The 57,671-nt window shown below is 39.0% G+C and carries 56 protein-coding genes and 1 rRNA gene (1 of these 57 running past the window's edge); 29 read left to right on the forward strand and 28 right to left on the reverse strand.

Annotated elements, in window-relative coordinates:
* Positions 1 to 14: 14 nt before the first annotated feature.
* Positions 15 to 124, forward strand: a 5S ribosomal RNA gene (rrf, locus tag EQG61_RS04370).
* Between the two features lie 140 nt (positions 125 to 264).
* Here the strand turns inward: rrf and EQG61_RS04375 are convergent.
* Positions 265 to 708, reverse strand: coding sequence for a DUF4268 domain-containing protein (locus EQG61_RS04375; protein WP_129460693.1), 444 nt, complete (start codon positions 706 to 708; stop codon positions 265 to 267).
* 40 nt (positions 709 to 748) lie between these two features.
* Here EQG61_RS04375 and EQG61_RS04380 point away from each other — a divergent pair, with 40 nt between their 5' ends.
* Positions 749 to 1,384, forward strand: coding sequence for an NUDIX hydrolase (locus EQG61_RS04380; protein ID WP_129460694.1), 636 nt, complete (start codon positions 749 to 751; stop codon positions 1,382 to 1,384).
* Positions 1,385 to 1,425: 41 nt separating this feature from the next.
* Positions 1,426 to 2,229 (forward strand): lysophospholipid acyltransferase family protein, encoded by an 804-nt coding sequence (locus tag EQG61_RS04385; RefSeq protein ID WP_129460695.1) that lies wholly within the window; start codon positions 1,426 to 1,428, stop codon positions 2,227 to 2,229.
* A gap of 1 nt (position 2,230) precedes the next feature.
* Here EQG61_RS04385 and EQG61_RS04390 read toward each other — a convergent pair whose 3' ends face one another.
* From EQG61_RS04390 to EQG61_RS04400, 3 genes are read right to left on the reverse strand one after another with little or no spacing between them, the layout of a single operon-like run.
* Positions 2,231 to 3,082, reverse strand: a complete 852-nt coding sequence (locus EQG61_RS04390) for a TraB/GumN family protein (protein WP_129460696.1) — start codon at positions 3,080 to 3,082, stop codon at positions 2,231 to 2,233.
* Positions 3,082 to 3,699 carry a hypothetical protein gene (locus EQG61_RS04395; protein WP_129460697.1) on the reverse strand — a complete coding sequence of 206 codons (618 nt, stop codon included), beginning with the start codon at positions 3,697 to 3,699 and terminating at the stop codon, positions 3,082 to 3,084. Before EQG61_RS04395 ends, EQG61_RS04390 begins: the two co-directional genes overlap by 1 nt.
* Before the next feature lie 6 nt (positions 3,700 to 3,705).
* Complete coding sequence (locus tag EQG61_RS04400; protein ID WP_129460698.1) at positions 3,706 to 4,200, reverse strand: RNA polymerase sigma factor; 495 nt, start codon at positions 4,198 to 4,200, stop codon at positions 3,706 to 3,708.
* A gap of 236 nt (positions 4,201 to 4,436) precedes the next feature.
* Here EQG61_RS04400 and EQG61_RS04405 point away from each other — a divergent pair, with 236 nt between their 5' ends.
* The gene (locus tag EQG61_RS04405) at positions 4,437 to 5,741 is read left to right on the forward strand and encodes an NAD(P)/FAD-dependent oxidoreductase (protein ID WP_129460699.1); all 1,305 of its coding nucleotides are present in this window, start codon (positions 4,437 to 4,439) and stop codon (positions 5,739 to 5,741) included.
* On the opposite strand, the gene EQG61_RS04410 is transcribed toward EQG61_RS04405, so the two are convergent.
* Positions 5,725 to 6,798: a DUF3810 domain-containing protein gene (locus tag EQG61_RS04410; protein ID WP_235829025.1), complete on the reverse strand. Its 1,074-nt coding sequence runs from the start codon at positions 6,796 to 6,798 to the stop codon at positions 5,725 to 5,727. The two genes, EQG61_RS04405 and EQG61_RS04410, sit on opposite strands and share 17 nt — an antisense overlap.
* A gap of 112 nt (positions 6,799 to 6,910) precedes the next feature.
* On the opposite strand from EQG61_RS04410, the gene EQG61_RS04415 reads away from it, so the two are divergent.
* A complete protein-coding gene (locus EQG61_RS04415; protein ID WP_129460700.1) occupies positions 6,911 to 8,371 on the forward strand; it encodes an aminoacyl-histidine dipeptidase in 1,461 nt (486 codons plus the stop codon).
* Positions 8,372 to 8,410: 39 nt separating this feature from the next.
* Here EQG61_RS04415 and EQG61_RS04420 read toward each other — a convergent pair whose 3' ends face one another.
* From EQG61_RS04420 to EQG61_RS04445, 6 genes are all read right to left on the reverse strand, one after another.
* Positions 8,411 to 8,962, reverse strand: coding sequence for a PepSY-associated TM helix domain-containing protein (locus EQG61_RS04420; protein WP_129460701.1), 552 nt, complete (start codon positions 8,960 to 8,962; stop codon positions 8,411 to 8,413).
* A gap of 10 nt (positions 8,963 to 8,972) precedes the next feature.
* Positions 8,973 to 11,174, reverse strand: a complete 2,202-nt coding sequence (locus tag EQG61_RS04425) for a TonB-dependent siderophore receptor (protein WP_129460702.1) — start codon at positions 11,172 to 11,174, stop codon at positions 8,973 to 8,975.
* A 102-nt stretch (positions 11,175 to 11,276) separates the two neighbouring features.
* The gene (locus EQG61_RS04430) at positions 11,277 to 12,407 is read right to left on the reverse strand and encodes a PepSY-associated TM helix domain-containing protein (RefSeq protein WP_206733873.1); all 1,131 of its coding nucleotides are present in this window, start codon (positions 12,405 to 12,407) and stop codon (positions 11,277 to 11,279) included.
* 71 nt (positions 12,408 to 12,478) lie between these two features.
* The gene (locus tag EQG61_RS04435; protein ID WP_129460704.1) at positions 12,479 to 14,623 is read right to left on the reverse strand and encodes a TonB-dependent siderophore receptor; all 2,145 of its coding nucleotides are present in this window, start codon (positions 14,621 to 14,623) and stop codon (positions 12,479 to 12,481) included.
* A gap of 155 nt (positions 14,624 to 14,778) precedes the next feature.
* Positions 14,779 to 15,294 (reverse strand): DUF6265 family protein, encoded by a 516-nt coding sequence (locus tag EQG61_RS04440; RefSeq protein WP_129460705.1) that lies wholly within the window; start codon positions 15,292 to 15,294, stop codon positions 14,779 to 14,781.
* Entirely contained in the window at positions 15,291 to 15,683 is a 393-nt protein-coding gene (locus tag EQG61_RS04445) for a DUF6265 family protein (protein ID WP_129460706.1), read from the reverse strand. The genes EQG61_RS04440 and EQG61_RS04445 overlap by 4 nt, the downstream gene beginning before the upstream one ends.
* 197 nt (positions 15,684 to 15,880) lie before the next feature.
* Here EQG61_RS04445 and prfA point away from each other — a divergent pair, with 197 nt between their 5' ends.
* Positions 15,881 to 16,954: a peptide chain release factor 1 gene (prfA, locus tag EQG61_RS04450; RefSeq protein ID WP_129460707.1), complete on the forward strand. Its 1,074-nt coding sequence runs from the start codon at positions 15,881 to 15,883 to the stop codon at positions 16,952 to 16,954.
* 101 nt (positions 16,955 to 17,055) lie between these two features.
* On the opposite strand, the gene EQG61_RS04455 is transcribed toward prfA, so the two are convergent.
* The 8 genes from EQG61_RS04455 to EQG61_RS04485 all read right to left on the reverse strand — a co-directional run bounded on the left by EQG61_RS04455 (position 17,056) and on the right by EQG61_RS04485 (position 22,312).
* Complete coding sequence (locus EQG61_RS04455; RefSeq protein ID WP_129460708.1) at positions 17,056 to 17,298, reverse strand: YtxH domain-containing protein; 243 nt, start codon at positions 17,296 to 17,298, stop codon at positions 17,056 to 17,058.
* Between the two features lie 18 nt (positions 17,299 to 17,316).
* Positions 17,317 to 17,478, reverse strand: coding sequence for a DUF5670 family protein (locus tag EQG61_RS13745; protein ID WP_164974886.1), 162 nt, complete (start codon positions 17,476 to 17,478; stop codon positions 17,317 to 17,319).
* 4 nt (positions 17,479 to 17,482) lie between these two features.
* Positions 17,483 to 18,127 carry a porin family protein gene (locus EQG61_RS04460; RefSeq protein WP_129460709.1) on the reverse strand — a complete coding sequence of 215 codons (645 nt, stop codon included), beginning with the start codon at positions 18,125 to 18,127 and terminating at the stop codon, positions 17,483 to 17,485.
* A 92-nt stretch (positions 18,128 to 18,219) separates the two neighbouring features.
* Entirely contained in the window at positions 18,220 to 18,633 is a 414-nt protein-coding gene (locus tag EQG61_RS04465; protein ID WP_129460710.1) for a hypothetical protein, read from the reverse strand.
* A 102-nt stretch (positions 18,634 to 18,735) separates the two neighbouring features.
* Positions 18,736 to 20,514 carry a CHASE3 domain-containing protein gene (locus tag EQG61_RS04470; RefSeq protein ID WP_129460711.1) on the reverse strand — a complete coding sequence of 593 codons (1,779 nt, stop codon included), beginning with the start codon at positions 20,512 to 20,514 and terminating at the stop codon, positions 18,736 to 18,738.
* A gap of 7 nt (positions 20,515 to 20,521) precedes the next feature.
* A complete protein-coding gene (locus tag EQG61_RS04475; RefSeq protein ID WP_129460712.1) occupies positions 20,522 to 20,971 on the reverse strand; it encodes a response regulator in 450 nt (149 codons plus the stop codon).
* A 5-nt stretch (positions 20,972 to 20,976) separates the two neighbouring features.
* Positions 20,977 to 21,534: a helix-turn-helix domain-containing protein gene (locus tag EQG61_RS04480; RefSeq protein WP_129460713.1), complete on the reverse strand. Its 558-nt coding sequence runs from the start codon at positions 21,532 to 21,534 to the stop codon at positions 20,977 to 20,979.
* 208 nt (positions 21,535 to 21,742) lie between these two features.
* On the reverse strand, positions 21,743 to 22,312 hold the full coding sequence (locus EQG61_RS04485; protein WP_129460714.1) for a hypothetical protein: 570 nt from the start codon (positions 22,310 to 22,312) through the stop codon (positions 21,743 to 21,745).
* 378 nt (positions 22,313 to 22,690) lie between these two features.
* Here EQG61_RS04485 and pyrF point away from each other — a divergent pair, with 378 nt between their 5' ends.
* The gene (gene pyrF / locus EQG61_RS04490; protein WP_129460715.1) at positions 22,691 to 23,503 is read left to right on the forward strand and encodes an orotidine-5'-phosphate decarboxylase; all 813 of its coding nucleotides are present in this window, start codon (positions 22,691 to 22,693) and stop codon (positions 23,501 to 23,503) included.
* Between the two features lie 173 nt (positions 23,504 to 23,676).
* On the opposite strand, the gene EQG61_RS04495 is transcribed toward pyrF, so the two are convergent.
* Positions 23,677 to 24,387 carry a DUF4197 domain-containing protein gene (locus tag EQG61_RS04495; RefSeq protein ID WP_129460716.1) on the reverse strand — a complete coding sequence of 237 codons (711 nt, stop codon included), beginning with the start codon at positions 24,385 to 24,387 and terminating at the stop codon, positions 23,677 to 23,679.
* Positions 24,388 to 24,513: 126 nt separating this feature from the next.
* Between EQG61_RS04495 and EQG61_RS04500 the strand changes: the two genes are divergently transcribed.
* The 3 genes from EQG61_RS04500 (at position 24,514) to EQG61_RS04510 (ending at position 29,059) form a co-directional block, all read left to right on the forward strand.
* On the forward strand, positions 24,514 to 27,981 hold the full coding sequence (locus EQG61_RS04500) for a methylmalonyl-CoA mutase family protein (protein ID WP_129460717.1): 3,468 nt from the start codon (positions 24,514 to 24,516) through the stop codon (positions 27,979 to 27,981).
* Positions 27,982 to 28,043: 62 nt separating this feature from the next.
* Positions 28,044 to 28,562, forward strand: coding sequence for a hypothetical protein (locus EQG61_RS04505; protein WP_129460718.1), 519 nt, complete (start codon positions 28,044 to 28,046; stop codon positions 28,560 to 28,562).
* Positions 28,562 to 29,059, forward strand: a complete 498-nt coding sequence (locus tag EQG61_RS04510) for a GyrI-like domain-containing protein (protein ID WP_129460719.1) — start codon at positions 28,562 to 28,564, stop codon at positions 29,057 to 29,059. The genes EQG61_RS04505 and EQG61_RS04510 overlap by 1 nt, the downstream gene beginning before the upstream one ends.
* On the opposite strand, the gene EQG61_RS04515 is transcribed toward EQG61_RS04510, so the two are convergent.
* Positions 29,035 to 29,478, reverse strand: a complete 444-nt coding sequence (locus tag EQG61_RS04515) for a hypothetical protein (protein WP_129460720.1) — start codon at positions 29,476 to 29,478, stop codon at positions 29,035 to 29,037. The genes EQG61_RS04510 and EQG61_RS04515 overlap by 25 nt on opposite strands.
* Before the next feature lie 163 nt (positions 29,479 to 29,641).
* Between EQG61_RS04515 and EQG61_RS04520 the strand changes: the two genes are divergently transcribed.
* The gene (locus EQG61_RS04520) at positions 29,642 to 31,219 is read left to right on the forward strand and encodes a PKD domain-containing protein (RefSeq protein WP_129460721.1); all 1,578 of its coding nucleotides are present in this window, start codon (positions 29,642 to 29,644) and stop codon (positions 31,217 to 31,219) included.
* 152 nt (positions 31,220 to 31,371) lie between these two features.
* The gene (locus EQG61_RS04525) at positions 31,372 to 31,884 is read left to right on the forward strand and encodes a hypothetical protein (protein ID WP_129460722.1); all 513 of its coding nucleotides are present in this window, start codon (positions 31,372 to 31,374) and stop codon (positions 31,882 to 31,884) included.
* 70 nt (positions 31,885 to 31,954) lie between these two features.
* Here EQG61_RS04525 and EQG61_RS04530 read toward each other — a convergent pair whose 3' ends face one another.
* On the reverse strand, positions 31,955 to 32,929 hold the full coding sequence (locus EQG61_RS04530; protein WP_129460723.1) for a TerC family protein: 975 nt from the start codon (positions 32,927 to 32,929) through the stop codon (positions 31,955 to 31,957).
* Positions 32,930 to 33,112: 183 nt separating this feature from the next.
* Between EQG61_RS04530 and EQG61_RS04535 the strand changes: the two genes are divergently transcribed.
* The 7 genes from EQG61_RS04535 (at position 33,113) to EQG61_RS04565 (ending at position 40,278) form a co-directional block, all read left to right on the forward strand.
* Positions 33,113 to 35,302: a glutamine synthetase III family protein gene (locus EQG61_RS04535; protein WP_129460724.1), complete on the forward strand. Its 2,190-nt coding sequence runs from the start codon at positions 33,113 to 33,115 to the stop codon at positions 35,300 to 35,302.
* A gap of 91 nt (positions 35,303 to 35,393) precedes the next feature.
* The gene (locus EQG61_RS04540; RefSeq protein WP_164974887.1) at positions 35,394 to 36,248 is read left to right on the forward strand and encodes an OmpA family protein; all 855 of its coding nucleotides are present in this window, start codon (positions 35,394 to 35,396) and stop codon (positions 36,246 to 36,248) included.
* Entirely contained in the window at positions 36,249 to 37,103 is an 855-nt protein-coding gene (locus EQG61_RS04545) for an OmpA family protein (RefSeq protein WP_129460726.1), read from the forward strand.
* Positions 37,103 to 37,900 carry an OmpA family protein gene (locus tag EQG61_RS04550; RefSeq protein ID WP_129460727.1) on the forward strand — a complete coding sequence of 266 codons (798 nt, stop codon included), beginning with the start codon at positions 37,103 to 37,105 and terminating at the stop codon, positions 37,898 to 37,900. The genes EQG61_RS04545 and EQG61_RS04550 overlap by 1 nt, the downstream gene beginning before the upstream one ends.
* Before the next feature lie 26 nt (positions 37,901 to 37,926).
* A complete protein-coding gene (locus EQG61_RS04555) occupies positions 37,927 to 38,568 on the forward strand; it encodes a hypothetical protein (protein ID WP_129460728.1) in 642 nt (213 codons plus the stop codon).
* A gap of 96 nt (positions 38,569 to 38,664) precedes the next feature.
* Positions 38,665 to 39,843: an AIR synthase related protein gene (locus EQG61_RS04560; RefSeq protein ID WP_129460729.1), complete on the forward strand. Its 1,179-nt coding sequence runs from the start codon at positions 38,665 to 38,667 to the stop codon at positions 39,841 to 39,843.
* Between the two features lie 3 nt (positions 39,844 to 39,846).
* Positions 39,847 to 40,278 (forward strand): hypothetical protein, encoded by a 432-nt coding sequence (locus tag EQG61_RS04565; protein ID WP_129460730.1) that lies wholly within the window; start codon positions 39,847 to 39,849, stop codon positions 40,276 to 40,278.
* A gap of 44 nt (positions 40,279 to 40,322) precedes the next feature.
* On the opposite strand, the gene EQG61_RS04570 is transcribed toward EQG61_RS04565, so the two are convergent.
* From EQG61_RS04570 to crcB, 5 genes are all read right to left on the reverse strand, one after another.
* Entirely contained in the window at positions 40,323 to 41,393 is a 1,071-nt protein-coding gene (locus tag EQG61_RS04570) for a peptidylprolyl isomerase (protein ID WP_164974888.1), read from the reverse strand.
* A 31-nt stretch (positions 41,394 to 41,424) separates the two neighbouring features.
* Positions 41,425 to 42,540: a peptidylprolyl isomerase gene (locus EQG61_RS04575; RefSeq protein ID WP_129460732.1), complete on the reverse strand. Its 1,116-nt coding sequence runs from the start codon at positions 42,538 to 42,540 to the stop codon at positions 41,425 to 41,427.
* 2 nt (positions 42,541 to 42,542) lie between these two features.
* Positions 42,543 to 43,106 (reverse strand): gliding motility-associated peptidyl-prolyl isomerase GldI, encoded by a 564-nt coding sequence (gldI, locus tag EQG61_RS04580; RefSeq protein ID WP_129460733.1) that lies wholly within the window; start codon positions 43,104 to 43,106, stop codon positions 42,543 to 42,545.
* Positions 43,107 to 43,117: 11 nt separating this feature from the next.
* Positions 43,118 to 44,122: a DHH family phosphoesterase gene (locus tag EQG61_RS04585; protein WP_129460734.1), complete on the reverse strand. Its 1,005-nt coding sequence runs from the start codon at positions 44,120 to 44,122 to the stop codon at positions 43,118 to 43,120.
* Positions 44,123 to 44,184: 62 nt separating this feature from the next.
* Complete coding sequence (crcB, locus tag EQG61_RS04590; protein WP_129460735.1) at positions 44,185 to 44,553, reverse strand: fluoride efflux transporter CrcB; 369 nt, start codon at positions 44,551 to 44,553, stop codon at positions 44,185 to 44,187.
* A gap of 182 nt (positions 44,554 to 44,735) precedes the next feature.
* Here crcB and EQG61_RS04595 point away from each other — a divergent pair, with 182 nt between their 5' ends.
* The 7 genes from EQG61_RS04595 (at position 44,736) to yidC (ending at position 53,208) form a co-directional block, all read left to right on the forward strand.
* Positions 44,736 to 45,323 (forward strand): class I SAM-dependent methyltransferase, encoded by a 588-nt coding sequence (locus tag EQG61_RS04595; RefSeq protein WP_129460736.1) that lies wholly within the window; start codon positions 44,736 to 44,738, stop codon positions 45,321 to 45,323.
* Between the two features lie 118 nt (positions 45,324 to 45,441).
* A complete protein-coding gene (gene guaA, locus EQG61_RS04600; RefSeq protein WP_129460737.1) occupies positions 45,442 to 46,971 on the forward strand; it encodes a glutamine-hydrolyzing GMP synthase in 1,530 nt (509 codons plus the stop codon).
* A 27-nt stretch (positions 46,972 to 46,998) separates the two neighbouring features.
* Complete coding sequence (locus EQG61_RS04605) at positions 46,999 to 48,939, forward strand: PBP1 and LysM peptidoglycan-binding domain-containing protein (RefSeq protein WP_129460738.1); 1,941 nt, start codon at positions 46,999 to 47,001, stop codon at positions 48,937 to 48,939.
* Position 48,940: 1 nt separating this feature from the next.
* A complete protein-coding gene (locus EQG61_RS04610) occupies positions 48,941 to 49,345 on the forward strand; it encodes an OsmC family protein (protein ID WP_129460739.1) in 405 nt (134 codons plus the stop codon).
* A complete protein-coding gene (locus EQG61_RS04615; RefSeq protein ID WP_394345559.1) occupies positions 49,336 to 49,578 on the forward strand; it encodes a DUF3820 family protein in 243 nt (80 codons plus the stop codon). The genes EQG61_RS04610 and EQG61_RS04615 overlap by 10 nt, the downstream gene beginning before the upstream one ends.
* A gap of 93 nt (positions 49,579 to 49,671) precedes the next feature.
* Positions 49,672 to 51,282, forward strand: a complete 1,611-nt coding sequence (locus EQG61_RS04620) for a CTP synthase (protein ID WP_129460740.1) — start codon at positions 49,672 to 49,674, stop codon at positions 51,280 to 51,282.
* A gap of 36 nt (positions 51,283 to 51,318) precedes the next feature.
* Positions 51,319 to 53,208: a membrane protein insertase YidC gene (gene yidC / locus EQG61_RS04625; RefSeq protein WP_129460741.1), complete on the forward strand. Its 1,890-nt coding sequence runs from the start codon at positions 51,319 to 51,321 to the stop codon at positions 53,206 to 53,208.
* A gap of 113 nt (positions 53,209 to 53,321) precedes the next feature.
* Here yidC and EQG61_RS04630 read toward each other — a convergent pair whose 3' ends face one another.
* A complete protein-coding gene (locus EQG61_RS04630; protein ID WP_129460742.1) occupies positions 53,322 to 54,326 on the reverse strand; it encodes a fasciclin domain-containing protein in 1,005 nt (334 codons plus the stop codon).
* A 271-nt stretch (positions 54,327 to 54,597) separates the two neighbouring features.
* Here EQG61_RS04630 and EQG61_RS04635 point away from each other — a divergent pair, with 271 nt between their 5' ends.
* The 3 genes from EQG61_RS04635 to EQG61_RS04645 form a co-directional block, all read left to right on the forward strand.
* Complete coding sequence (locus tag EQG61_RS04635; RefSeq protein ID WP_129460743.1) at positions 54,598 to 55,311, forward strand: toxin-antitoxin system YwqK family antitoxin; 714 nt, start codon at positions 54,598 to 54,600, stop codon at positions 55,309 to 55,311.
* Positions 55,312 to 55,466: 155 nt separating this feature from the next.
* Positions 55,467 to 56,657, forward strand: coding sequence for a tRNA 2-thiouridine(34) synthase MnmA (gene mnmA / locus EQG61_RS04640; RefSeq protein WP_129460744.1), 1,191 nt, complete (start codon positions 55,467 to 55,469; stop codon positions 56,655 to 56,657).
* Between the two features lie 56 nt (positions 56,658 to 56,713).
* Positions 56,714 to 57,671, forward strand: the 5' portion of a protein-coding gene (locus EQG61_RS04645) for a S8 family serine peptidase (protein ID WP_129460745.1). The gene runs 641 nt beyond the window's last position; only the first 958 of its 1,599 coding nucleotides appear in the window; the start codon lies at positions 56,714 to 56,716; its stop codon lies off the right edge, out of view.

Here is a 57,671-nt window from a genome sequence, read left to right on the forward strand (position 1 = left end):
TCAAAGCCACAACTTAAGGTGGTTATTGCGTCGGGGCTCACCTCTTCCCATTCCGAACAGAGAAGTTAAGCCCGACTGCGCAGATGGTACTGCATAACTGTGGGAGAGTATGTCGCCGCCTTCTTTTAGTGAGGCCCTTCAATTTGAAGGGCTTCATTTTTTTTATCGGTACGGCAAATTAAATTATGAATTTTAAACCTGCCTACCGGCAGGCAGGTTATGAATGATATGTTCTAAATTCTAAAATCTAAATTCTAAGTTTATTTAGGTGTTTAAGTCCAAATCGCGAATGTAATCTTCGTATTCATTAAAGAATTCTTCAAAAGCAGCCATTTTTGTAGCAAAAAAAGCATGAATTCGAGGCCAATCATCTCTGCGGTTCATGTTCACACCCTCCATTTCAACCCAAATCCGACTAATCGTTTTTCCATTCTCTAAGTCTAAATGTCTTGCAAATTGCGCATCCGCAACGTGCTCTTCATGTAATAAGGTGCGCAATGATTCTATCTTTTCGTAGTAAATTTTACGCTTTTCCTCATCTTTAGGTTCGATATCCAATTGAACTCGCGCACTTTTTGTATCTACAAAGAATTTAAAAGCAACATCTTTTATTTGCGTGTCGTACAATAGCCATTTTCGGGGATAGTTTTCCGAAAATTGGGACCAAAATTCACGTTTCAATTGTTGTTTTTCTTCTTTGCTGTACATGCAGATTTTTTTTGGTAAATTTAGAAATTATTATGCAGCTATGGAATTTCAACGTTTTCTTTCTTTATTACCCCAATTGCAGCAAGATGACTTACCAGCGACTGCTGCCCATGAGAAAATAGTGCCTGAAATTCGCAAATTAGAATTACAAGCGGGATATGATGTCAAAAATGCCCGAAAAGCCGCTGTCCTCATGCTATGCTATCCCTATAAAGAGACTACTTATTTTGTTTTGATTCAGCGCAACAGTTACCCCGGTGTGCATTCTTCACAAATGGCATTTCCCGGCGGGAAGGTCGAACAAGAAGACGCCACATTATTGCAAACGGCCTTGCGAGAAGCTTGGGAGGAAGTCGGTGTACATCCTTCGGGAGTGGAATTTATTAAAGCTTATACCGAAGTCTTTATTCCACCCAGTAATTTTTTAGTGGCTCCTTTTTTAGCGTATACCACAGAGCGACCCGAATTTGTTTTACAAATCGAAGAAGTTTCGGATATTTTAGAGGTTCCCTTGGCCCAATTACTCGATGACTCCAATGTAACGCAAACTACCTTGACCACTTCGTATGCCACGGATATCCTTGTACCCGCCTTTGAATTGGAAGGAAAAATTGTGTGGGGCGCCACCGCTATGATGTTAAGCGAACTGAAAGAGAGTCTTAAAAAATTGGTGTAATCTTCATTTTTTGGTATCTTTAGGCCCCTTGGAAAAATGATATGGGACTATTGAAACGCAATCCTTTTGGACATATTTTATTTTTAAAAAAATGGTTAATCCGGATCGCCGGTACATTGACGCATCGCCGCTATCGGGGGTTCAACGAACTCCAAATCGAGGGCTCTGAAATTATTCGTCAATTGCCCGATACTAACGTACTTTTTATTTCCAATCACCAAACTTATTTTGCCGATGTTGTGGCTATGTTTCACGTGTTCAATGCGAGTCTAAGTGGGCGACAGGACAACATCAAGAATGTAGGCTATCTTTGGCAACCCAAATTGAATATTTATTATGTGGCGGCAAGTGAAACAATGAAATCAGGTTTACTTCCTAAAATTTTAGCTTATGCCGGAGCGATAACTGTTGAACGAACCTGGCGAGCTGGCGGTAAAGACATTTGTGAAAAAAAAGCCGTTAATCCGAACGATACGGAAAACATTATGAAAGCTTTGGAGGACGGGTGGGTCATAACCTTTCCACAAGGTACCACGAAATCGTTCAAACCTGTTCGTAAAGGGACAGCTCACATTATTAAAACTCACAAACCCATTGTTGTGCCCATTGTGATTGATGGTTTCCGTCGATCATTTGATAAAAAAGGGCTTCGTATCAAGAAAAAGAATATTCTTCAATCGTTTATCATTAAAGAACCTTTGGAAATCGATTATGATAACGAGTCCATCGACTCAATTGTGGAAAAAATCGAGTATGCCATCGAACAACATCCTTCTTTTCTAAAAGTGATTCCGACAGCTGTATTGGAAGAGCAAGAAAAATTAAATGAATTGCGCCGTTGGTAACTTACAGTACGGGTTCGACTTTGTACCCCAGTGCTTTTAATAATTGAATTACCCCATTTTTACCACCCAAATGCGCAGCGCCAACTCCGATGAAAGTAGTTTTGGCCTGAATTATTTTGGGAATACGTTCTTGCCAGTTTTTGTTGCGCTTCACCAATAAATCTTCTTCAAATTTGGCATAGGTTTTATTTTCAACTTCATTCATGTAGTGGTAAAGTCCCTCAATGTCTTCTTCCTGGTATAACTTCGTTAGTTTGTCGGTTTCCGCTTTGTCAAGTTCTGTATTTTTCTGACTCATAGCATATAAATCCTTCACTTGCTCTTTGTATGGAATTGCATTAAAGGCATTCATTTGCTCCTCTACTGATTCCAGTCCAATCACCTCTTCACTTTGTGCTTTACTCACTTGCATCAAAGCCGATTCTATAGATTGTGTTTTACAGGCTAAAAGTTTTGGATACAACATGGATGTAATAAATAACGGCTGTACACGATTCAACATTTTAGCCGACATCCCCAAATTCTTTTTCAAATAAACATCCAAAGATTTAAACTCTTCCGGAGTTAATAAGGAATCCAAACGAACATTGTTTTTCATGTACATATGTTTCAATACCTCCATTTGCATTTGGGAATCATCCATATCCAATTCAAAACACAATTGCTCCGTATTATCCAATGCCTGAAGCACTTTGGGTTTCAATGTGGCATCACAAGTCATGTGAATCGTGCCAAAAAGATAGGAAGGCGCTTGTAAACCGTTCCCCGAAATTTTCCACAAAAGCGTTTTGGGCGTTTGCGCTCCCGCGATTACTCCCAAAAGAATACCGACAACTACAAAAACTTTTTTCATTACAAATCAATCTTTTTAAGTTCGTTGTAATTGCGATACAAACGCTTCATCAACGTACCATAAATCAAGTAGTAAAACAAGGCAGCAACCCCAAAAAAGATCAACAAGAAAACAATCATGATTACAATTGCAATCACCATCGCTTTAGTATTGTGTGACAATTCTTGAATTTTTGGATTCACCATAATCGCCATGACAAAACCAGAAATGGCACTCAACACCATCATCCCCAAATTGTAACCCACATAGTATTTTACAGTGCGACGCGTACGCACAATATCGGCCATCAATTTTTTGGTGGCGTTAGTGGCGGAAATCGTTCGGTAATTTTTATAAAACAAATAGATAAAAACGGCAGTCACGATAAAGTTGACAACCGTCAATACTTTGAAATACGGAATCATAAATTCCGAGTGATTCTTAATCAAATACTCATCGGTATTAAAACAAAAGCTAATAGCCGTCCACAAGGTAACTTCCAAAATACTAATAATCAAAATCCACTTCACAATAGAGGACGATTTCTTATGGAGCATTTTATAGATATCCATTTCCTGCAACTGCGGAAACGGGTTGTTTTTATTCCAATCTTTTTTCAGTAAATCCAATTCTTCCATGGCTACTTACGGGTTTAATATTTTTTTTAATTTTCCTTTGATTCGGTTCATTTTCACACGGGCATTGACTTCACTAATCCCCAAAGTTTCCGAGATTTCGGTGTAGTCTTTGTCCTCCAAATACATAAAGATCAAGGCTTTTTCAATGTCGTTCAGCTGGTGAATGGCCTGGTACATCAGCTTGAGTTGTTCTTCTTCTTCCGGATTGTAATCCTCTTGTTTGATGAAATAACTCGCTTTTTCAAAATCAACCGTTGCCACCGTTCGCGTGTTTTTGCGATACAACGTAATCGCAGTATTCAACGCCACCCGATAGGCCCAGGTTGAAAATTTGGCTTCACCCCTGAATTTTGGAAAGGCTTTCCAAAGCTGAATCGTGATTTCTTGAAACAAATCATTGTGCGCATCCTCGTTGTTGGTATACAAACGACAAATTTTGTGGACAATGTTTTGATTGTCCGTCAACTGCTTTACAAAGGATTTTTCTAATGAATCACTCATGCCGTGTTAGTCCGAGTCGGTCTAATTTTGTTACAAGATACTTCTTTTTTTATTGGGAGCAGCCGTTTTTTCTTCGATCAAGTGCCTTCCCGTCGTCCGCGCTACACGCCTGCCTAACGGCTACGGCGGGGTAGCTTGCTTCCACCGGGGCTAATCATCAAGTGCCAATTTTTAAGTCCGATTTAACGACAACTCCCTGCGATTCTTCGTAAATTTGAGTATTATTTTTCAACCCTATGAATATTCCCAATTCCACAAAGCAACGCGTCGTCATTATCGGTGGCGGTTTCGCCGGAATAACCCTTGCCAAACAACTCAACCGACAAAATCTGCAAGTCGTTTTAATCGATAAACACAATTACCATACGTTCCAACCCTTGCTGTATCAAGTAGCGACGGGCGGACTCGAAGCCGGTTCCATTGCGTATCCATTACGGAAAGTCATTCAAGGGTTTCCCGATTTCTATTTCCGACTCACAACAGTGAAAGAAATCGATACCCAAAACCAAAAAATCATTTCCGAAATCGGGGATTTACACTATGATTATCTCGTTATCGCCACAGGTTCGAAAACGAATTACTTTGGAAACAAAGAAATCGAGCGAAACGCCATGTCTATGAAAACCATACCGCAATCGCTGAATATCCGAAGTCTGATTTTGGAAAATTTTGAACAAGCCGTATTGTCCAATGACACGAGTGAGCGCAATGCACTCATGAATTTTGTATTGGTTGGTGCCGGACCCACCGGCGTAGAATTAGCGGGTGCGTTAGCCGAAATGAAACGCGCCATTTTACAAAAAGACTATCCCGATTTGGACATCCAAAAAATGCAAATTCATTTGATTCAAAGCGGCGATCGCGTATTGAATACCATGAGTGAGAAATCCTCAGCCGCTTCTGAAGCTTTCTTAAAAAGCTTGGGTGTAAATGTTTGGAAAAACATGCGGGTACAAAGTTATGATGGACGCACAGTAACCACCAATGTCGGGACCCAATTTGAAACAGCAACCGTAATTTGGACCGCGGGCGTTCAAGGGGCTTGTCCTGTCGGTTTACCCGCTTCGAGTTTGGTGAGTCAGGTCAATCGCATTCGGGTCAATGCCTTCAATCAAGTGCTCGGTTTCGATAATATTTTTGCCATTGGCGACATTGCTTCCATGGAAACTCCCGATTTTCCACAAGGACATCCCATGATGGCGCAACCAGCCATGCAACAGGGTGCACTTCTAGGCAAAAACCTGCCCAAGATCCTACAAGGGAAAACACCTGAACCTTTTGTTTATAATGACAAAGGTTCGATGGCCACCATTGGGCGCAATTTGGCCGTTGTCGACTTACCCAAATACCATTTCAACGGGTTCTTTGCTTGGGTGGTGTGGATGTTGGTACATTTATTCTCACTCATCGGATTTAAGAATAAAGCCGTTGTCTTCATGAATTGGGTATACAATTACATTCGCTTTGATCGCGAAGGAAGATTAATTGTGCGACCTTTTAAAAAGAAAAGTTTTAGTACGTTTACTACGGACGAAGTTTGATGTTGTCTGCTTTTAATTGGTAATAGGAAATCAACAATCCCACAAACTTACTATATCCCTCCATGCCGTCTTTTTGTTGATTGATTTTGAGAAAACGATCATAGAAACCGTGAAACCCTTTGTCAATAAAGGTGTCGTATTGGTTCCAGAATTGCTCACTTTCTTTAAAATTGTCCAAAACACCGGCATGGATTTTTACTTTTAATTGATCAAATGCCTCTGGATCTTGTTGGACCAACGCATTCATGCAATATTTCAAAGCTGCCGTACAAGCACTGTATTGGAAATACAAATCGGGATGGTGATAACCCGCTAAGAATCCAATAAAATTACATTCACTTTCACTGGCTAATCCCGTTTGATGGGCCATTTCATGACAAATCACATTGCTTTGGGTATACTTGGGCATCAAAGTATTGACTTGTGCTTCATGGGTAAACGGATTCAAATAGCCTGAGAATCCCATATAAGACAACGGACGTTTCCACAAACTCGACTTCACCGAGCCAACGCCGTATCGGATTTCAGGATGAATTTGTGCCAACGCTTTATAGCCTTCAGTTCCTAGGGTTAAAAGTTCGGTCTCAGCATACGGAACCACCACTTTCTGTTTTGGATTTTTGGTAATCTGAAGTTGAATAGCATTGGTTTTTTCAATCAACTTTTCTGTGAATTCCCGCAACTCAGCAGCGGTGTATTGGGGTTCCAAATGCCATTTTTCGGCCAAGGGTAGGCGGTAGTAATTTAATCCCCAACTGACTTGAAAGAAAAAATAAAAGCCCGCGAGAAAAGTCCCCAACCGACTCATTTTTTCTTTACTTGTTGTTTTTTTCCAACGTAAAAGCGAAACGATTCCTGAGAGTAAAAGAATCCCATAGCAAACATCACCAAAGGAAAAAGGAAAGTATGCAGAAAATCCGCGAATAACAGCATCCCACCAGCGGTAAAAACCAGTGCTATAAAGTCGCTCAACGGTTTCAGGATACAACGCAATCCATTGCACCAACAGAATTTGTATACCCAAACTGATCCAGCCGCGATATGGATTTTTCTTCACCTTCATTATTTTTAGGTAAATGTACGGGAAAGCCTTTTTGCACCCAACATTCTTTGTAACTTTGAACTTCGTTTTTCGACCAACTAAAACGACACGAATTAAATACATTACCATGAGTCAAGAAGTAAGAAATCTGGAGCCGAAAGCGCTTTGGAATAAATTTTCCGATTTAAATGCGGTGCCGCGTCCTTCCAAAAAAGAAGAGCGTGTAATCGAATTCATGAAAAATTTCGGAAACAGTTTAGGATTAGAAACGTTTGAAGATGAAATTCGCAATGTCTTCATCCGAAAACCAGCCACTCCGGGCATGGAAAACCGTAAGCCGATTGTGATGCAAGCGCATTTGGATATGGTGCACCAAAAAAATAATGACACCGATTTTGATTTTGATACCCAAGGCATTCAAATGTATGTGGACGGCGATTGGGTGCGTGCTAAAGGAACTACTTTAGGAGCCGACAACGGTTTAGGAGTAGCAGCTATCATGGCTATTTTAGAAAGTAAAGATATTCCGCATCCTGCAATTGAAGCGCTTTTTACCATCGATGAAGAAACAGGAATGACGGGTGCTTTGAATTTGAAAGGCGGCATTCTTCAGGGTGAGATATTGTTAAATCTCGATACCGAAGAAGACGATGAGATTGATATTGGTTGTGCCGGTGGTGTGGATGTTACTGCCACTCGTGTTTACAATGAAGACGAAGTGCCTGAAGGTTCGACTGGATATACCATAACTGTTAAAGGGTTGAACGGAGGCCACTCCGGAATGGATATTCATAAAGGGTTGGGTAATGCCAACAAAATCATGAACCGTTTGTTGTTTGACGGTTTTGAAAACTTCGGGTTGCAAATCGCCGAAATTAACGGGGGAAGTTTGCGCAATGCTATTCCACGTGAAAGTGTTGCCAAAGTGATCATTGCTTCTATGTATGACGAAGTTTTCGAATTTGAAATGCAAGAAGTCATCAACGACATTAAAGCCGAGTTCAAAACGACTGAACCCAACTTACAAATCATCATTGAAAAATCGGAATTGCCTGCAAAAATCATGGATTTGGGTGTGCAAGAAGGTTTGTTACGCGCTATTTATGCCGCTCACAACGGTGTATATCGCATGAGTGCAGATATGGCAGATTTAGTGGAAACTTCAAACAATATTGCTCGTGTTATAGTGAAAGAAGGCCAAATCACGATTCAATGTTTGACCCGTTCTTCAGTAGAAACATCAAAATTTGATTTAGCAAATGCTTTGCGTTCCGCTTTTGAGTTAATTGGCTGTGAAGTGAATTTCGGAGGAAGTTATCCAGGTTGGACACCCAATGTCAATTCAGAGATTTTGAAAGTATTGGTTGACATCTACGAAAAACAAAACGGAGAAAAACCGAATGTGGTGGCTTGTCACGCCGGATTAGAATGTGGGATTTTAGGAACCAATTATCCCAAAATGGATATGATTTCTTTCGGACCTACAATTCACGGTGCGCACAGTCCGGATGAGCGTGCTAGCATTTCTTCGTCACAAAAATTCTGGAAATATTTACTAGAAATTTTAGCGAATATTCCGGTGAAATAAAAAAAAGCTCCCTTGTAATTTTCAAGGGAGCTTCTTTTTTTAACCTAAAACAATAAGGAACAATAAAGGGAAAAGTAATCCAGCGAGGGCGAGTTTCCAACCTCTGCACTTGAATGTAAATTTGCCAGCCGGAATCATAATGGCTCCGGTAATGGCTATAGTAATCAATGACAATCCAAAGATATCACTGTAGTAGATCCAAAAATTGGAGGTGCTTTTGTGTAATTTCATCACATGACTGATGATGGGGGTTTTTTCAAAAGCTTCGAGTTCGCCTTTGCCCGACTTTAAATCCACTTCCAATTCATGCTTTTCAAAGGCAACTCGGAGTTTTCCTTCTTTCACTTTGTGGCGTCTAACTTCATCTTCGATGCCTAGTTTTTTGCCCAGATTTTTGACAAAATCTTCCGAAATTTCGTCTTCATTTTGAGGTAAAAGCACTGTTACAGGTGTGGATGTAGTTGTGTATTTTTCAGGATGCCAATGTTCGCGGTGGTTCATCATAATGCCCGAAAAAGCAAAGGAAATAATTAAACCAATGTAGAAATACCCCAAATCACGGTGTAATCCTCTAATTTTTGTTTGATTCATAGATAACGTATTAAATTTTGTATTTCAAGGTGGCCATCACTTGTCGTGGCGCAATCGGATTGACACTGTAATTTTCGTGTACGGTATAATTCAACGCGTTGGTAATGTTGGATACTTTTACCAAAAGAGAAAACTTCTTCCAATCATAACCCGCAGATAAATCTACTGTGGTATAATCGCTTAACGGAATAACCCGATCGCGAACTACCAAATTGCCGCTTTGTAAGATGTAATCGTTATTCCAACCGCCTAAACGACTTCCCATATAGAAAGCCATGGCTCCAAAAGTAACTCCTTTTAATTTTCCATTCGGAATTTTATAGAAAGTACTGAAATTGGCAGTTTGGTAAGGTGTTCGGGTTAAACGATCGCCTTCCACAAAATTACCTACACCTGCTTCAGTTTTGGTAAAGCGCATGTCGTTATAACTAAATCCGGCCATCATTGTCCAACCCTTTAATGGGTAAGCAGAAAAGTCAAATTCAAATCCTTTACTTACCGTTTCACCACTCTGAATTTTGTAGTTTGTGTTGGTGTTGGGAAGTCCGTTGACAAAAGGAGCCGTTTGCACAAAATTATCATTAACAATGCTATAAATGGCAAAGTTCATATTCAATTTTTCTTTAATGAATTCACGTTTGAATCCGGCTTCATATTGCGTAATTATGGAAGGTTTTACCACATTTCCTTCGGGTGTCAAACCTGTATTGGGTGTGAAAGAATTGGAATAACTCGCAAAAAATGACGTCTTGTTGTCGGGTTGAAAAATCAAACCCACTTTGGGTGAAAAGGCTTTGTCAATTCGCACAGGATCTTTGATTTGCGCATTTGGATCTGTTGCGTATAAATTGTGGTTCCAAATATGGGCTTCTTGCCATGACCAGCGTACCCCTAAAAATACTTTGAAATATTTAGGTAAGGAAATTAAATCTTGGGCATAGATGCCGAAACGATTGGTCGTATTTTCTACTAAACGAGTTGCGGTGGCTGAAGGGATCGGACCCGTTCCTTGATTGAAATTGGCAAAATCATAAATATTACCAGAACCATAGGTGGTAGCACCCGCGGGAAAAGTAAACGTGAAGGTTTCGGTAAATGCATTTTCAAAATCGGCACCTGAAGTCAATTGATGTTTCAATTTTCCTGTGGTAAATTCTCCATTGATAAAGAATTGCTCCCCGTATATGCGTTCACTGTTTTCTTGTTGGCCAAGTGGACGCGACCAATCGCCGTTTGCAGCGGGTTGGATGCGGTCGGTACCGGTCCAAAAACGATAGTAGTTCTGGTACGAACTGTTCGCGTTTAACGTCCATTTCTCTCGGATTTGGTATTTAAAAAATGCAGATGCTGTCGTTTGTTTGGTGGTTCCATTGGACCATTTTCCACCCAAATAGAGATTTCTAGGTAAATCAACAATCGTTTTTCCGATGATCGCGGTTCCAAAATCGGGTGTCCAATCGTCTGCTAAATAATCAGCATTAACGTTGAGTTCCATTTTGGAATTGATTTTGTAAAGAAGTGACGGATTCACATAAATTCGTTCGCGTTGCACCACATCTCGAAAACTCTTCGAATTTTCATAGGAAGTATTCAGTCGGTAGGCAAGGGATTTGGAAATTGGTCCATAAATATCCAATGAGGGTTTGTAAAAATCATAACTACCTGCTTGAAAACTAGCCTCACCGCCAAATTTGAATTGCGGTGTTTTGGTGACCAAATTGACCACACCGCCTGGAATCACATTTCCAAACAATAAGGCAGAATTCCCTTTTAAGAATTCGACCCGTTCCAAGGAAATTACTTCGGGAATTGATCCACTGCTCACGCGAAAACCATTCTTAAAAATATTGTTCGCACTTAAGTCGTAACCGCGGGACCAAAACGATTCTTGTGCTCCACCGCGGGCCGAACCCACATAAGCGCCGTTGACGTTTTTAATGACATCACTTAATCGAACAGCTTGTTGTTGGTAGATAACCGATTTGTCAATGGTTTGAACGTTTTGGGGTAAATCCATGACTTTAATTGTACTACGGGTGAGAGTAGGCTGAATTTTAAACGGATTTTTTTGAACCAACACTTCATCCAATTGAATGGCTGTTTTGTTTTTGATGGTATCTTTTTCTTTCCCTTTAGGAGTATCGCTGTATTGCGCATGACAAAAGCCAAAAGTAAAAAGTGTAACGAGTAGTTTTGGGAAATATGTTTTCATTTATTTGGAATAATTAAAAATAAGACAGTGCAAATGTAAAATCTCGTTTTTAATTTTCAAAACTTATTTAGACTAAATTTAAATAAAAAAAGTAACCTGCTATTAATGAGCAGGTTTGGTTTTATTTTTTGTTGGTTTATTTTTTCTTCCCCAGTACATTATGAAGCCAGTAACGGGTAATGCAGCTATACAAAGACTAAAGGCAAAGGCTGTAATCTTTCCGGGTAGTCCAAGAATTGCTCCTGTATGTAGGTCGTAGTTCATGCGCATGACATAATCTGCAGTTGAAGCTTTATCTAATGTGGAATAAATGTGACTAACTTTTTTTTCTTTTCCTGTTGAAGGGTCATAATAGTGGTAATTCGTTTTCCAATAAGTTCCTTCCTTTAGATTGGCATTTGCGGCTATAGCTTTATTGTTATTTTCTGGTGGATGGACTTCATAATAATAGGCGTCGGGGTAGAGTTGTTGTAAGTTTTTAAGGGCGATATCCATTCCCGTTTTTACCGTTTGAAATTCAAAAGTAGGTACTTTAGGATCTTCATAAATAAGTGATTTTTCACCACCCCATAGGGTGTAATACCCATACGCAAACCATGGGAAACCCCAGACAAGTCCTGTGAAAGAAAACACAAGGGCTATTGGGAAAATATAAAATCCTGTTACCGTATGTAAGTCATAATTTTTGCGTCGCCACTGGGTTGTTTTTTTCCACATAAACCGAAAGCGTTGCTTACTTGTACGCCAGGTTTTGGGCCACCAAAGTATAATTCCGGTAACTATTAGAACTGTAAAAATGATTGTTGCACTGGCGATTACAATTTGTCCCAGTTCGTGCGGTAACCATAGGTAGAAATGTCCGTCCAAAACCCAACGAAAGAAACCTGAATTTTCATCAACGGTTTTAATTATTTTTCCAGAGTAAGGATTAATGTAAGCGATGTAATAATAATTGGGTTCGTAGTTGTAGTATATCGCTTCTGCGGCACGATTATTCCCATAATATTTCAAAGCATGCAAGGATTTAGCTGGAAATGCAGCATGAGCAATATCTTGAAGTTGGGAGGGCGGTACTACCGGTTTATCTTCGTGTTCAACGAATTTGTACGTTTCGGTAAGATCTAATATTTCTTCTTGAAAGGCGTATAAACAACCTGTTATCGCAACTATAAAAACAATAATTCCAGCGGTGAGTCCGAGAATTAAATGAAGAAAACGAATACTTTTTTTCATAACCAATTTTTAAATATCAAACTCCCCACAGCGGTAGGGAGTTTGAATAAACAAAACAAAATAAACCTGAATTAGAATTTATACGTGATACCGGCATTGAGACTACGCATGCGTTGTGGCGTTACGGTAGACCAACCCGAAAAATATTTTTCATTGGTTAAGTTGTTCACTTTAACTATAAGATTGAAAGCACCCGTATTGTAGGAGATGCTGGAATTTAAAATAGTATACTCGGGTAATGTGAAAGTCCCAATATTGGCTCGATTTAAGGTCTTGTATTCACTGGCGTAATTCCCACCAAATCCGAGTCCAAACCCTTTAAGTTTTCCTTGATTGAAAGTATACGAAGCCCATAAATTCGCTAAATTTTGCGGTCCTGATTCTTCTGGACGTAAACCCAAATACCCATCGCCTGGATTGTCCTTAGTGATTTCAGCATCATTATAGCTATACCCTGTGATGATGTTTAAGCCTTTGATTGGGTTTAATGTCACACTAAAATCCAATCCTTTACTTACCATTTCGCCACCTTGAATCGCGCCATTAATATTGTTGGGGTCACCCATTACGCGGTTGTTAACTTTAATATTATAATAGCTCAAAGAGGCAGAAAGGATATCTTTATACAAGTTCGTTTTTAGTCCAAACTCATATTGATTGGCATGTTCTGGGTCAAATGCCTGTAGGCGTGAATTCGAACCATCAGCATCTGCAACTTGTCGAGGATCAACATAGGCAAATCCATTCATATAGTTACCGAAAACCGAAACTTTGTTTTCAATTAATTGATAAACAGCACCAAATTTTGGGGAAAGTGTCGTTTGATCTTTAATTTTTTCGGTGCTGTAATAGCTAGTTAATCCGCTGAAATTGTCAATCCGTAAGCTTGCCATAACCGAAAGTTTAGGCGTAAAATTAATCACATCAGAAACATACGCACTCAGAATTTGTTGAGTGGCAGTAGAGGCTCCTTCAAAAGAGCCCACTAATAGGGCATCGGTACCGGCTTGAGTTAAATCACCAGAATCAGTTTGGTTTTGCAATGACACAATTCCGTTGGCTCTCCATCCCGAACTACTGTTTAGAATATCTTGACGGGCATAATCCAATCCGATAACCATTCGGTTGCGAATTGTACCCATTTTAAAATCACCCATAAAATTTTGTTGAATGTCGGTTACATTTGTCGAACCGTTTCTTTTAGAAATAAATCGTGTAAATTCATTACCATTTCCACTATCCCATAGATAAGAATAGTAACCATCAGTTTTTGTATTACTTCGAGACAAGGCTGTTTGTGAAGTCCAGTTGTTATTTAATTTGTAGAACAATTGGGTTTGCATATTGAATGTCGGGTTGGACATCGTCAATTCATTTGAAGTATTTGATTTTCTATAATTTTTTTCGAAAACATCAATACTATTGAATGAAAGTGGGGTATAGCGGTTTAAGAAAATCATCGGGGCATAAGCACCTTTTTTTTGAGTAAATTCTGTGTTGACTAAAATGGTTAATTTATCATTGATTTTATAACTTAATGATGGAGCAAAAAATAAACTTTTATTGAATCCTGCGTCTTGAAACGAATTTTCATTGGTGTAGGCTGCATTGATACGTACTGCTAATCCATTTTTTACGGGCGAATTGATATCAAGTGTTACACGATCCATACCATAGGTCCCTGAAGTATATCCAATTTCTCCCCCTAATTTTTCAAACGGTTTTTTAGTGACGATATTGATCAATCCACCATAAGAAATGAATGAACTTCCAAAAAGGGTTCCTGACGGTCCCTTGATCACTTCAATATTATCAATGTTGATGGGGTCCACCACACCATTATTGATACCGGGTAGGCCATTGATCATGGTGGGTTGGACGGAAAAACCACGAATAGAATAGAATTCAGCTCCATCGCCACCTCTACCCGTAGATTCCCATAATCGGGTCACTCCAGTTGCATTTTTAAGGGCATCATTAAAATTAGTAACCACCTGTTCTTTCATCAATTCAGCGGTAACCGTACTGTAGACTTGTGGGTTTTCAATGTTCCGTAAAGGCATTTTAGCTACAGTTGTACTCTTTTCTCTTTTGTACTTGTATTTATTATTGACAACAACTTCATCCAATGTTTTCATGGTGTCTTTTTGCTGCTCCTGACCCATAGCCGCGGTGTAGGTCAATACAGTTAGTAGCGGTAAAATATACTTTTTCATTTTTATTTAGAATAAATTAAAATAATGAAGCAAAAGTAAAAGGCGGCTTCGAATTATCAAAATTTATTTAGACTAAATTTAAATAATATTTTTAAAATAATGTATATGAAGGTGTTATGGAATAAAAAAGGCTCTCAATATGGAGCCTTTTCATTTTAATTTTCTGATTTTGGATTGGATTTCGTCCAAAGGTACTGCTGTGCTTTTGGTTTTTTTAGAACCATTCCACTTTCCGTCTGTTTGATTTTGCCGTCTTTTTGAAGTCGGAATTCAATTTTGGAGGGATAATCATTTTTAGGATTTTCGAACACAGCCAAACTGTCTGCATCTTTGGTCAATTGAAAAGTAATGGGCGTATCTCCTTTTTCTCCTTGAACTGTAGAGGTAAAAAACAAATGTTCGTCGCGTTGTTGTAATTCAATAGTTTCGCGATGCAAAGTATCTTTTTTCTCTCCTTGAATAAAATAAGAAGTTCCTGAAAACGTACTGTCATTCTCCGTTTTCCATTGTAATTGGAGTACACCCAACGAATCTTGAACTTCCCAATTGCCTTCTAAAAAAGCCGCTTTGTTCAATTCTTCAAATCGAATTTCGTTACCAAAAGCGTCGTATTTTTTACAAGAAATAGCGATAAAGCCAAGTGCAAGTATCGATAAAATTATTTTTTTCATGGTTGCATTTTTTTCATGGGGAAAACTTCAGAAACCGGTTTTCCTTTTTGTGTTCCAAAGATAGTGGCTATAAGACTGTCTTCGGTGATTTTTTTGTATTCAATTCGATTTGGAAAATCATGTTTTGCATTTTCAAAAACCAGCAAGTCATCGCTCAAGAGCGTAGAAGCAAATGTAACGGGTAATTCTTTGTTTTGATCGCGAACTGAAACGGTGTAATCCCAACCTTTGGCCGTTTTTGTTAATATGATTCGCTCATAAAAAACCGTATCGTTTTTAATCAAAACATAACTTTCAGCCGATAAATGTTGGTCATCAAGTCGCTTCCAGTTTTCGTGAAAATCCATGGATTTCGTCGTATTCCTCCATGAGCCTTCCAACCATGCCATGTTCGGTTCCTTTTGGGAACAACTTGAAATGGCCAGTGCAATTATGAGTATAACTAGAAAACGACACATATTTTTTTTACAATACTACAAATTTTAAACGAAAAGGGAAGGATGGTCGTAGGGAATGCACTAAAATAAATACTAGAAAAATCACATTTTATTGTATTTTTGCAGTCCAAAAAAAGGAGTATCAAACTATGTTAGAGCGTTTACAATATGTAAAACAACGATTTGACGAGGTGTCCGACTTGATTATTCAGCCGGATGTTATCGCCGATCAAAAACGGTATGTGCAGCTAAATCAGGAGTACAAAAACCTGAAGGCATTGGTGGAAAAACGTGACGAGTACGTTCGTTTAACCGATAACCTCAATGAAGCCAATGAAATTTTAGCCGATGGTTCCGATGCAGAAATGGTCGAAATGGCCAAAATGCAATTGGAAGAAGCCAAAGAACGTTTGCCACAATTGGAAGAAGAAATCAAATTTATGTTGATTCCCAAAGATCCTGAAGATGCGAAAAACGTGATGGTCGAAATTCGTGCTGGAACGGGAGGTGATGAAGCTTCTTTGTTTGCTGGAGATTTGTACCGAATGTATACGAAATTCTGTGAAAATAAAGGATGGCGTACGTCTACCGTAGATTTCAATGAGGGAACTTCGGGAGGATTTAAAGAAGTTATTTTTGAAGTTTCTGGTGAAGATGTATATGGTACGCTAAAATTTGAAGCCGGTGTTCATCGTGTACAGCGCGTACCGAAAACGGAAACCCAAGGTCGCGTGCATACGTCAGCGGCTACCGTAATGGTGTTGCCTGAAGCTGAGGAGTTTGATGTGCAAATCGACATGAATGATGTGCGAATTGACTTTTTCTGTTCTTCGGGTCCTGGAGGTCAGTCGGTAAATACGACTAAGTCGGCCGTACGTATGACCCACATTCCAACCGGATTGGTGGCTCAATGTCAAGATGAAAAGTCGCAACATAAAAATAAAGACAAAGCCTTAACGGTATTGCGTTCGCGTTTGTATGAAATGGAATTAGCCAAAAAACAAGAGGAAGATGCGAAGAAGCGAAATTCTCAAGTAAGTTCAGGTGACCGTTCTGCAAAAATCCGAACCTATAATTTTCCACAAGGACGTGTAACCGATCACCGTATTGGGATGGATGTTTTTGATATGGATGGGGTATTGAATGGCAATATTCAAAAGTTCATTGACGAACTTCAGTTGGTGGCCAATACCGAAAAATTAAAAGAAAGCGAAGTTTTTTAAAATACTAACCCGAACAGCAGTTCGGGTTTTTTTATACATAAAAATAACCCGGCCATTCAACGACCGGGTTGCATCAGAATTTATAGCGACTACTAAGAATTTTACATTAAATGCTTGTTAATGCTGCGTAAATTATCCAGATGGTCAAATTCCTCATTTTCTTGAGGAGCATTGCCAAAAGTGGTAATTTGCGCAATCCCATTTTGAGCAGAAGTCAATAACTTTTTGCCTTTTTCGGCAATTTTATTACGTGTGTTTTTTCCTTTTTCAGGAGCAATTAATGCACCTACTACGGAGCCGGCGATCAATCCGCCTAACGCCATTCCTACATTTTTCATTTTCATAACGTCCGATTTAAAGGTTTATATTTTTTTACCGTTGATGATTTTAACAATAATTACCATTACCGCCAAGACCAAAACAAAGTGAATGGTGCTATCTATGTCCAAGACCAAGTAACCTATGGCCCACATGAGAATTAAAAACAAGGCAATAATGTATAATAAGTTATTCATGACGGTCATATACTTAAAATTTTAATGTCATATACAAATTGAAATTACTGTTTTTACCATCGGGAAAGGTGTACGTCACTCCACCCAATGTTTGTTCTTTTCCAATGGTACGCAATCCATAATTATAGCGAGCACCCACGCCCAATGGTCCGAAATCTAATCCCACACCACCTGATAAACCATAATCCAATCGATTAAAGTCATCTTCATTGTAGGTTTGTTCAAAATTTATATTACCATTTGGATCTTCATTGGTAATACGCGCATCAACCAAATAGGCAAAATAAGGTCCGAAATGTACATTTAAAATCGGTAATATATTGGCTTTAATCAACACAGGAACTTCCAAATAACTCAAGCCAAATTTTGTTTTTCCTTGTGCGAATACATTGTTGTATTGCAATTCGGCTCCTTTCATGGTGAAGTTGAATTCGGGTTGAAATGCTACATTATTTGAAATGGGCGCTTCAATAAAAATACCAGCGGTAAGTCCCGTAAGCATATTTTTATCATCGACATCCTTCGTGTACAAATTGGAGAAACTTAATCCGCCGCGTACACCAATTTTTGTTTCGGCCTTAGAAGTAGTTTCCTGAGCGTTGGCTTGAAAACTAAACGCTATCATGACAATAGCTGTGGTAAACATTATTTTTTTCATAGCAAAGTGTGTTAAGTTTATAGTACAAAGTTGGGAAAGGGTGGGGTAAAAAGGGTTACAGGATTTTCAGAACCTGTTACAAAATTTTAGGATTATTCGGTTTTGTAGGGAAACCGTCCTTTGGCAACATAGGGGAATTGCTTTTGGTGTTGGCGAATCATTTCCTCAGGATGTTCATCACAATACGTTTCTACACGAACCTTAGCCATTTTATACATGGAATATCCACCAATAAACTCGGGTAATTCTTTACAGCGCATCCATTGTTTGTTCCAATAAAAAATGTATTCTTCATCAACCGTATCAAAATAAGCACTCATGTTGGGGTAATAGTAATACCGAAATCCCATTTCGTTTACTTTCTTTTCAGGTGTTGAAGTGGTGGTTTCAACCGCAGTTGCGGAGGTATTCAATGAAACAGTAGACGTAAGTCCTGCTTCCAAATCTTGTGCTTGGGCAAAAAATAAACTTCCCAAAAGACATCCGAAGGTGATTAACTTTTTCATAGCAATTTTGATTAGTGTTAATTACCTTACAAAGGTCGGATAGGCGAGCGCCAAGGTTGTTACAGCTATTTTGGAAACTGTTATAGAATTTTCATGTAGCCATTATACAGGCAGTAAAATTTCGATTTCGACTCCTTCATTCAATATCCCGTGTGCTTGGATAGAGCCTTTGTGATTTTCAACTATTTTTTTACAAATGGCCAAACCAATTCCGGTACCACTGTATTCTTCTCTACTATGTAATCGGTTGAAGAGTTCGAAGACTTTAGTATTGAATTCGGGTTCGAACCCAATTCCGTTGTCCTTAAAAACCAAACGATGAAACGTTTCTGTGGTGTTTTTAACGGGATTGAGTTTTTTTACAATTTCAGAAGTAATAGTAATTACAGGCGGCGTATCCGTTTTGGCATATTTCAACGAATTCCCAATGATATTGATAAACAATTGTTGGATTTGAAACGGAATTACAGAAAGCTTCGGAAGTGGCGTGATATCTAGTGTCGCCTGTTTTTCTTCAACAGCTTGGTTGAGTTCGGATAATGCATTTTCCATAAGAACATTGAGGTCGGTCAACTCAAATACCTGTTCCGATTTATTAGCTCTAGAAAATTGGAGTAAGTCGTCAATTAAAGCCCGCATGCGACCCGCTGCCACTTTTATTCGATCCAAATATTGCAATCCGTTTTCGGATAATTCATCTTTTTCTTTGTCTTCCAAACGCGAGATGAACGTTTGGATTTTGCGTAAAGGTTCTTGCAAATCATGGCTGGCCACATAGTTAAAAGCAGAAAGTTCCCGGTTACTATTTTCCAATTCACGATTTTGCTGTTCGAGTTCGTCGTTTTTCAAATGGTCTTGGGTGACGTCAATTGTCGAACCCACAATCAACCGACTACCGGTTTCAGTTGTAATCATTTTTCCTGCGGAACGAACATGCTTGACTGTTCGATCCGGTGTAACAATGCGGTAGGTAATGTCGGGAATGGAGGTTTTGTTTTGGTATTCAGCCACCACTTCTTTTACCCGTTCTTTGTCATCGGGATGAATATAATGCAATAAATTTTCAAAATTGGGTTTGACAAAATTAGGGTCAACCCCCAAAATGGTATAGAGATTGGCCGAAAAATACCATTCATTTTTATCCAAATTGCAACTCCAATTTCCATAATTCCCAATAAATTCGCCCAAACGATTGGATTCGTTGGAAAGCAATAATTGTTCGTGCGTGGATTTTAGGGATTGGTAACTTTTGATAAATCCGATAAACGATAATACAATTAAGGTGAGGGTGACTAAAAGAGTTAGGTAAATAAAAAGTGGGGTGTAGCTTTGAATTTCTTGATCGGCCTCATGGCGTTTTTTCAATAATTGATCTTCTAAGGCAATCATTTGGTCCACATGAATTTGAATGGAATCCATGATTAGTTTTCCTTGTAATAAGTTGTTTCGAAGTAATTCCCTGTCTTTTTTGAATTTCTCAACATCAATAATCGCTTTGTTGACAATGGCAAATTTTGAAGTACAGAGGTGTCGAATTTTAACGATGTGGTCTGTTTGAATTTTATTATCAACTACTAAATCATTAATTGAATTGATCGATTTTACGATGCCCAATTTGGATTTATTTAATTTCTCTACCAAATTGTTATCACCTGTCAAGAGGAAATTCCGACGCTCAATCTCCAAATCTTTGACACTAGTAAATAGTTTTTCAATTTCAAGAGTAACTTCATAGGAATGCAAAACAGCCTCACGGGTTTTATTGAGCGAACTGATGTGTTTAAACGTGATGCCAGAGATAAAAAACATCATGGCTACAGACACCACAAAAGTGATGACCAGAAAGAGAGGCGAATTATAAAATCGTTTTTTGAAAATCATAGCAAAATTACATGCGCAATAAGAAATTATCTTTATTCAATCCCGAAGTATGGTATTGCCAATTCAAGGTAACTACATCCGAAAGTACCTTTTTCAATGCATTGAAATCACTCGGTTTTTTGATGTAAATATTGGCTCCCAAAACAAATGTTTCCTCAATATGCTCCTCCGATGAAGATGTCGAATAGATGGCAATGGCCATGCTATCAAATCGGGGGTTGGCTTTGATTTCTTGCAAACATTCCATGCCGTTTTTCCGGGGCATGTTTAAATCCAAAAACAAAACTTGAGGTAAAATGGCATCCTCTTGATTTAGATAGAGCATTAATTCATGGCCATCTTTAAAGGTGTCCACTTTGGTTTTCATCTTGAGTTCGCTAAAGGCGTCTGTGAAAAACAAACGATCATCTTCATCATCGTCTGCTAAGGCTATATGGATGTATTCTTTTTGTAGCATAGGGTTTATTTTTGGTTGGAAAGGTCGCGTCGTTTAGCAATGATTCGCTGAAATTGCGAAGGGGTTATACCCGTCGTGTTTTTAAATTGTGTACTTAAATGCGCTACACTCGAATAGTTGAGTTGGAAGGCGATTTCGGTCAAACTCATTTTGGCATTAACAATCAATTGTTTCGCCAATTCAATTTTTTGAATAATAATATAATTTTCAATAGAAGTATAGGTGACTTCAGAAAATACATTCGACAAATAGCCATAACTGTGATTCAGTTTTTCTGCTAAATATACTGATGCTTTTACTGTGGGTGCTTCTTCACCGAAAACCATTTCTGTAATGGTATCTTTGATTTTTTGGACCAAAGCCGTTTTTTGGTTTTCAATTACTTCAATGCCGTAGCCTTGAAGTGCCGCAGTTAACTCTTCCATTTCCTGGGGTTGTAATGGCTCCAGAAATTCCACTTCCCCAAAGGCGGGAATACGAAATTTATGATTGAAATGCTGCAATTGTTCCTCGAGGACTTTACGACAAATGGTGGTAAAATCAAATTTTACATAGAGTTTCATAGCACTAATTTAGGTAAAGATACAAATTTAAAAAAGGGTTCTAAAAAAGAAGCCGGGTAAGAACGATTTCAATACCCGGCTACCAACCATTATCAACCAAATTTTTTATCTATGTGAAAACTGTTTGTTTCTACATTACAAAGTTGCGAATATAATAACAGCCTACTGTTATATGATTTCTACGAAATGTTACACGATTTACATTTCATCAATCCACGCTTTTACCAAGTGGCAAATTATAGGATAAACCTAGGCCAAGTATTCCAGTTTCAAATTTTTGATTTCCAATTTCTCCAGCACTTCCTGTAAACACTTTCGCATATTGTAAAGCAAAATTCCAGTGGATATTATGGTATCCAATTTCAGGTTTAATATACAGTCCACCGTCAGGTAACGCTACATTCGAATTTTCAGCTACATTACCATCACCGGTGATGAATCCATAACCTAAGTCAGTTCCAATATAAAACCCTTGTTGTTTTGGGTAATAGCGAAATTGGCCTGCAAGCGGAATCACTCCAAAATCTTTATTTTGAACCCCCTTGTTATTTTGCCCGTAATACTGATTGTAACCTGTAGTAAAACCAATTCCAATTCCAGGTTTTATTAACCGCTGATAACCAATATCAAATCCAATTTCTGATGAAACATTTTCAGAAGGAACAGCTACCCCTCCGTTAATACCTATTTTAAACATGTTGTTGTATTTAGGATTTTGCGCGGTTGCAACGGTTGAAATACTCATTCCAAAAACCATTGCGATGATTAACTTTTTCATGACTTTTCTTTTTTTAGTTATAATTAGGTGCTTCTGTTCGGACTTTGTTCAACGATTTTGAGTAATGAGTAACCATCGAACTTCTAAAACAAACGCTAGGATAAAGCATTCCAGATAATTACTGTGTGTAGCGTTTTGAGTAATTTTGTTAAAAAATGTATTCACGACAATAAGCCTTGCCGCTTTCCATTGATGCTGAATTGCGGTTGCGATGTTCATAAACTATTTTTTTTAAAGTTATTATTCAAAGTTAGCACTCAGATTCAACAACTGTTTTACACTATTTCCCCTCTTTTTTACACCATTATCAGTTACAAGTTCATGAAATGTTTGCGAGTTTAAAGGGAAGAAGTACCTTTGTAATTCCAACACAACTTCATGACCACAACACAATTAATTCAGCAAATTCAAACCAAAAAATCGTTCTTATGCATTGGTTTGGATGTCGATTTGGAAAAAATTCCGCCCCATTTATTAGCTTCCGAAGATCCTATTTTCGAATTTAATAAAGCGATTATTGATGCCACACACGATTTATGTGTGTCGTATAAACCCAATACGGCCTTTTATGAAGCCTATGGGGTAAAAGGTTGGATGGCCCTTCAAAGAACTATCGACTATTTGAATCAAAACTATCCTGAACAATTTACCATTGCCGATGCCAAACGCGGGGATATCGGAAATACTTCGGGACGCTATGCCAAAGCTTTTTTTGAAGATATGGCTTTTGATTCGGTGACCGTTGCGCCCTATATGGGAAAAGATTCGGTAGAGCCGTTTTTGGAGTTCGAAGGAAAGCATACCATTTTATTGGCACTAACTTCCAATGAAGGGGCTTTTGATTTCCAAACACTGACTTGCGACAATCAAGAATTATATAAAAAGGTAATCGCAACTTCGAAAGGTTGGAAAAACAGCCAACAACTGATGTATGTGGTTGGTGCTACCAAAGCTGAGTATCTAGCAGAAATTCGCCAAATAATTCCCGATTCATTTTTGTTAGTGCCCGGTGTGGGCGCGCAAGGCGGAAGCTTGGAAGAAGTTTGGCACTACGGTAAAAATGATTCAGTTGGTTTATTAGTGAATTCATCACGCGGTATTATATATGCCGCATCGGGATTGGATTTTGCCGAAAAGGCGCGGGAAGAGGCACTCAAATTACAACAAGAAATGGCAAAATTATTAGCATAAAAAAAGGCCGGTGATCATAAAGACTACCGGCTTTTTTTTCTAACTAACCTAAACCAAACAAAATAATAAATCATTATTTCGATACAAATATCCGACATAAATCGGTAGGTCTTTGTTAATAGATTGTTATTTCTATGTTATTGATTTTTAAAAATTTAAATCAATTTTAACAGTTAGCGACGATCTTGCAATGCAAACACTTGTTGGAGTAGGGTTGAGGTGCGCGAACCCAAATTGGTGCGAATGTTTTTTTCTTCCACAGCAATCATTTTGAATACACCGTCCATGGCTTTGTTGGTGGTGTAATCGGTTAAATCAGGATTCACCTTTTTGACCAAAGGCAAGCTGTTGTATTTGGTAATGATTTGGGTCCAAATTTTATCCGCACCAACTTTTGCAAACGAAGTTTTAATTACGGGATTGAATTTGGCATACAAAGCCGTTGAAGTTGAGGATTGCAAATAGGTGGTTGCCGCACTTTCGTTGCCCATTAAAATGTTTTTAGCATCGGTAATGGTCATTTTTTTTACCGCATCCACAAATATTGGGGTCGCTTCTTTAACCGCATCTTCAGCCGCACGATTCAACATTTTAATCCCATCATCAGCGAGACTGGAGAGTCCGACCTTACGCAGCGTTTGGTCCACTTTCTGCAATTCTTCGGGCATTAGAATTTTAACCATCTCATTTTTATAGAACCCGTCCAAAGCAGTTAATTTCACTACTTGTTTGGAAATTCCATTATTTAAAGCTTCTTTCAAACCGCCGGCAATATCCAACTGATTTTGATTGGCGACTTGGGGTAAACTGTTGGCTATTTGTTGCATTTCGGCACAGGAACTTAAGGTGTAAACAGCCGTTGCGAGTAAGAGTATACGTTTCATGGTTTTCTTTTTGTGAATAACTTCAAAAATAATGCCTTAAATGTTAATATTAATTCAATTAACACCATGCGGTAAAAATTTATAATATTCGTAAATTGCGCACTCAAAATCCTTTTAATTTTAAAAATGGAACAAGTTCAACCCTATATTCCTAAAAATAAAGTAAGAATTGTTACGGCTGCGTCATTGTTTGACGGTCACGATGCTTCAATCAATATTATGCGTCGAATCATTCAAGCCACCGGTTGTGAAGTGATTCATCTTGGTCATGACCGTAGTGTAGAAGAAGTAGTAAATACGGCCATTCAAGAAGATGCGAATGCCATTGCGATGACTTCCTATCAAGGGGGACACAATGAGTATTTCAAATACATGTACGATTTGTTGCAAGAAAAAGGGGCCGGTCATATCAAAATTTTTGGTGGCGGTGGTGGTGTAATTTTACCCGAAGAAATTGCCGAATTGCAAGCCTACGGAATTACACGCATTTATTCACCTGATGACGGTCGCGCTTTAGGTTTGCAAGGGATGATTAATGATTTGGTGCAGCGTTCCGATTTTCCAGTGGGCGATACCTTAAATGGTGAAATCAATCATTTGGAAGCCAAAAATCCACGCGCTATTGCTCGAGTGATTTCTGCTGCAGAAAATTATCCGGAAGTGGCAAAAGCAGCTTTGGATACGATTCACGATAAAAATAAAGAAGTTGCGATTCCTGTTCTTGGGATTACCGGAACTGGAGGGGCAGGGAAGTCGTCACTAGTGGACGAACTCGTGCGTCGTTTTCTGATTGACTTTCCTGAAAAAACAATTGGATTGATTTCAGTTGACCCGTCCAAACGTAAAACGGGTGGCGCACTTTTGGGTGACCGTATTCGTATGAATGCGATCAATAACCCTAGAGTTTATATGCGTTCCCTAGCTACTCGTCAATCGAATTTGGCCTTGTCCAAATATGTTGCTGAAGCCATCGAAGTATTGAAAGCGGCACGTTACGATTTGATTATTTTAGAAACTTCGGGTATTGGACAAAGTGATACCGAGATTTTAGACCATTCCGATGTTTCTTTGTATGTAATGACTCCCGAATTTGGTGCGGCCACGCAATTAGAGAAAATCGATATGTTGGATTTTGCCGACTTAGTAGCTCTTAATAAATTTGACAAACGCGGAGCTTTAGATGCCATTCGTGATGTCAAAAAACAATACCAACGCAACCACAATTTATGGGATGTTGATCCTGAAACAATGCCTGTTTTTGGTACCATTGCTTCTCAATTCAACGATCCAGGAATGAACGCATTGTACAAGTCCATTATGGATAAAATTGTGGAGAAAACGGGATCCGATTTGCATTCAACCTTTGCGATTACACGTGAAATGAGTGAGAAAGTCTATGTGATTCCACCTCACCGTACGCGTTATCTATCTGAAATTGCAGAGAACAACCGCGGTTACGATCAGACGGTTTCGGTTCAAGTTGAAGTAGCCCAAAAATTATATGGGATCTACAAAACCATTGAATCGGTAAGTGGTAAAGCGCCAGTGATGACCAAGTCGGGTCTTGAAGTCACTATTCCTACAGCTGATGACGCGCAACAATTGGTCAACTTATTGGTCAAAGAATTTGATCGTGTAAAAATGAACTTAGATCCCTACAACTGGGAAGTTTTGTTGTCATGGGAAGAAAAAGTCAATAAATATAAAAATCCGGTGTACAGCTTTATGGTGCGTGATAAGGAAATTAAAATCCAAACGCATACCGAAAGTTTGTCCCATTCGCAAATTCCCAAAGTGGCGTTGCCTAAATACCAAGCATGGGGTGACTTACTACGTTGGTGTTTACAGGAAAATGTTCCGGGTGAATTCCCATTTGCGTCTGGATTGTATCCGTTCAAACGCGAGGGCGAGGATCCAACCCGTATGTTTGCGGGTGAGGGCGGACCCGAGCGTACCAACCGTCGTTTTCACTATGTGAGTTTAGGCATGCCGGCGAAAAGATTGTCTACTGCTTTCGATTCGGTTACTTTATACGGAAATGATCCTGATCACCGACCTGATATTTATGGGAAAATCGGAAACGCAGGAGTTTCGATTTGCTGTTTAGACGATGCTAAAAAATTATACTCGGGCTTTGATTTGAGTCATCCTGCAACTTCGGTATCGATGACGATTAACGGTCCGGCGCCAATGTTATTAGGATTCTTTTTGAATGCTGCCATCGACCAAAATTGTGAAAAATACATTCGTGAAAACGGATTGGAATATTTGGTAGAAGCCCGATTGAAAGAATTATATGATGCTAAAGGTGTGGGGCGTCCACAATATATCTGTGCAGATGGGAAAGCCTATAATCCTTTTCATCCTGAAAAAGGAAGTGCATTACCTGAAGGCAACAATGGCCTTGGCTTATTGATGTTAGGTGTTACAGGCGACCAAATCTTGGATGCAGAAGTTTATGCCACCATCAAGGCACAAACCTTATCGCAAGTTAGAGGTACCGTTCAAGCCGATATTTTAAAAGAAGACCAAGCACAAAATACCTGTATTTTCTCTACCGAGTTTGCCTTACGTTTGATGGGAGATGTTCAAGAATATTTCATTCAGAAAAACGTGCGTAACTTCTATTCGGTTTCCATTTCGGGTTATCATATCGCTGAAGCAGGTGCAAATCCCATTACGCAATTGGCCTTTACGTTGGCAAATGGATTTACGTATGTAGAATACTACTTGAGCCGTGGGATGAATATCAACGACTTCGGTCCGAACCTGTCGTTTTTCTTCTCCAACGGTATCGATCCAGAATATGCAGTGATTGGACGTGTAGCGCGTAAAATTTGGGCGAAAGCCTTAAAATTCAAATACGGCGCCAACGAACGCGCACAGATGTTGAAGTACCATATTCAAACATCAGGACGTTCATTACACGCACAGGAAATTGACTTTAACGATATCCGTACAACTTTACAAGCTTTGTATGCGATTTACGACAACTGTAACTCCTTGCATACCAATGCCTATGATGAAGCAATTACGACACCAACCGAAGAATCGGTTCGTCGTGCCATGGCGATTCAGTTGATTATCAACAAAGAATTGGGATTAGCGAAAAATGAAAATCCGATTCAAGGTTCGTTTATCATTGAAGAATTAACCGATTTGGTTGAAGAAGCCGTATTGGCCGAATTTGATCGCATTACCGAACGTGGCGGAGTGTTGGGTGCCATGGAAACCATGTACCAGCGCAGTAAAATTCAAGAAGAGAGTTTGTATTATGAAACCTTGAAACATACGGGAGAATACCCAATTATTGGGGTGAATACGTTTTTGAGTTCGAAAGGTTCGCCAACGGTTTTACCCGCTGAGGTCATTCGTGCCACAGAAGAGGAAAAGCAGTTACAAATACAAACGTTAGAAAATTTACATGGCGCGCATGGAGTCAAAGTAACCGAATTGATTGCTCAAGTTCAGGAAGCTGCTGTGAATAACCGTAATATGTTTGACCTATTAATGGAAGCTGCCAAATATTGTTCATTAGGGCAAATTACTTCAGGGTTGTTTGAAGTAGGAGGGCAGTACCGACGTAATATGTAAAACAGCTGTTAAATATAAACAGACAGGTAAATTGCCTGTCTGTTTTTTTATAATTTTACAAAATGCAAAAGGATTTACACCAAGAAGTAGCGCATTATCTTTCCAAAAATTATACCTATACCAACACGATTCGGTTTTTGGTACGGGATGGTTTTTCAGAAGAGGAAGTGCGTGTAGCGATAAAAGCGTACTTAAAAGAAAACCGACCCATGGGCATGGATGTGTTGTCTTTTGCTTACTTAATGGTGCATACAATGTTATTGGTTCCTTTGGTGGCTTTTTATGTTTTACCAATAGAAGCCGATTTACCCAAATTAGCCATACTGGTAATGATGGTTTTGGTCGGTTATATTGCTTACCATGGAAAAAATGAAAAACTTTGGGCCATGCGTTTGATGTTGGGAATTGCAATTCTTGGAACCGCTTATCTTTTTTATTTAGGAATTACCTATTTTAATTATTTAGAATCAAAGGGATCATCCAATGGCCATTATGTGGTCATCGCAGGTTTGGTTTTATATGCTTTATTTGCTTTCAGTGCTTTTCGCGGAGTAAAAGTTTTTTTCGATAAACGAAAATAATGCAACCTGAGATTATACAATTGCCCGAAAAGAAATTGGTTGGTATTTCACGTTCCATGTCTTTTTTGGATTATCAGGTGGGTGAACTTTGGCAATCGTTTATGCCACGACGAAGCGAAATTGAGAATACAGTAGCTCCCGATTTATTTCATGTGCAAGTGAATCCGTTGCATTATTATTTTTCACCCGAAGTGGTTTTTGAAAAATGGGCGGCTTTAGAAGTAAGTGCCTTTACATCTATTCCTGAAGGTATGCAGAAATTGATTATTCCTGGTGGGCGTTATGCTGTATTTACGTATCGTGGTGATGGTTCAGATGCAGCTAATTTTTTTCAATCCATTTTCACCGATTTTCTTCCAAAAGCCAATTTACAATGGGAAAACCGTCCGCAGTTTGAGGTGTTAGGGGAAAAGTACAAAAAAAGCTCCCCTGATTCAGAAGAGCTTATTTTTATCCCAATTCAGGATAGTAACTACAGTATGGATACTATTTTATAATAATGTTCGCCTAACTCCAACGTATCTCCTGGTTTTTTACCGCGCATTGCCAAATAAGCGGGTGCTTTTTCACTAATTGTGAGCACTGTTTTATCTTCCAACTGAAAAGAAGGTACTGAAATGCCTATATAAATATAGTGTGAATCGGTTTCGATTAATGCTCCCGGAACAATTGAATCATGATTTTCATCATCGTGATCCATGATAAAAAACTCTTGTTCTTTGGCTTGTAGTAAAAGTTGCTCAAAGCGCAATTGCATATCACTTGCTTCTGCTTGTCGCGATAAATCTTCTGGATCCATAGTGTCATCGTCATCGATGTCTGAGGCCAGTTTGTATCGAGTAACTGAGGCCTCAATGTGGCGGATATGTTCTTGTAATGCCGCCGCAATTTCTGTTAAAATTTTCGATTTGTCCATTTTTTTGCTACCTAATGTTAATGGGGTAAAATTAGAAAGTAGCTGCTAGGTATAAAATGATAATTATCATGCGAACTAGTAGGAAATGCTTTACTTTCAGTGAGTTATGTAGAATTGCTACTATTCCAAAAGGTTTTTTATCTTTGGACAAAGTTTTGGATTTATGAAAAAAATTACACTAGTGTTCTTATGTCTTGGTTTCGTTATCAATGTATTTGGTCAAGCCACTTACACGTCTTCAAATTTTGCTGCAGTAGGCGATTCCTTTTTTATTACAACGCCAACACCAGCAGCTTTGCAATTAGACTATACCGTAACGGGTCCCAATTATTCTTGGGATTATAGTACATTAGTGCCCAATACACAGGAATCAAGAGCTTGGAGTAATCCGAATAATAGTGGATATAAAACCACTTGGTGTTTGTTAAATTTTTATTTGTTCAATTGTAACACGCAGTTTAATAACAATTTTAATTTAGCTACCCAATTGACAGAAGGATTGGTAATTCAAGGAATGGGGTTAACCAATGTAGTCGATCATTTGAATAAAACAACTTCCGGGTTGCAAAATAAAATGATTGGCGCACAAGTTACCGTGAATGGTTCAACATTGCCTTTAGTGGTTTCGTATTCAGATCCAGATGATATTTATCAATTTCCGATGACATTCGGTTCAACAGCAACCAATCCATTCGCAATCAATACCGATCTAAATTCATTAGGAGTGCCCGTACAAATTGTTTCAACAGGTCAGCGCACCAATCTTGTAGAAGGTTGGGGAACATTAGTTACACCCTTTGGGACATTTTCAAATGTTTTAAAATTAAAATCCACATTGGTTCAAAATACAACCATTACGTACAACGGTACGCCGCAAACGACAAGTCAAACCACGGTTTCCTACCAATGGTTTGATCCTGCGTATAAAATTCCAGTTTTAGATGTCACAGGAAATTTGGTTAATTCAGTTTGGACACCCACTGCTGTAACCTTTATGGATTATCAACGATGTTTAACACCACAAGCTGCATTTGCCTATTTTCCACTACAACCCGATTATAATCCTGCGACACCTGGGGCTGTTGTTAATTTTATCAATGCCAGTTCCAATTATGATGTGTCTGATTGGGATTTTGGTGATGGAACACCACATAGTAGCGTTAAAAGTCCGGCACATACCTACACTTGCCCCGGTGTAAAAATGGTCACTTTAACGATTACTAACCAATTCTGTGATCCCGATCAAGTCGACACGATAACTATTCCGGTAAATGTAACCGACACACAAAATATTTTTACAACAGAAGTTACTGTTACGTCAACTGATTTAACTGCGGTTCGAAATGCTCCAGGAACATCTTACCAATGGGTAGATTGTGATGCGAACAATGCTCCAGTACCAGGTGCAAATAATCAAGTCTTTACTCCGCAAATGCCCGGGAATTATGCCGTACAATTAACCACCAACGGTTGTGTTTCCCTTTCGGATTGTTATTCGTTTACGATGTTAAATCTTGGTGAATTTGATGCGGCGCAAATACGTTTAGTGCCCAATCCAACTTCAGGATCATTTTCAATTCAAGGCATATCGCAAGAAACTATTCAATCTATTGAAGTTTTTGATTTAATAGGAAAACGAGTAGCCCAGTCCAATGATATTTCGGGATTAGCCACAGGAGTTTATGTGGTTAAAATTAAAACCGACTACGGTATACTTCAAAAGAAAATAAGTAAACAATAAATGAAAGCTCCAATTTTATGGAGCTTTTTTTTTTATTCTATGTTTTTGTTTTTCAGTGGTTTTTGATTTTAAATTTTGATGAGTTATTTTTTTGGCACGACTATTGGTTACTGGAAAATATCATCAATCGTTTAATTTTAAATTGAAGTCCTATGAAAAAAATTACATTATTGTTTGCCTTTATCGGGATGATAAGCTTACAAAGTTGCACGGTCAACGAAGTTAGAGACAATACCGTTGATAATGATACGATCAGTGAAGTTTATGAAGTAACACGTTCTTTTAGCACGGGTAATAATTTTAGTTCTTTGGTGACATTGCCGCATGTAATTTACAGTTCAGATATGGTTTTAGTCTACCGATTATCTGGAGTGGTTTCAGGAACGGATGTGTGGAAATTGCAACCCGAAACCTATTATTTCCCTGATGGAACATTAGACTTTGGATACGATTTTGATTTCACGCAATACGATGTCAATCTATTTATGCACGGTTTTGATTTGGCAGGTGTTTCTCCAAATTATAGAACTAATCAAGTATTCAGAATTGTAATTGTACCGGGTTATTTTGCAAAGCATGCACCTTCAAAAGATAAAAGTGCTTTTCAAGATTATGAACATGTGGTGGCCACTTTTGGAAAACCCACCGTTCAAAAAATATTATAAAATAGAGGTTAATTAATAATCTATAGTTTGTTTTGGTTAGGTTAAGGTCATCTGTGAAGATGGCCTTTTTTTATTCCTCATCACGTGATGGAAGTGATTGTTCCTCCTTTTTAGCAAGCCATAGCGAAAAAATCACACCGCCCGCAAGGCAGGCCACAATGAAACATAAAGAAGCCCATTCTGGAATATGGATATAATCATGAGCAATCATTTTAACACCCACAAAGGTGAGGATGATTATTAAACTGTATTCCAAATGACTGAATTTCTCCAACATATTTGCCAAGAAAAAGTACATGGAACGCAAACCAAGAATGGCAAAAATATTCGAACTAAAGACCAGAAATGGATCAGAAGTAATCGACAAAATTGCAGGTACACTATCTACAGCAAATAAAACATCCATGACTTCAATAATCATTAATGCCACGAATAAAGGCGTTGCTGCTTTTTTACCATTATGGGCAGTGATAAAAAAGCGTTCTTTATCGTGTTCAGAAGTAATCGGGATGATTTTACCAATCAATTTATAGACAGTAGAATGTTTGGGGTCAAATTCATCTTCTTCTTTAGAAAATAACATTTTGAAAGCCGTAAAAATCAAGAAGCCTCCAAAAAGATACGTTGTCCAAGCAAATTGATGGATAATGGTTACTCCAAATCCAATCATCAAACCACGAAATACAATCGCTCCCAAAATTCCCCAAAACAAAACACGGTGTTGGTACTTTTGCGGTATTTTAAAGGAAGCAAAAATTACCGCAATCACAAAAATGTTATCGATACTTAGTGAAACTTCAATCAGATAACCTGTAATGAACTTCATGGCGGCAGTCGACTGCGAAAGGGAAGTGGGATTACCAATATAATCGGTACCATAAAGCCAATAAATAACTCCTGAAAAGGCAAAAGCAAGAGAAGCCCAAAGCGCCGTCCATTTCCCCGCTTCTTTCGAACTAATGATATGGGGCGTTTTATTAAATACACCCAAATCCAAAGCTAGAATTCCAATGACTAATGCAAAAAAAAGTATCCAGACGGTCATGCTTGTTTTTTTTTACAAAGATAATTCTTTCCCAATCCCCCCAAAACAAGCTCGATTTTTATTTCAATATTAAATAATCGTAAAATGACCCCTAAAAAAATAGGGTATATTTAAAATTTGATTCAAATATTATTATATTTGCATCATAAAATTTAGGGTATAACTATTTTAAAACACATTTTTATGTCAACATTGCGTTTTCAAGCATTACAAGCAGCCGGTAATCGTAAACCGGTAAAAGTGGACGAGCTCGATAAAAAGTCGGCTATTTTCGGTTCCAATGTATTCAACGATAAAGCGATGCGCCAGTTCTTGACGCCAGAAGCTTACAAAGCCGTAAAAGGTGCTGTCCAGTACGGAACGAAAATCGACCGTAAGTTGGCTGATTATATCGCCATGGGTATGAAAGAATGGGCGTTGACAAAAGGTGTTACCCACTACACCCACTGGTTTCAACCTTTAACAGGAACAACCGCTGAAAAACACGATGCATTCTTTGAAACCTCTTTTGACGGTAGTGATCCGGTAGAAAAATTTGGTGGCAGTCAATTGGTGCAACAAGAACCGGATGCCTCTTCATTCCCGAATGGAGGAATCCGTAATACCTTTGAAGCACGTGGATATACTGCTTGGGATCCTACTTCACCGGCTTTCATCTACGGAACAACTTTATGTATCCCTACCGTTTTTGTATCGTATACAGGTGAAGCGTTAGATAATAAAACGCCTTTGTTACGTGCTTTGAATGCGATTGATGAAGCCGCTACCGATGTAGCAAAATATTTTGATAAAAATGTAAAGAAAGTAACCCCAACATTGGGTTGGGAGCAAGAATATTTCTTAGTAGATGCCGCTTTAGCTGCTTCACGTCCAGACATAACACTTACTGGAAGAACGTTGTTAGGACATGCTTCTGCCAAAGGACAACAATTGGAAGACCACTATTTTGGTTCGATTCCTACACGAGTGTTGAACTACATGCGTGATTTGGAAAACGAATGTATGTTGTTAGGAATTCCTGTAAAAACCCGTCATAACGAAGTTGCTCCAAATCAGTTTGAGTTGGCACCAATTTTTGAAGAAACCAACTTAGCGGTGGACCACAACTCATTGTTGATGGATGTGATGTATAAAGTGGCAGAACGTCATGATTTCAAAGTGTTAATGCACGAAAAACCTTTTAAAGGTGTAAACGGTTCTGGAAAGCACAATAACTGGTCCATGGCAACAGATACAGGAATCAATTTGTTAGCACCCGGAAAAACGCCAATGAGCAACTTACAGTTCTTGACTTTTTTCATCAATACGATTAAAGCGGTATACCGTTATGAAGAGTTGTTGCGTGCTTCAATTGCTTCAGCGAGTAACGATCACCGTTTGGGAGCCAATGAAGCGCCACCAGCTATTATTTCCGTATTCATTGGTCAACAATTGACCAAAGTTTTGGCAGAATTAGAAGGGGTTACTAATGGAAAACTTTCTCCTGAAGAAAAAACCGATTTGAAATTAAATGTGGTAGGTAAAATTCCAGATGTATTGTTGGACAACACCGATCGTAACCGTACATCGCCATTTGCTTTCACCGGTAATAAATTTGAGTTCCGTGCAGTAGGTTCGTCAGCAAACTGTGCCAATGCGATGACAACATTGAATTCAATTGTAGCGAAACAATTGAAAGATTTCAAAATTGAAGTTGATGCTTTAATTGAGAAAAAAGGCTTGAAAAAAGACGAAGCCATTTTCAATGTGTTGCGCGAATACATCAAAGAAACCAAAAATATTCTTTTTGAAGGGGATGGTTATAGCGAAGCTTGGGAAAAAGAAGCAAAAAAACGCGGTTTGAGCAATCATAAAACGACTCCGAAAGCGTTGAAAGCGAAAGTTTCTAAAGAAGCCGTGAAGTTGTTTGAAGAATTAAGCATCATGAACCATGTTGAGGTAGAAGCGCGCTACGAAATCGAATTGGAAGAATACACGAAAAAAATCCAAATCGAAGGCCGTGTGTTGGGTGACATTGCCCGTAATCACGTGATTCCAACAGCGATTCGTTACCAAAATACATTGATTGAAAACGTACGCGGTTTGAAAGAAATCTTTGGAAAAGACTTCGAAAAAATTGCCAAAGAGCAAATTTCTTTAATCAAAGAAATTTCGTCACATATCGAAGGCATCAACAGTAATGTGGATGCAATGATTGAAGAACGCAAAAAAGCCAACAACTTGGCTACTGCTGAAAAACAAGCGGAAGCGTATTGCGATAAAGTAAAACCGTATTTCGATATCATTCGTGAACATTGCGATAAATTAGAGTTGCTTGTTGATGACGAAATGTGGACGTTGACCAAATACCGTGAATTGTTGTTTACACGCTAATAATTCAACGTATCAATAAAGAAAACCCGCTAGAAATAGTGGGTTTTTTCGTTTTAAAACACTAAAATTTACCTATTTTCGTTACATGAATATGCGAAAACTTTTACTCTTCCTCGGATTCCTTTTGGGATGTACCCTTCAAGCACAAGAACAATTTGTAGTTTTTTTTGACAGCGGGAAATTTGAAACCAATCCCAAAGAAACCCAAAAACTGAACGAATGGATTCAAACCCATAAAGAGGTCAAGATTTTAGCCATTCAAGGCTATACCGATGAAGACGGTTCGAGCGGTTACAACGATACCCTTTCGCGCAAGCGCGTTGATTTTATTTTCAAACAAGTGCAAGGAAAAGTCGCCACTCGAGAAGATTACAAAGCCCATAGTTTTGGTGAAAATTTTGCCCAATCCAAAAACAAAGCAGAAAATCGCAGAGCGACTATTTTGTTTATTCTGCCCAAAGATTTTGCCCGTGAAAATGAAATTTTAGGCATACAACCTGCCGAGCCAGTTAAACCCGCCGAACCCGAAATTATTGAAGAAGAAGCCATGCATTTCCCTGAAAATGCCACATTGGAACAAAAAATTCAGTTAGCACGCGTAGGTACTTTAATTCGGTTAAAGGATATCAATTTTTATGTCAACACTTTTGCTGTTATGCCTTCGTCTAAAAATTCTGTGGATCAATTGGTGAATGTGTTGTTCAATAATCCGAAGTTGCATATCGAAATTCAAGGCCACATTTGTTGTGTGAGTAAGGATTATAAAAACCTTTCGTTGGATCGAGCGCGCCAAATCAAACGCATTCTTGTTTCGGAAGGCATCAACCCGGAACGAATTACTGTCAAAGGCTTTGGCGTTTCAAAACCCAAATTCCCCATTCCTGAAAAATCGGAAGAAGAAGCCGCTCAAAACCGACGTGTCGAAATCTTAATCACTCAAAAATAAATGCGCAAAATCCTTTTTGTTTTTTTACTCCTATATCATTTTCTATCCGCCCAAAAAACAATTTCTGTCTATTTTGAAGTGGACCAAAGTTCGATTTCCTTCGAGGATGCAAAGAAATTGGTGATTAATTTCCAATTAGCACCTTATAAAGTAATCGAAGTTCGGGGCTATTGTGACGCCCGTGGAAGTGTTGCCTACAATGATGCTTTGGCGCAACGACGCATCAATGCGGTACTTCAAAAATTAGATGATTTATCAATTTCGCATGAAATTGCGACACAAAAAGTCATCGGGGAACGTCAATTGAAGTTTCCTTTACACGCTCAAAATCGCAGGGTCGATCTTCTAGTCGAAATACTTCCTAAAGTTATCGAACTTGAGGTGAAACCATCACTTCTAAAACAAGAAGAAACTGGCACGCCAATTCAGGAAACACTCACGCCTGAGGAGCAAATAGCCGAAGAAGCCGATCAACTGGAAAACCAACTTACGCAATCCAAAGTCGGGACAATTTTCAAAATAAAAAATCTTAACTTTGTGTTCAACAGTGACGAAATTGAACCATTGTCACAACCTCTATTGGACAAATTGCTCGAAGTGATGCTGAATTTTCCAAAATTGGAAATCGAAATTCACGGGTACATTTGTTGCAATCCCGATCCCAGCGACACGAAATTATCAATTCGCAGAGCGCATAAAATATACAAATATCTCACACAGAATGGTGTTGATTCAAAGCGATTGGACTATAAAGGATTTGGGAGTTCGAACCCAGTATTTCCCTTACCCGAAAAATCAGAAGTTGAAAAGGCAGCCAACCGCCGCGTGGAAATTTTAATTAAACATGCCATTTGATGAAAAAAACAGTTTATTTATGGGTTATATTGTTTTCACTTGTGATGCAGGGTCAGCAAAAAGTGGAACTTTATTTTGATTTCGATAAATACGATTTAAATCCGCAGGCAATTCAAACGTTGAATTCATGGATCGCATCTGGAAAGAATTACAAAGTCACCAAACTTTTTGGCTTTTGTGATTGGAAAGGAACCAATGTTTATAATGATACTTTAGCCCTTCGCCGTGTGAATACGGTGTATCGCTTTCTCCAAAAGCAAAATATTTTGGTGGAAAAAAACATTGAGATTCGCGGATTTGGCGAGGACTTCAAGCAATCCCCCAAGCAAGAGGAAAATAGAAGAGTGACATTAATTTATGAAGAAGTTATTCCCCAGAAAATAGTGGAAAATCCCCCGCCAAAAACAATAGGCCCTACGTTCAAGCAACAAATGAATTTGGCAAAAAAAGGGGATATCATCAAATTAGAACATATCAATTTTTTAAATCATTCGGCTAAATTCGTGCCCAATAGCGAACCCATTTTGTTGGAATTACTCTGTGTAATGGAGGAAAATCCGACCCTAAAAATTGAAATTCAAGGCCATATTTGTTGTGACACAGAAAATAAATACGGTTACATTGCTGAAGCCCGTGCCAAAGCGGTTTACAGTTATTTAATCACCCATAAGATAGATCGCAAACGACTGTCCTTTAAAGGATATGGAGCAACACGTCCCATCTATAAAATTCCGGAGCGCAATGCCCAAGAAGAAGATGGTAACCGCCGTGTCGAAATCATGGTTGTTGAACGGTAAACTAAGCACAAATCAATTTTTTTTTTATGGCGTCATTTCGTTGGATACAAAATAATGACTATCCCAATGTTGGATTTACCGAAGAGGAGATTCGCCTTTTGGAAACGGAGTTACAGAAGCAATTTAATCCGACACTAATTCAATTTCTTCAAACTGCAGGTGCTTATGCGAATGTTTTGGATGGAAAAAGGGTAAATATAAATACCCTTCTTGTTTGGAATCAGCAGATAAATCATTTGAAAATTTTTCCTTTCGATATTGTACAACAACCGTTCTGCTTTTTTTCATTGGAAAAGAAAAATGAAGATACAACAAGTGGTTATTTTCCAACCAATGCGGATGAAACGTTTCTGTACTATTATTTTGTGGATTTATCCAAAAAGGAACTTCCCGTGTATTCGTTCAGTGAATCGGAACATTTTATCGAACCCCAACCGGGTTATGTAACTGTTGCACCAATAGGTTTGCAACTCGTTTCACCTTCCTTAATCCAATTTATCAACCGTGAAACAGAAAAGAAATACGGTGAAACTACAGGAAAGAAAATAGCCAATTTTATAGGGGTACTCGTTTTTTCACCTTTGCTCATTCTTCTTGTTCTTTATTTAATTATACAACCCAATTCCAATTGGCGCTCTACCTTGTTTTTTTGGAAAAAGAACATTTAATTGTTTATAATTTTAAATAAATGGAGATTCTGAAACTTGGGGATTGACTTGAAACTTGAAACAGAAATAGTATCTTTGTGCCACAACAACACGACTATGCAATCAAATCATTCGCAACGCTACAATCAGCGTGGTGTATCTGCTTCCAAAGAGGAAGTTCACCAAGCCATTCAGAACATCGACAAAGGATTATTCCCCAAAGCATTTTGTAAAATTGTCCCCGATTATTTAACCGGTGATGAAGATTATTGCCTCATCATGCATGCTGACGGCGCAGGCACAAAATCCTCGCTGGCTTACATGTATTGGAAAACAACGGGCGATATTTCGGTTTGGAAAGGAATTGCCCAAGATGCCTTAATTATGAATATTGATGATTTGTTATGTGTAGGTGCCGTGGATAATATCATGTTGTCTTCGACGATTGGCCGTAATAAAAACTTGATTCCTGGCGAAGTAATTGCAGCTATTATTAATGGAACAGAAGAATTAATTGCGGATCTCCGTCAACACGGCGTTACCATTCATTCTACAGGTGGTGAAACCGCTGATGTAGGGGATTTGGTGCGAACAATCATTGTAGATTCAACCGTTACCGCTCGAATGAAACGTTCTGAGGTTATTGATAATGCCAATATTAAACCAGGGAATGTCATCATCGGATTGGCGAGTTATGGTCAAGCGACTTATGAAAAAGAATACAATGGCGGTATGGGGAGTAACGGACTAACTTCCGCGCGTCATGATGTGTTTGCCCATGACTTGGCTGCGCAATTTCCAGAAAGTTTTGATGCGGCGGTTCCCAATGAATTAGTCTACTCAGGAAATGTACAGTTGACCGACGCTGTCGAAGGTTCTCCTCTCGATGCTGGCAAATTGGTACTTTCACCTACACGCACGTATGCCCCTGTTATTAAAGAAATTTTAGCTACTTTAGGTTCAGAAAATATTAACGGAATGGTGCATTGCAGTGGTGGAGCACAAACCAAAGTGTTGCATTTTGTAGACAATGTTCATGTGATTAAAGACAATCTATTCCCAGTACCTCCGTTGTTCCAATTAATTCAAGAACAATCAGGAACGGATTGGAAAGAAATGTATCAAGTTTTCAACTGTGGCCACCGTATGGAATTGTACGTACAACCGGAACATGCTGAAACCATTATTGCAATTGCCAACCGATTTGGAATTGAAGCGCAACAAGTGGGTCGAGTAGAGGCAGCCCCAACTAAAAAGTTAACCATTCATTCGCCTTATGGCACTTTTAATTATTAAGTCATGAAAATAGATCCAAAAAACGGTATTGCCGATTTGATTTTCGGCATGAAAATGACCCATGTGGAGCATCTGTTGGGCGAACCCGATCGTCAGTTCCATGATGAAGACGACAATGTGATTTATTTATACAACAAACAAAAATTGCGATTGACGTTTTATGCCGATGAAGACCTTCGTTTTGGTTATGCGATTACCTCATATCCCAATGCCTCCTTGTTGGGTCAAGCGATAATTGGAAAACCCGTTGGGGAAGTTATTGAATCGTTGCCCTTTACTACTTGGGAAACCGAAGATTTTGATTCGGTTACCAATCATTTTAATGAATCCAATTGGTTGACAATTCAATCTGAATTTGGAGCCATCATTCGTGTCGAAATAGGAGCACTTATCGATGACGCCACGGATTCTTTTATCTGGCGCTTTAAAGGATAAATGATAAAACAAAAAAGGCTGTCTTCAATAGACAGCCTTTTGTATTATTTGGAATTAATTTTCAGTAATTCTACTTCGAAGATTAAATCTGCTTTTGGAGGAATCACACCGCCTGCACCGCGATCACCGTACGCCAATTGGTAGGGAATATAAAATTTATATTTTGATCCTTCGGGCATTAACTGTACGCCTTCTGTCCAACCTTTAATTACTTGGTTCAAACCAAAGTCAATCGGTTGACCGCGTTGTACGCTACTGTCAAATATTTTACCATCGGTCAACATTCCCGTGTAGTGAACTTTTACATTACTAGTCGCTAAAGGTTTTTCTCCTGTTCCTTCTTGGATTACGATATAGCGTAAACCGCTTGGTGTAACTTGACCTTTTTCCATAAATTCTTTCAATACAGTTTCATTGGCTGCTTTACGAGCGGCTTCCGCTTTTTGCTCTTCCATAGCAATCGCTCCGTAGTAGTCACTGAATACTTTTACTGCGTCAAATGCTTTAGCAGCAGCACCTTTTCGAATAATAGTTACTTTGGTCATTGGGTCATTTTGAGCAATGGCATTTACCACATCTTGACCAGTAACAATTTTTCCAAAAATGGTGTGCTTACCATTTAACCATGAAGTTTCTTTGTGGGTAATGAAAAATTGCGAACCGTTCGTTTTGGGTCCGGCATTGGCCATTGCTAAAATACCTGGCCCTGTAAATTTATCCTCAGTAATTTCATCTTTAAACGCATAACCGGGTCCGCCGGATCCATTACCAGCAGGGTCGCCACCTTGAATCATAAAGTCTTTGATGACACGGTGAAAGGTTAAACCATCAAAGAATTTTTTTCCTTTTAAATTTTCGGAAACATAAGGATGGGTTCCTTCGGCCAAGGCAATAAAGTTAGCAACAGTTACCGGTGTTTTTTGGTAATACAATTCCAAAAGCATTTTTCCTTTTGGGGTTTCAATTTCGGTATAAATTCCGTCGGCTAATTTAGGTCCCGCTTGCGGAGTAGCTGCAGTTGTTGCTTTTGCTTTTGGTTTTTGAGCCGCAGCTTTCTTCGGAGTTTGCGCTTGAAGCATCACCGAACAAAAGAGGAAAACTCCCAGCCATTTCATTGTCATTTTCATAGTATGTTGCGTATTAATGTTATGGTTTTCTAATTTCTAATTCAAATATTAAATCGGTATTGGGCGGAATGTCACTTCCCATTCCATTTTCTCCATAGCCCAATTTGGATGGGATAAAGATTATGGCTTTGTCCCCGTATTGCAGCAAATTCATCCCTTCAGCAAAGCCGGGAATCATGCCTTCTTTTTCGCCGTGTTTCAACGGTAAAGCGTTATAGCCACCCATTTGTTCTCGATCCGCTTTATAAATACCAAAGCGTTGTGCAATTGCTTTTTCGCTCGTATCAAATAATTTGCCATTTTCAAAAAATCCGGCATAATGTACGGCAATGGGATCGCCTAAATTGGGTTGGCCGCCTTTACCTTTTTCGGTAATATAATAGGCCAAACCGCTTTTGGTTAAGGTTGCTTTCGCTTTTAAACTCGCATAATAGGCTTGTTTTTCAGCTTGGTATTTCGATAAGTTAGCCGCATCAATTTTCGCTTGTTTGGCTTGGTGTTCCGATTCTGCTTTGAAATAATCGGAAAATACTTTTACCGCATCAAACTTTTTCGCCTCTTCTCCTTTGCGGATGATGGTTACCGAAATAACTTGGTCGTATTGTTTAATGGCGTGGGCAACTTCCATTCCGTCGCCAATCACATAACCAAAAATAGTATGGCGTTGATCCAAATTTGGAGTAGGTGCCAACGTGATAAAAAACTGACTGCTGTTGGTACCAGGACCCGAGTTTGCCATGGCTAGTTTTCCTTCTTGATCAAATCTCAAGTCTGAAAATTCATCTTTGAATTTGTACCCCATATCACCAGAACCGGTTCCAGTAGGATCTCCGCCTTGAATTACAAAATCATCGGCATCGCCATTCGATTTGGAAATTACACGGTGCCAACGGGTTCCGTCAAAAATAGTCTTGTCTTTTAAGTCTTCCCGAACAAAGGGATTAGTTCCTTCGGCCAGCGTGATGAAGTTGGCAACAGTAATGGGAGATTTTTTATACTCTAAGGCCACAAGAATCGAACCTTTGTCGGTTTCGAATTCGGCATAAAGACCATCTTTTAAATCGGCGTGATCGTCTTTACAACTCTGTAAAACCAAACTCGCTAAAATGGCGAAAAAAAACGTTATTTTCTTCATTATTAATTGTTTAATTTATTTTCTGGTCGGAAATCGGTTAATGTCACCCGACAAATAATGGGTTCATTGGTGCCAATTCTGCGATCATCACCATGGTAACCATAGGCTAAATGGGAAGGAAACAAGAAAGTCACCGTTTCATTTTTACGCATCAATTTCAAGCCGTGTTGTAATCCTGTGATGATGGTTTGCTTGTCAACCCGATAGGTTTGCCCTTTTAATTCGAGATCCGAATAAATTACCTTTCCGTTCAAATCTTTGATTTCATAATCAAAATAGGCAATGTCTCCTTTTTTGGGGCGTAATGTATCCGTAGTATTTTTATTTTCATAATAGTACCAGTAGCCTTTTTTGGAAGCAATATATTGAATGCCTTTATTTTTTTGAATAATGGAATCAATCTTCGTTTCTTCATTCTTGATTAACTTCTTGTTGCGTTCCACCGAAGCATTCATAAATTCACCAGAAGAATGGGAAACAGGTCGACGTGCTTGTTGTTGTTGGCAACTTATCGTTAAGATGCTCACCAACATGATGATAAACAGGGGAAAAAAGTTCTTTTTCATAACCAATAAAATTACGGTTGTATTTCTTTAACTATTTGTTCAAAACGCAAAATCGTGTTTTCAAGTGTGTCGGTCGACTTACCGCCAGCAGCATTGATATGTCCGCCACCGTTAAAATAAGTCCGAGCAAACTGATTTACGTCAAATTGACCTTGTGAACGAAACGATATTTTGATAATTCCTTCGTCTTTATGTTCGATAAAAATGGCTGTAAAATGGATGCCTTTGATGGTTAAACCATAATTGACAATTCCTTCTGTATCGCCTTTGACATAATGGAATTGGTTGAGTTCCTCCTGACTCAAAGTCGTATACGAAGTATGTAATTCGGGTAACACTTTCAAATTCTGAAGGGCGCGACCCATTAATTGCAAACGGTCGTAGGAATTATTGTCAAATAACAAGGTCGGGATTTCAGTATTGGGGACACCCAAATCAATGAATTCAGCCACGATACGATGGGTGGTTCCTGTAGTTTTTGGAAAACGGAATTGCCCTGAATCCGTCATAATACCTGTATACAAACAAGTCGCAATGGTTTTGTTAATTAGTGCTCCTTGCTGTAAATCTTGAATAAAATGATACACCATCTCACAGGTGGAGCCATAAGCCGTATCCGAAAACACAAACTGCGCATAGTTACCCGGTAATTCATGATGATCAATCATGACCATGGGTTGCTTTAAAGTTTGTAAGGCTTGTTCCATTTCACCTGTTCGGTGTAAAGCATTAAAATCAAGCGTGAATATAAGGTCTTGGGATTGTAAAAAAGCAGTGCATTTTTGGCGGTCTTTTTCATAGATCATTACTTCCTCGGCACCAGGTAACCAAGCCAAAAAATCAGGAAATTCATTGGGTGAAATAACTTGAGTGGTGTGGCCTAATTTTCGTAAAAAATGGGATAGACCTAATGTAGACCCCATAGCATCACCATCGGGATTGCGATGAGGGATAATGGCAATTTTTCTGGGTTGTTCCAAAAAAACAAGTAATTCCTGCAATTCTTTTTCATTCATAGGTTGCGAAGGTAGTAAATTTTACCAAACAATTTTTTGGAAAGAAACCTAGTTTGTGTTCATTAACGGGTGAACCACAATCCGAGAAATACAGCGGTTATTCCGACAAAAACACTGACCAACGTGTAGGTTAAAGCCAAGAGATACTGTTGTTGTTGCAACAATTGAATGTTTTCAAAACCGAAAGTTGAAAATGTAGTAAATCCGCCGCAGAAACCAGTGACTAAAAACCATTTGAGTTGGGTGTCTACGAGATTGTTTTTTGTCAAATACCCCATAAACAGTCCGATGAGTAAACAGCCTATCGCATTTGCAATAAACGTTGCCAAAGGGAAATTACCCGTATCCATTTTTTGAAAATAAATACCTGTAAGATAGCGAAGAATACTGCCAATTGCTCCACCAATGCCAACAAAAATAAGGGTCTTCACAAAGAATATTGTTAAGATTACTAATCAAATTTTAATGCTGCAATTTAGGAATAAAACCGGAAGTCTGTTTGTTAAAGTATTTGTTAAGTGTTTATTTTTTTTAGAAATAAAATTAGGTTTTTACAATAGTTAACATAATTATTTTGATATTTGAAAACAAACTAAACCTATACACACTACTTATGCAAAATTGGACTTTGAAAAATCGATGGAAGTGGTTTCGAAAGCGGCTTACCTGGAACTACAAATACGCCATTGGAAAATGGAATAAAATGGGAACCGAAGCCGATCGTTATCAAGCCATCGTAACTTACATTCAAAAGAGTTCAGTAACACCTCCGCGCATTCTAGACTTGGGTTGTGGTTATGGTGCCTTATTGGATTATTTGCCCAAGGATGCCTATGCAGCGTATTTAGGTGTCGATTTGTCGGATACGGCAATATTAAAAGCCCGAAAAAAGAAATACCCCAATGCTATTTTTAAAGTAGCCGATTTGCATCAATTTAAAACAGAAGAAAAATTCGATTTGTTGGTATTCAACGAAGTGCTTTATTATTTGGACAATCGGTTGGAGGTTGTAAAACAATTGTCTTTATTCACTACTCCCCATGCGAAAATGATTGTTTCCTTGTATGATGTTAAAGAGAGTATTGTTGATGAGTTAGCAAAAAATTATCCTTTTCTAGATAGTACGCTTGTATATGAAAATGAAGGAAAAACCAAATGGGGTATCAATTGGTTTGATCTTGAAGTGAAACCAACAAATTAAATGATCACTATTATTTTTTTTAGTAATTAAGTTTGTACAAAAAGAGCATAAAAAAGACTAATTTTGCAACCGTTCCGAATATCAATTGATCCCGCGGAACAAGCACAACACAACTTTTATGCAACACAACGTACTTATTTTAGATTTTGGATCGCAATACACTCAGTTGATTGCGAGAAGGGTTCGCGAACTCAATATCTTCTGCGAAATTTTCCCTTACAATCAGATTCCAGCGGATCTGTCGAGTTTTAAAGCTGTCATATTATCAGGTAGTCCTTACTCTGTTCGCGCAGAAGATGCTCCCCATCCCGATTTATCGCAAATTCGGGGCAAAATGCCCTTATTGGCGGTTTGTTATGGAGCCCAATATTTGGCGCATTTCAATGGGGGCGAAGTGGCGCCGAGTAATATCCGTGAATACGGTCGGGCCAACTTGACTTTCATCAAAGATGATGAGGATTTCTTTGAAGAAATTGCCCTGAATTCGCAAGTGTGGATGAGTCATAGTGATACTATCAAGCAATTGCCGTCCAACGGTGTGCGTTTGGCCAGTACCAAAGATGTCGAAAATGCCGCTTACCGAATTGAAGGTGAAACAACCTATGCCATCCAATTTCATCCGGAAGTCTATCACTCCACAGATGGCAAACAGTTGTTGGAGAATTTTTTAGTAAAAATCGCTGAAGTTCCCCAAAGTTTTACACCCAATGCTTTTGTAGAAGACTGCGTGGCCGAAATTCAAGAAAAAGTAAAATCGGATAAAGTCGTTTTGGGCTTGTCTGGAGGTGTTGATTCTACGGTGGCTGCCGTTTTATTACACAAAGCTATTGGAGCTAACTTGTATTGTATCTTCGTGAATAACGGGTTATTACGGAAAAATGAATTCGAAAACGTTTTGAACCAATACAAAGGAATGGGATTAAACGTGAAAGGCGTAGACGCTTCGGCACGTTTTTTGTCAGCCCTCGAAGGCATCAGTGATCCTGAAACCAAACGAAAAACAATTGGTCGGGTATTCATCGAAGTATTTGATGATGAGGCCAATCAATTGACCGATGTGAAATGGTTAGCTCAAGGAACCATCTATCCCGATGTTATTGAATCGGTATCGGTGAAAGGACCTTCGGCAACCATCAAATCGCATCATAACGTGGGTGGTTTACCCGATTATATGAAATTGCAAATTGTCGAACCGCTTCGCATGTTGTTTAAAGATGAAGTGCGTCGCGTTGGGGCTACTTTAGGAATTGATCCTGAATTACTAGGACGTCATCCTTTCCCAGGTCCCGGATTGTCGATTCGTATTTTAGGGGATATTACACCAGAAAAAGTACGCATCTTACAAGACGTCGACGCTATTTTTATTGACGGATTAAAATCGCACGGTTTATACAATAAAGTGTGGCAAGCCGGTGCTATTTTACTTCCGGTGAATAGTGTAGGGGTAATGGGTGATGAGCGAACCTATGAAAAAGTAGTAGCGCTGCGTGCAGTAGAATCTACCGATGGAATGACGGCCGATTGGGTGCATTTGCCTTATGATTTTTTAATGAAAATTTCGAATGAAATCATCAATAAAGTCAAAGGGGTAAACCGAGTGGTATATGATATCAGTTCGAAACCACCCGCCACTATTGAATGGGAATAATAGGAGAAATCCTTTAAAAATAGGAGTATGTTGAAAAGAGTTGTTTTCGGTTTTTTGGTTTTGGCCACCGTTACGGTAATGGCCCAAACGAAAAAGCATACGGTAGCAAAAGGCGAAACAGTAGTGTCAATCGCCCAAAAATATCAGGTAACACCTTATGATATTTATAAAGTGAATCCGGATGCAAAAAGTGGAATCCAGCCTAATATGGTTTTGGTGATTCCGCCGAATGCGGTGTTGCCTAAAACAACAACTAAACCAACTTCAACAATACCAGCAGTTGCTGTGGCCAAACCAACAGTGCCGAATACGCACACCGTTTTAGCAAAAGAAACCATTTACAGTATTTCCAAAAAATACGGATTAGAGAAAGGTGTACTGGAAGCTTTAAATCCCAGTTTGTCGGCCAACGGATTGCAAGTCGGACAAGTGTTAGCCTTAAAAAAAGGAGTGACGGTTCCAAAGTCTAATGCTACTCCAACTGCTCCAATGCCCGCCCCTTCAACCACTGAAATAACACATGTGGTTAGAGCGCAAGAAACCAAGTACGGTATTGCCAATTTATATGGGGTTTCCATTGAAGAATTGGAAGCTCAAAATCCGCAAACCAAAGATGGATTGTCGATTGGGGATGTGTTGAAAATCAAAAAAGCGGTAACGAAATCCAATGATAATTTGCCCAAAGTCAAACCCATTGAAACTTCGGATTATGAAGTAAAATCAGGTGAAACCTTGTACAGTTTGACCAAACATTTCAATTTATCCGAATCCGCATTGATTCGCATGAATCCCGAACTAAAAGACGGTTTGAAACAAGGGATGGTGATTAAAGTACCGGCACAAATTGCTTTTGTAAAAGAACGAACGGGTTCGGGAATCAAAGATTTTTCCCGTTCATTGTCCAATCAGAAACGAAAAGAATTGGTGCTATTCTTACCTTTTAATGCTTCCCGCATTCAGAATGATACAGTGACTGGTGTAGTAGAGCGTTTGAAGAAAGATAAATTTTTGAATATGACATTGGACTTTTATTCAGGGGCTTTAATGGCGATTGATTCCGCAAAGACACTTGGGATGAATTTCAATATTCGTATTTATGATTCCCAAGAATCGCGTAATTCAACGGCTGCATTAGACATTATAAAAAATGAAGATTTTTCGAATACAAATGCGGTAATCGGACCTTTTTATCAAATCAATGTAGAGCGCGTAGCCATGGCCTTGGAATCCAAAAATATTCCTGTTATCTCACCTTTATCGCGTGAAGAAGGGAAAGGCTATACCAATTTATACCAATCTACTCCATTACCGGATGTTACAAAAGCAGCCATGTTGGATTATTTGCAGTCCAAAAATGGCAACATTATCGCCGTGGTTTCTCCCAAAAAACAATCCATGCGCCAATATCTGAAAGATTTTTATGAGAAAGTAAAAATTGTAGGCGTAGCGGATAACGGTTCCGTGGTAGCAGACAGTATCAAAAAACATTTTGTCAAGGACCGCACAAATTATGTGATTTTAGCCACTGAAAAAACAGGTGCTGTAATGACGACAACCGCTTCTATGGTGGCAGCTCAAAAAGATTATCCTGTACAATTGGTGATTTTGGAAGCCAATGAAACTTTGGATTATGAAGAAATTCCGATCGCACGTTTGACTAAATTAAAATTGATGTATCCATCGGTTACTCGTGAAAATGATTCGGATAAAGCCCGTCAATTTGATGTTGCTTACCGCAAAAAAAACAAAGTATTTCCCAACCAATATGCCGTGCGTGGGTTTGACCTGACTTTTGATACTTTAGTTCGTTTGGCACAAGACAAAGATTTTGAAGATACTTTGGACGACGCTTCCGAGCAAATTGAAAATAGATTTGATTACGCCAAAAAAGTATCAGGTGGTTATACCAACAACGGAATTTACATCCTTTACTACGATGAGGATTTAACCATAAAACAAGCAAATTAACATGGCAACTTCAAAAGTGACGTATTTAGGTGATTTACGAACTTCTTCTGAACATTTACAATCGGGAAGTGTAATCATTTCCGATGCTCCCACCGACAACAATGGAAAAGGGGAAGCTTTTTCTCCCACAGATACGGTAGCCAACGGATTAGCAAGTTGTATGTTTACCGTCATGGGCATCAAAGCCCGTGATTTGGGTGTGGATTTTACGGGTTCAACCGCTGAGGTTACTAAGATAATGGGGACCGAACCCCGTCGTATTACTGAAATTCATGTGACGTTTACGATGGAATTGGAAGCGGATGAAAAAACCAAAACAATTCTAGAACGCACTGCAATGACATGTCCGGTTCATTATAGTTTGCATCCCGATATTAAAAAAGAAATTGTTTTTCATTGGAAATAAAGAACGAACAACACGCTTTTTTAATTGAATTGGCCCATACCAAAATGCCCTATGGGAAATACGAAGGCCGCTATTTGATTGACTTGCCCGAATATTATATGGTGTGGTTACACAACAATCGCTTGCCCAAAGGAAAGTTGGGCGAACAATTGAAGTTGGTCCACGAATTAAAACTCAACGGTTTGGAACCACTCATTCGGAATATTCAAAAAACACATCCCAAAAAAGGTTAATAAATACTGATAATTCGGGTCCAACCGATTTTTATAATGGCAGATTAGTTTGTAATTTTGCCCCGATTTATACAACAACACAACTAACACATAATGAATACTACAAAGTACATCTTTGTCACTGGCGGTGTAACTTCATCGTTGGGAAAAGGAATTATTGCGGCTTCTTTGGCCAAACTACTGCAAGCCAGAGGCTACCGCACCACCATCCAAAAATTTGACCCCTACATTAATGTCGATCCCGGAACTTTAAATCCGTATGAACATGGCGAATGTTTTGTTACCGATGACGGTGCCGAAACGGATTTGGATTTGGGTCATTACGAACGTTTTCTTAATGTACCTACTTCGCAAGCGAATAATGTCACTACTGGTCGGGTGTACCTTTCTGTAATTGAAAAAGAACGCCGTGGCGAATTTTTAGGGAAAACAGTACAAGTCGTTCCGCACATCACCAACGAAATCAAAGAACGCATGCAATTACTCGGACAATCGGGTGATTTTGATATTGTGATTACTGAAATTGGTGGAACCGTTGGGGACATTGAGTCATTACCTTATATCGAATCGGTACGTCAATTGGTATGGGAGTTGGGCGAACATAATAGTATCGTGATTCACCTTACACTGGTGCCGTATTTGGCAGCGGCGGGCGAATTAAAAACCAAACCCACACAACACTCGGTAAAAACTTTGATGGAAAGCGGAATAAAAGCGGATATTTTGGTTTGTCGTACCGAGCATGAGTTGTCAGCCGACTTGCGTCAAAAATTGGCCTTGTTCTGTAACGTAACCAAGGAAGCGGTTATTCAGTCGATTGATGCCAAAACGATTTATGAGGTGCCCAACTTAATGTTGGAAGAAGGTTTGGATGTAGTTGCATTGAAAAAATTAGACTTGCCCGAAAAATCAGCACCGGATTTAAAGCAGTGGAATGAGTTTTTAAGTCGGCACAAGAATCCGAAACAAACCATCAACATTGGTTTGGTCGGAAAATATGTAGAATTACAAGATTCCTATAAATCCATTTTAGAAGCCTTTATACATGCAGGTGCTGCCAATGAAACTAAAGTAAATGTGGTAAGTATCCACTCCGAATATATCGATGCTTCAAATGTAGCAGAAAAGTTAAAAGGAATAGATGGTATTCTGGTAGCTCCCGGTTTTGGAGAACGCGGTATCGAAGGAAAAATTGAAACCGTGCGGTATGCCCGAGAAAACAACTTGCCGTTCTTCGGAATTTGTTTGGGAATGCAAATGGCTGTTATCGAATATGCACGCAATGTGTTGCATTTGGAAAACGCCAACTCAACCGAAATGAATGCCGAAACTCCCCATCCTGTAATTGATTTGATGGAAAGTCAGAAGACGGTCACCGAAAAAGGAGGCACCATGCGTTTAGGCGCTTGGAAATGCGACTTGAAACCCGGAACTTTGGCACACAAAATCTACGGTAAAGACCAAATTGCGGAACGTCACCGTCACCGTTATGAATACAACAATACCTACGCAGAAGCATTACAAAATGCGGGTTTGGTGAGTTCAGGAATCAATCCCGATACCGGTTTGGTCGAAATTGTCGAGTTGGAAAACCATCCGTTTTTTATCGGAGTACAATATCATCCGGAATATAAAAGTACAGTTGCAAATCCACAGCCAATTTTTGTTAGCTTTGTAGCCGCAATTGTAAAAAATAAAAAGTAAGCTGCGGTTAGTTGCTGCAGCTCAATTTTCAAATCAATGGAAGAAAAGAAATTTGACAAGAATTCGATTATCGGATTTGCACTGATTTTCATCTTAGTGATGTGGATGATGTTCAATTCCAAACAAAACGAAGAAAAAGAAGCGGCAGCCAAAGCCAAACAAGAACAGATTGACAAAAAGCAAAAAGCCAAGCAAGCCAAAACGGCGCAAACTGTTCAAGCTGTAGATACCACAGCCAGCGATTCAACCAAAATCAAACAATTATCCAGTACGTTAGGAAAATTTGCCTACTCTGCTACGTTGCCTGCTGCCAAAGGAGGAACAACCGTAATTGAGAATGAAGTGGTAAAATTGGAAATTGCCAACAAAGGAGGTTATGTTTCCAATGTAGTGTTAAAAAACTATACCAAATTCAAACGCGATTCAGGGAAATTGGTGGAATTGGTGAAAAACAACAACTCCAACTTTAACTTGGAATTACAAACGTCGGATAACCGAGTTTTAAATACAAAAGACTTATACTTCGAACCCCAAATTTCCAAAGTGGGTGATGCACAAGTGTTGTCGATGAAGTTAAAAGCGGGACCCAACGAGTTTTTGGAATACAAATACGTTTTGAAAAACGACTATATGTTGGATTTCGATATCCGTTCTCAAGGATTGAGTCGTGTATTGAATACTTCAAAACCCGTAAATTTAGATTGGGATATCAAAACCTACCGCAACGAAATCAGTATTCCTTACGAAAACCGCTATACTGAAACGATTTTTGAATACGAAGACGGTAAAGACGATTACGTAGGGCAAGGAAACGGTAAAGAAGAAAACCCGGAAGCTGTAACTTATGTAGCGTATCGCCAACATTTCTTTGCTTCTATTTTAATGACCAAAACGCCCTTTAAGTCGGCAAAACTGACTTCTGATAATTTGGTGCATGACGATAAAAAGGATACCGTTTTTACTAAGAAATTAACGACGAAAGCACCTTTAGCCTTAACCAACGGCGAATTGGATTATAAAATGAATTGGTACTTCGGTCCGGCTGATTATAAATTGTTAAACAGTTATGATCGTAATTTGGACGAAGTCGTACCCATGGGCTGGGGAATTTTCGGATGGATCAATAAATTTATCTTCGTTCCTTTATTTGGTTTATTAGGCGGATGGATGTCGTTAGGTTTAGCGATTATCGTATTTACTTTCTTGATCAAATTGGCGATGTCGCCGATTACATTCAAGTCGTTCTTATCGCAAGCCAAAATGAAAGTCTTGCGTCCTGAAATCGCAGAATTGAATGAAAAATTCAAGGATCCTGTGAAACGCCAACAAGAAATGATGAAGTTATACAATAAAGCAGGTGTGAATCCGATGGCAGGTTGTATTCCGGCTCTGATTCAGTTGCCATTTGTCTATGCTTCGTTCCAATTCTTCCCTGCTGCCATTGAGTTGCGTCAGAAAAGTTTCTTGTGGGCCGATGACTTATCGTCTTTTGACCAAGTATTGAAATTGCCGTTTAATATCCCAATGTATGGTGATCACGTAAGTTTGTTCCCTATTTTGGCAGCGATTGCCATTTTCTTCTACATGAAAATGACATCGGGTGATAATGCAGCAATGGCGCAACCCCAACAAGAAGGAATGCCCGATATGGCTAAAATGATGAAAATCATGATTTACGTTTCGCCAATTATGATGTTAATTTTCTTCAACAGCTACGGTTCCGGTTTGAGTTTATACAACTTTATGTCGAATGTGGTGACGATAGGTGTAATGTTGGTCATTAAAAAATATTTCATTGACAGTGACAAAATCCACGCACAAATCCAAGAAAATAAACAAAAGCCAACCAAAGAAAGCAAGTTCCAAAAACGCATGCGCGAAATGATGGAACAAGCGGAAGAGCAAAAACGTTTGAATAAGAAATAATAAGGTTATTAGTGATTAGTAATTAGTGACTAGTAAATCTTAACCAAAAAAAAGGGCTGTCCGAATTACTTCGGTACAGCCCTTCTTCCATTTATAGGAAGCGCAAGAATGTACTATAATTGAGGTTGTAACACACGTTGTACGCCGTGAATTACTCCGTTCGAACATTGAATATCTGCTTGGAATACGCGAGCTAAATTGCTTGCCGAATCTTGTATGTCAACAGTTCCAGAACCTAACACAACAGTAGTGTTTTGAACAGGTGAAGTAATCATTGGCACAGATTGATTATTGGTTAATTGATTGGAGCGAACGTTTCCAGCTGCCGTAACATGGTATTGCAGTACTTTAGTTACTTGTGCGGCAGTAGCACCCACAGCAAAACCCGATCCTGTAGTTGCTGCTGTGAAAGCGGCATTATTAGGAGCAAAAAGAGTCGCAGGAGCCGCTGCAGTGATTCCGTTTAACGCACTCAACACAGCCGATTGGTCACCAAAAGCCCCTGAAGTACTCGTTACAACCGCTTGCAAGGTATCAAAATCAGGGTTAGCCACCACGTGATTCACCAAGGTTGGAATCGCAATTACATCATTCACTACGTGTATCACTCCATTGGTAGCATCGATGTCTGCAGTTGCCACAGTAGTTCCTTTGTTAGCAGGTCCGCCATTGATAGTCACAACATTTCCTGATTTCTGAACAAACATACTAATCGTTGGTGCATTTGCCGTTGTATTGATTGGCGAAAGCGTTGAAGCATATGTCGCTGCTGGTAACGCCGAACTTGGAATCTCAGTTCCAATCACGTGATTTAATAAAATGTTTTTCAGCACAGGCACAGGAACGGCATCCAAATTCGCGAACCCATTTGCCGTTAAAAACGCATTAAATGCGTCATTGGTGGGTGCAAAAACAGTAAAAGTACCAGAACCGCTTAAAGTAGCCGTCAAGCCAGTTTTGTTTAAAGCGCTTACTAATGTGGAAAGATTGGAAGTACGTGAAGCAATTCCGGCAATACTGTTGTCTGTAGTCGTGTTGTTATCATCACTACTACAAGCCGCTAATCCTACGCAGAGAAAAGCAGCTAATGCAATCTGTTTTAATGTGTTTGTTTTCATATAACAATTTTTTTAAGTTACGTTTCGAAGTTACAAGATGGTTTGTTTAACAAAAAATGTAAAACCATAAACAAAATTTATTTAGATAATATTTAACGCTTTTGTTTAGTGGGAATTTACGATTTTTTCGGCTTTAAAGTTGGTATGACTTTTCCTTCATTAAACAAAAATTAAATAAAAAATGTAAGAAAAGTATTAAATATAATCATCTTAATACGTTTTACATTCGCACAATAATTATGTACATTCGCTGTTATTAAAAATAAAAAACATGAAGTACCTTTTTCTTTTCTTACTCGTTTGTTCCCAAGTAGTTGCCCAAGAAATCAATACTGTAGACGGTCAAGGTAAAAAGCACGGTCTTTGGAAAGGAACGTATGCTGACACGGGTCGCCCGCGCTACGAAGGTACGTTTGATCACGGAAAAGAAACGGGTGTTTTTAAATTTTATGATAATACCAAAGACGGAAAAGTGATCGCTACCCGCGAATTCAATCCCAAAGACAACTCCTGTTATACCATTGTGTACAATCAAAACGGCAATAAAGTCAGTGAAGGAAAACTCGTCAACCGCATCGAAGAAGGGGAATGGAAGTTTTACCACGAAGATTCGCCCCAAATCATGACCCAAGAATTTTATTCCAAAGGCAAACTCAATGGTATTCGCAAAGTCTATTACAAAAGCGGTAAACTCGCCGAAGAATGTGGGTATAAAAACGGAAAACGCGACGGGAATTACCGCAAGTTAACCGAAGAAGGATTGGTCTTGGAAGAAAGTGTATATAAAAATGGGGAATACGACGGACCCGCGATTTTCCGTACCGCCGATAACAAAATTGCCTCCAAAGGAAATTTCGTCAAAGGGAAAAAAGAAGGCATTTGGGAAGTGTTGGAAAAAGGGAAATTGGTCAAAAAGGATATGAGCAAACTCAAAGTGCGAAAATTTAAAAAAATACCTATCACCCACGAGGAAGACAGGGATTAAAAATCTCAAAATTCCAAACTACTTTCTTACAATTACTTCTATTTTACAGGATCGCACAACTCATAACTCATAATTCATAATTCAAAACTGTTAACCCTTTCTTATTGTATTCGCCACTCTCATTTTTTCCTGTACCTTTGCACCAAAATTAAACTATGAAACGTGTCGTTGTCGGATTATCCGGTGGTGTAGATTCCAGTGTCGCAGCCTACTTACTCAAAGAACAAGGGTATGAAGTCATTGGTTTGTTTATGAAAAACTGGCACGATGACTCAGTGACTATTTCCAATGAATGTCCTTGGCTAGAAGATAGCAATGACGCTTTATTGGTTGCCGAAAAACTGGGAATCCCTTTTCAAACCGTCGATTTAAGCGAACAATACAAAGAACGTATCGTGAACTACATGTTTAACGAATACGAAAACGGTCGCACACCCAATCCTGATGTTTTGTGCAACCGCGAAATCAAGTTTGATGTTTTCATGAAAATTGCGCTTTCTCTTGGAGCCGATTATGTCGCTACTGGCCATTATTGCCGCAAAGCGACTCTTGAAAAAGACGGTACAGCCGTTCACCAACTTTTAGCAGGTGTCGATGGCAACAAAGATCAGTCGTATTTTTTGTGCCAACTTTCCCAAGAACAATTGGCCAAAGCTCTTTTCCCTATCGGGGAATTAACCAAACCGGAAGTGCGTGAAATCGCTGCTAAAATGGATTTGGTTACCGCTGAGAAAAAAGACTCACAAGGCTTATGTTTCATCGGAAAAGTGCGATTGCCCGAATTCCTGCAACAACAACTCCAACCCAAAGAAGGTGTGATTGTAGAAGTACCCGCTTCCCATGAAGTGTACCAACAATCGGTGCCCAAATTTGATTCCAAAGAAGCCGAATTACAGTACCTTTCCAAACCAATTGCCTATGTTGTAACCATGGGTAAAAAAGTAGGGATGCACCAAGGCGCCCACTATTTTACTATCGGTCAACGCAAAGGATTGAATGTGGGTGGTACGGTCGAACCTTTATTCATCATCGCTACCGATGTGAAAGACAATGTGATTTACACTGGACAAGGCCATCAGCATCCTGGGTTATTCCGTAAAGCATTGCACATTCAACCGCATGAAGTGCATTGGATTCGGGAAGATTTGCGTTTGAAAAATGGGGAGTCTATGGATGTGGAAGTTCGTATTCGCTACCGCCAACCTTTACAAAAAGCCACCCTTTTCCAATTTGAATCGGGCTTGTATATCGAGTTTAGCGAACCCCAATCCGCGATTACCGAAGGTCAATTTGCCGCATGGCATCATGGGGAAGAATTACTGGGTTCAGGGGTAATTTCTTCGTAAATTAACACAAGAACAGGGGTTTTATTTGTATTTTTGGGAGCCAATGTCCCATTGCTATGCGAAAAATTATCTTCATTTTCCTGTTTATTGTTCAATGGAGTAGTGCTCAAGAAGATGCACGCATTTATTTTACGGACAAACCCAATGCACAAGCCTATTTGGATAATCCGTTGTCTATGCTAACCCAAAGAGCATTGGACCGAAGAGTCGCACAAAACATTTCCCTTTCATTAAACGATGTTCCGGTTGAAACAGCCTATATCGATGCGGTAAGTAACGCCAACGGCATTGAATACAAAGCCCAATCCAAATGGATGAATTGTGTACATGTGCGGGGTTCGGTGCAAGACATACAAGCTTTAACAGCATTGGCATTTGTGGACCATATTGAATTTGCCAATCCAACATTGAATTCCAAGGCTAGCCAACCTTCACAGCCATTGTCCACTTCAAAAACCAATGAAGTGCAAGTCAGTTACAACTATGGAAACGCCACCACGCAAGTGCAAATGTTGAATACCCATTTGTTGCACCAAGCGGATTTTACCGGTTCAGGAAAAATCATTGCCGTTTTGGATTCTGGATTTTTAGGAGTTGACACTGCGGCTCCTTTTCAACGACTGTTCACGCAAAATTTGATTTTAGGAGGTTATAATTATGTTTCCCAAAACACCAATGTCTATGATTTGCACCAACACGGTACGATGGTTTTATCGTCCATGGGTGGATTTGTCGACGGGCAATTGGTAGGAACAGCCCCTAACGCTCAATACTATTTGTATGTGACCGAAGATGTTTCGCAAGAAAATCCGGTTGAGGAAAGTTATTGGGTACAAGCCGCTGAAGAAGCTGATCGTCTAGGTGCCGATATCATCACGAGTTCATTGGGCTATTTTCAATACGAAAATACTAACTACAGTTATACCTATTCCCAAATGACAGGCGATAGTGCTTTTGCCTCTAAAGGCGTAAATGTAGCATTCAGTAAAGGAATGGTGGTTGTAATCAGTGCTG

Origin of the sequence: Flavobacterium stagni (assembly GCF_004122105.1) — a bacterium.
Lineage (GTDB): Bacteria > Bacteroidota > Bacteroidia > Flavobacteriales > Flavobacteriaceae > Flavobacterium > Flavobacterium stagni.

Coding starts and splice junctions, on each gene's coding strand:
- EQG61_RS04605 (WP_129460738.1), top strand. CDS start 46,999: ATGTTGAAAAGAGTTGTTTTCGGTTTTTTGGTTTTGGCCACCGTTACG.
- EQG61_RS04515 (WP_129460720.1), bottom strand. CDS start 29,478: ATGGACAAATCGAAAATTTTAACAGAAATTGCGGCGGCATTACAAGAA.
- EQG61_RS04400 (WP_129460698.1), bottom strand. CDS start 4,200: ATGAGTGATTCATTAGAAAAATCCTTTGTAAAGCAGTTGACGGACAAT.
- EQG61_RS04500 (WP_129460717.1), top strand. CDS start 24,514: ATGGAACAAGTTCAACCCTATATTCCTAAAAATAAAGTAAGAATTGTT.
- EQG61_RS04385 (WP_129460695.1), top strand. CDS start 1,426: ATGGGACTATTGAAACGCAATCCTTTTGGACATATTTTATTTTTAAAA.
- gldI (WP_129460733.1), bottom strand. CDS start 43,106: ATGAAAAAGAACTTTTTTCCCCTGTTTATCATCATGTTGGTGAGCATC.
- EQG61_RS04430 (WP_206733873.1), bottom strand. CDS start 12,407: ATGAAAAAAAGTATTCGTTTTCTTCATTTAATTCTCGGACTCACCGCT.
- EQG61_RS04445 (WP_129460706.1), bottom strand. CDS start 15,683: ATGGCATGGTTGGAAGGCTCATGGAGGAATACGACGAAATCCATGGAT.
- EQG61_RS04585 (WP_129460734.1), bottom strand. CDS start 44,122: ATGAATGAAAAAGAATTGCAGGAATTACTTGTTTTTTTGGAACAACCC.
- EQG61_RS04620 (WP_129460740.1), top strand. CDS start 49,672: ATGAATACTACAAAGTACATCTTTGTCACTGGCGGTGTAACTTCATCG.
- EQG61_RS13745 (WP_164974886.1), bottom strand. CDS start 17,478: ATGACCGTCATGAATAACTTATTATACATTATTGCCTTGTTTTTAATT.
- EQG61_RS04420 (WP_129460701.1), bottom strand. CDS start 8,962: ATGAATCAAACAAAAATTAGAGGATTACACCGTGATTTGGGGTATTTC.
- EQG61_RS04440 (WP_129460705.1), bottom strand. CDS start 15,294: ATGAAAAAAATAATTTTATCGATACTTGCACTTGGCTTTATCGCTATT.
- EQG61_RS04460 (WP_129460709.1), bottom strand. CDS start 18,127: ATGAAAAAAATAATGTTTACCACAGCTATTGTCATGATAGCGTTTAGT.
- EQG61_RS04485 (WP_129460714.1), bottom strand. CDS start 22,312: ATGAAAAAGTTAATCATCGCAATGGTTTTTGGAATGAGTATTTCAACC.
- EQG61_RS04505 (WP_129460718.1), top strand. CDS start 28,044: ATGCAAAAGGATTTACACCAAGAAGTAGCGCATTATCTTTCCAAAAAT.
- EQG61_RS04470 (WP_129460711.1), bottom strand. CDS start 20,514: ATGATTTTCAAAAAACGATTTTATAATTCGCCTCTCTTTCTGGTCATC.
- EQG61_RS04565 (WP_129460730.1), top strand. CDS start 39,847: ATGAAAATAGATCCAAAAAACGGTATTGCCGATTTGATTTTCGGCATG.
- EQG61_RS04390 (WP_129460696.1), bottom strand. CDS start 3,082: ATGAAAAAAGTTTTTGTAGTTGTCGGTATTCTTTTGGGAGTAATCGCG.
- prfA (WP_129460707.1), top strand. CDS start 15,881: ATGTTAGAGCGTTTACAATATGTAAAACAACGATTTGACGAGGTGTCC.
- EQG61_RS04510 (WP_129460719.1), top strand. CDS start 28,562: ATGCAACCTGAGATTATACAATTGCCCGAAAAGAAATTGGTTGGTATT.
- EQG61_RS04465 (WP_129460710.1), bottom strand. CDS start 18,633: ATGAAAAAGTTAATCACCTTCGGATGTCTTTTGGGAAGTTTATTTTTT.
- EQG61_RS04560 (WP_129460729.1), top strand. CDS start 38,665: ATGCAATCAAATCATTCGCAACGCTACAATCAGCGTGGTGTATCTGCT.
- EQG61_RS04480 (WP_129460713.1), bottom strand. CDS start 21,534: ATGAAACTCTATGTAAAATTTGATTTTACCACCATTTGTCGTAAAGTC.
- EQG61_RS04610 (WP_129460739.1), top strand. CDS start 48,941: ATGGCAACTTCAAAAGTGACGTATTTAGGTGATTTACGAACTTCTTCT.
- EQG61_RS04520 (WP_129460721.1), top strand. CDS start 29,642: ATGAAAAAAATTACACTAGTGTTCTTATGTCTTGGTTTCGTTATCAAT.
- EQG61_RS04495 (WP_129460716.1), bottom strand. CDS start 24,387: ATGAAACGTATACTCTTACTCGCAACGGCTGTTTACACCTTAAGTTCC.
- EQG61_RS04455 (WP_129460708.1), bottom strand. CDS start 17,298: ATGAAAATGAAAAATGTAGGAATGGCGTTAGGCGGATTGATCGCCGGC.
- EQG61_RS04395 (WP_129460697.1), bottom strand. CDS start 3,699: ATGGAAGAATTGGATTTACTGAAAAAAGATTGGAATAAAAACAACCCG.
- EQG61_RS04425 (WP_129460702.1), bottom strand. CDS start 11,174: ATGAAAACATATTTCCCAAAACTACTCGTTACACTTTTTACTTTTGGC.
- EQG61_RS04380 (WP_129460694.1), top strand. CDS start 749: ATGGAATTTCAACGTTTTCTTTCTTTATTACCCCAATTGCAGCAAGAT.
- EQG61_RS04415 (WP_129460700.1), top strand. CDS start 6,911: ATGAGTCAAGAAGTAAGAAATCTGGAGCCGAAAGCGCTTTGGAATAAA.
- EQG61_RS04635 (WP_129460743.1), top strand. CDS start 54,598: ATGAAGTACCTTTTTCTTTTCTTACTCGTTTGTTCCCAAGTAGTTGCC.
- EQG61_RS04435 (WP_129460704.1), bottom strand. CDS start 14,623: ATGAAAAAGTATATTTTACCGCTACTAACTGTATTGACCTACACCGCG.
- pyrF (WP_129460715.1), top strand. CDS start 22,691: ATGACCACAACACAATTAATTCAGCAAATTCAAACCAAAAAATCGTTC.
- EQG61_RS04595 (WP_129460736.1), top strand. CDS start 44,736: ATGCAAAATTGGACTTTGAAAAATCGATGGAAGTGGTTTCGAAAGCGG.
- EQG61_RS04545 (WP_129460726.1), top strand. CDS start 36,249: ATGCGCAAAATCCTTTTTGTTTTTTTACTCCTATATCATTTTCTATCC.
- EQG61_RS04555 (WP_129460728.1), top strand. CDS start 37,927: ATGGCGTCATTTCGTTGGATACAAAATAATGACTATCCCAATGTTGGA.
- guaA (WP_129460737.1), top strand. CDS start 45,442: ATGCAACACAACGTACTTATTTTAGATTTTGGATCGCAATACACTCAG.
- EQG61_RS04570 (WP_164974888.1), bottom strand. CDS start 41,393: ATGAAATGGCTGGGAGTTTTCCTCTTTTGTTCGGTGATGCTTCAAGCG.
- EQG61_RS04375 (WP_129460693.1), bottom strand. CDS start 708: ATGTACAGCAAAGAAGAAAAACAACAATTGAAACGTGAATTTTGGTCC.
- EQG61_RS04540 (WP_164974887.1), top strand. CDS start 35,394: ATGCGAAAACTTTTACTCTTCCTCGGATTCCTTTTGGGATGTACCCTT.
- EQG61_RS04405 (WP_129460699.1), top strand. CDS start 4,437: ATGAATATTCCCAATTCCACAAAGCAACGCGTCGTCATTATCGGTGGC.
- EQG61_RS04525 (WP_129460722.1), top strand. CDS start 31,372: ATGAAAAAAATTACATTATTGTTTGCCTTTATCGGGATGATAAGCTTA.
- mnmA (WP_129460744.1), top strand. CDS start 55,467: ATGAAACGTGTCGTTGTCGGATTATCCGGTGGTGTAGATTCCAGTGTC.
- EQG61_RS04630 (WP_129460742.1), bottom strand. CDS start 54,326: ATGAAAACAAACACATTAAAACAGATTGCATTAGCTGCTTTTCTCTGC.
- EQG61_RS04550 (WP_129460727.1), top strand. CDS start 37,103: ATGAAAAAAACAGTTTATTTATGGGTTATATTGTTTTCACTTGTGATG.
- yidC (WP_129460741.1), top strand. CDS start 51,319: ATGGAAGAAAAGAAATTTGACAAGAATTCGATTATCGGATTTGCACTG.
- EQG61_RS04575 (WP_129460732.1), bottom strand. CDS start 42,540: ATGAAGAAAATAACGTTTTTTTTCGCCATTTTAGCGAGTTTGGTTTTA.
- EQG61_RS04475 (WP_129460712.1), bottom strand. CDS start 20,971: ATGCTACAAAAAGAATACATCCATATAGCCTTAGCAGACGATGATGAA.
- EQG61_RS04535 (WP_129460724.1), top strand. CDS start 33,113: ATGTCAACATTGCGTTTTCAAGCATTACAAGCAGCCGGTAATCGTAAA.
- EQG61_RS04530 (WP_129460723.1), bottom strand. CDS start 32,929: ATGACCGTCTGGATACTTTTTTTTGCATTAGTCATTGGAATTCTAGCT.